The organism is Mesorhizobium sp. M0772, from assembly GCF_040320135.1.
In the GTDB taxonomy this organism is placed as follows: Bacteria; Pseudomonadota; Alphaproteobacteria; order Rhizobiales; family Rhizobiaceae; genus Mesorhizobium.
In genome coordinates, this window is record NZ_JAMYPB010000047.1 from 1 (window position 1) to 52,148 (window position 52,148).

Genomic DNA, 52,148 nt, shown 5'->3' on the forward strand with positions numbered 1-52,148 from the left:
CCTATGCGATCGTCGATGGTTCGCAGGCGCTTGTCTACGACACGCATATTTCGCTGCCTCACGCGCGCTTCATCAGGCAGACGCTCGAAGACATGGGCGCAACATCGATCCGGGTCGTGCTCAGCCACTGGCATGACGATCATATTGCCGGCAATGAGGTGTTTCAGGATTGCGAGATTATCGCCAACACGCTCACCGCCTCGGCGCTCGCGAACAACCGGGCTGAGATCGAAAGCGGTGTTCCACCGATCAAGCCTCTCGTGCTGCCGAACAGGACCTTCGCAGGCAGTCTTGACCTCGCCGTTGGATCGATCGCCGTCGAACTGCGTCAGGTCGAAATCCACAGCCATGACGGCACGGTGCTGTTCATGCCCGAAACCGGCCTGCTCCTGGCGGGCGACACGCTCGAGGATCCGATCACCTATGTCAGCGAGGCGGATCGGCTGGCGCAACATCTGGTCGATCTCGAACGCATGAGCGGGTGGCCGATAGACCGCATCTTGCCCAATCACGGCTCGCTCGAAGCGATTGAGCGAGGCGGCTACGACAAAGGCCTCATCGCCGCCACGCAAGCCTACGTTCAAAAACTGCTTCGCTGCCGGCGTGAGCCTGATCTTGCGAAGCAGGATCTGAAAACCTTCGGCGCCGACATATTCGCCACGGGCGCGGTCGAGTACTTCGCGCTGTACGAGCCCGTCCACCGGCAAAACATCGAGGCCGTTCTCGCAACCGGCACCGGTCGCTAAGCAAGGAAAGGCCGCGCCAAAAGCTCGAGGCCAAGCAAGATCAGGAAAACAAGAAACCAGCGCCGGAAGGTCGCCGGGCTGATCCGCTGCCGGAGCAACTGTCCGAGCCACATGCCGAGCAAGGCCGGCGCAACCGCCAGCGACGACATGGCGACATGCCCGACCTGGAACGCGCCGTGCGAGGCAAGGCCGGCAGCGAGCGCGATCGTCGACACGGTGAAGGACAGGCCGAGCGCCTGGATCAGATCGTCACGGCTCAAGCCCAGCGCCTGAATGTAAGGTACAGCGGGCACGACGAACACGCCGGTGCCGCCGGTGACGATGCCGGTAAGGAAACCGACGATGGGCGACGACCAGCGCTCGGCTGACGCGGGAACCGTCAACTGCCGCGCCAGCAGCGTATAGACGGCATAGACGATCAGCGCCGCCCCGAGGCCGGCCGTCGTCCATTTGACATTGTCGCTGGCCAGCAGCCATGAGCCGGCCAGCGTGCCGGCGACGATGCCGACCATCATCAGCCACAGCCGCCTGAGGATCCATCCGAAGCTCGGGCCGGCAAACAGCTGCCAGATATTGGTGACGAAGGACGGCACGATCAGCAGCGAAGCCGCGGCGACCGGCGGCATGATTGTGCCCAGCAGCCCCATCGCCAACGTCGGCAGTCCCATACCGGTAACGCCCTTGACGATGCCGGCCAGCAGGAAGGTCACCGCAATGGTTGCCGTTAGGGCCAGGGAAAAATCAGCCGAAAGATCAGACATCGCCCTTCATGGGAAGACGGCGCCCGCCGCAAAAGAGCCAGAACTCTTCGGTTGGGGTGACAGAGGCTGCGGCGAAAAAAAGCGGCGCCTCGCGGCGCCGCTTTCGTCTCGGGAGGAGACGCTTTCAACCTTGGGCGTTGTGACGCCGCCGTCTTGATCACGCGGCGTTCTTGGCCTCGATCTGCTTGGCGTTGGCCGAAGAGGCGGTAATCGCGATCTTGCGCGGCTTCAGCTCCTCGGGGATGTTGCGCTTAAGGTCGACGAAAAGCAGGCCGTTCTTCAGGGTGGCGCCGACGACCTCGACATGGTCGGCAAGCTGGAAGCGGCGCTCGAACGAACGCGAGGCAATGCCGCGGTAGAGCAGCTCGGAGCCTTCGCCATTGCCCTCTTCCTTGCGCTCACCCTTGACGGTCAGCACGTTGCGGTGGGCTTCGATCGAAATCTCTTCGTCCGAGAAGCCGGCAACCGCCATCGAGATGCGATAGGCGTCCTCGCCGGTGCGCTCGATGTTGTAGGGCGGATAGGTCTGCGCGCCATCGGGCTGGGCCAGCGAGTCGAGCATGGTGAACAGGCGGTCGAAGCCGACGGTCGAGCGATAGAGCGGGGAAAAATCAACGTGACGCATGAGGTGTTCTCCTGTTGAGCAACATGTTTGCGTGTGGCCGGTGCGAAACCCTGGAAAGGCGTTTCGGGTGGACCAGCAGCCCCGACATCGGCGGCTGCATCCGACATTTGGGGAGCGCAAAAGCTCATTTCAAGGATTTTTGAAGAGCGCCAATCGAGGCGTCGATGAACGGCAGATGAACCGCTGCTTCGGCGCCCGTTCAGCCGGCCGGCGCTAGAGTGCCCCCAGGATAAAGAACCAGGCGGCGCCGGATGAAAGCGCCGCGACGAGGCCGACCGGGTGTAACGTCCCTTCCTCCCGGATCGACAGAGGCCGGAAGCACGCCGCCGCAGGCTGCTTCCGGCCTTGCTTGTCGTTCGTCCGCCCCCTTGGCGTCCTCCCTTTGCTTTTCATCCATTGGCGTCTATCACCATGCCGACGCCCTGCCGGGTGAGACACCACGAAGACGCAAGCGCCTAATGACGGATCTCTTCCATCCCACGCCAGGCAATCCGCCGCCGCAAAATGTCGCCGGCGGCTTTTTCACCACGCGCGACGGCAAGAAGATCCGCTACGGCCTGTTTGCCGCGGTCACTCGGCCGCTGAAAGGCACCGTCGTGCTGCTGCCCGGCCGCAACGAGTGCATCGAGAAGTATTTCGAAACCATCCGCAACCTGACCGACCGCGGCCTCGGCGTCGCCACGCTCGACTGGCGCGGCCAGGGCGATTCCGACCGGCTGATCGCCGACCCGCAACGCGGCTATGTCCGCTCCTTCTACGATTACACCGGCGACCTCGAACAGTTCTTCGAGGACATCGTGCTGCCCGACTGCCGCGGCCCGTATTACATCCTCGCCCATTCGATGGGCGCCGTGATCGCGCTGCTCGCGGCGCCGTCGATGGTCAACCGGGTGCGTCGAATGGTGCTGATTGCGCCTTTCCTGACGGTGCCCGACTCGCCCGTGTCGGCAAAAACGGCGCGCCGCGTCTGCTCGGTATTGTGCTTTCTCGGCCTCGGCCGGCTCTACGCCGCCTGGGGTCCGCGTCCCAGGGAAACCCTGCCCTTCGCCCTCAACAAGGTGACATCGGACCCCGGGCGCTATCAGCGCAACACGAAAATCTACGAGCACTATCCGCAACTGGCGCTCGGCGGGCCGACGATCCGCTGGCTGCAGGCGGCAATCAAGGCAGGCGAAGCCATCAGCGAGCCCGACTTCATGGCCAGGATCCAGGTGCCGCTGCTGATGATCGCCGCCGGCGCCGATCAGGTCGTCTCGACCAAGGCCGTGGAAGCCTACGCCAGGCGTCTGCGCCTCGGCTCGCTGCTGATGATCGATGGCTCGAAACACGAGATCCTGCAGGAGGCCGATGTCTATCGCGAGCAGTTGCTCGCCGCCTTCGACGCCTTCATACCCGGCAACGACGACCCCACAGCCTGATGCCGCCGGCGCTGCATGTTACGGCGCCTTGAGCTTGCGCCTGCTGACAGCCTTCTGTCAGGAGCAGCGCCGGCAGCACACAAAGAGCTAAAGATTCTGACAGCCGGTGCCGCCCCGGAATGCTCATCTCTCCGTGTCGAACCGAACGCCAAGGAGATGACGTCATGACCGAGAAAACCTGCGCTGCCTGCGATTGCCAGCTGGACGCCAATCCGATCCGCGTCAAGGTCGGCGGCAAGACCGTCGAGGTCTGCTGTGAGGAATGCGCGATTGCGCTGAACGAAGCCGGCGCATCAGTGGCCGGCAACGGGGAAGCCTGAGCGATGCGCCCCGATCATGCAGCGCAATGCCTCGCACATCAGCCGACAACTCAAACCGCGACGTTCCGGCGGTCCTTGCGGACACAAGGCATCGCGGCGGCCAACTGGATCGGCCGTCAACTGGAAAGGCGCCGAAGCCGCCTTGCCTTGCTCGAAATGACCGACGAACAGCTCAAGGACATCGGCCTGTCGCGCAGCCAAGCTCACTGCGAATACATGCGCCGTTTGTGGGACTGAGCCATGCCGTTACAAAGGGCCCGACAGGTGAAGTCTCCTGACAGGTTTGGACAGGCCAATCGCCTAATGTGCCGGAGCAGCTTTCGGTGCAAGGGTAGAATGCCACGGCCATGTCTCAGCTCACCATGTCGCAGTTCACGGTACAGACGCTTCTGGACACCGGCACCCTCATGGTGAGGGATGTCCTCTGCAGCGGCGAATGCCGGCACAAGAGCGAAGAAGAGTGCACCGCTGCCACGCATCTTGTGTTTCCCTATCGCGGCGTCTTCGTGCGCCATGTCGGCCGCAACGATGCGGTCGCCGAAGCCAACGAGTTGTTGTTCTTCAACAACGCCGAAGGCTACCGGATCAGCCATCCCGTCGAGGGTGGCGATTCCTGCCTCGATCTCGTTGTCGAGGAGGCGCAACTGCAGGAGCTGACGCCGAAGGAGCAGTTGCGCTTGGGCAGCGCCGTGGCGTTTCGTCGTCAGCGCCGCCGCATCGACCCGCGGGCTCAGGCGCTGGTGGCGGTGCTGCGCCACAGCCTGAGCCGCAACATTGCCGAAACGCTGGAGGCCGAAACCCTGGCGCTGACGCTGGTGCGGCGCTCCCTCGGCGAGCGCACCTCGCATGCCGCCGGCGCAAGCGCTGGCCGGCAGAAGCTGGTCGATCGCGCCAAGCTCGTCCTGTCCTCGGATCTTTCGCGGCGCTGGACGCTGGCCGAGATCGCCGCTGAAGTCGGGGTATCACCGGTTTATCTCACGCAGGTTTTCCAGCAGGTCGAGGCGATGCCGCTCTATCGCTACCATCTGCGCCTGCGGCTGGCGCGCGCGCTCGACCTGCTTGGCCGCTACGACAATCTGACCACGCTCGGCCTGGACCTCGGCTTCTCCAGCCACAGCCATTTCAGCTCAGCGTTCAGGCAGGTCTACGGGCGAACGCCGGCGGAATTCCAGCGCTCGATCAAGCCGCGCTGATCGGGTCGACTATCAGCCCCGCAGGGCTGCCATTGCAGCCGCATGAAGCTCCGGCGTTGCGGCGGCCAGGATGTCGCCGCCCTTTTCCGCCGGACCGCCCTCGAATGTGGTGACGACGCCGCCGGCCTTTTCGATGATCGGGATCAGCGCCACGATGTCGTAGGGTTTCAATCCGGGATCGGCGACGATGTCGACGCTGCCCGAGGCAATCATGGCAAAGGCGTAGCAATCGGCGCCGTAGCGGGCGAGCTGGATCTGTTTCTCGAACGCGTCGTAGCGGGTGCGCGCCTCGCCCTTGAAAAGCGCCGGCGTGGTGGTGAACAAGGTCGCCTCGTCAAGCTTCGTCCTCTTGCGGGTCGACAGCTTCCGCGGCCCACCGGGGCCTTCGTAGTGGGAGCCGGAAGCGTTGGCGTAGAACAGCTCGCCGGTGAACGGCTGCGCCATCATGCCGGCGACGGCGTCACCGTCGACCGTCAATCCGACCAGCGTTCCCCACACCGGCAAGCCTGAGATGAAGGCGCGAGTACCATCGATCGGATCGATCACCCAGACATGCCTTGAGGAGATGTTTTCGCTGCCATGTTCTTCGCCAAGGATACCGTGACCGGGATACTCAGCCGAGATCAGCGCCCGGATGGCGCGCTCGGCCTCGCGGTCGGCCTCGGTGACCGGGTCGAAACTGCCTTTTTCCTTGTTGGCCACCGCGCCCTGTGCGCGGAAACGCGGCAAGGTTTCAGCCGCCGCCGCTTGCGCGATCCGGCGCATGAAATCGATGCTGATGTCCACGTGATTCTCCCGCATTGCAGAGTGCCAACCCGGTCTGCCGGCACTTTCCCGCCCGAACAAGCCGGTTTATCGATTTATCAGAGACATCAACGTTGCCGAAATGTCACACATCGGCCCCATCGAAACGCATTTTCACATCAGAGTGAATTAAAAAAGCGTGGATCGATTGACATTTGTGCATCGCACAATAAATTTGTTCTCGGACAGGTTTTCCTGTCCATGCCCTCCTTGGGCGTTTCCTCCCTAGACTTCGACCGTGTCGTGCAAACGATGCGGTCTTTTTTTACGTGCGGGATGGCCAGCGCGGGATCTCATGAACAGCCGCCGCTCCGGCGTCATTCGGCGGCCAGCGGCAGGTCTATGAAGTGGTGGTCGGGCATCGCCATCAGGTCGGCCGAAAAGCGCGCCATATCGTCGGCCAGCGCATCGAAGCCGGCCGATTTCTGGAACGTCCGCTCATTCATGTAGAGGCCGCGATTGACCTCGATCTGCAGCGCATGCAGATGGCGCGCCGGCCGGCCGTAATGCTCGGTGATGAAGCCGCCTGCATAGGGTTTGTTGTGCGCGACGGTGTAGCCCATGCCGATGAGCAGGCCGATCGCCGTTTCGGTCAGGGCCGCCGTGGCCGAGATGCCGAAACGGTCGCCGACGATGAAATCCGGCCGCAGGCCGCTGTCGCCCACCCTGATGCTCGCCGGCATCGAATGGCAGTCGATCAGCACGGCATAGCCGAACCTGGCATGGGTTCTGGTCAATAGCCGCTTCAGCGTCTCGTGATAGGGTTTGTAGACCGCCTCTATGCGCTGGACGGCCTCCGCCAGCGGCAGACGGCCGGAATAGATGTCGAGCCCCTCACCCACCAGTTTGGGCACGGTGCCGAGCCCGCCGGCAACGCGCGCCGAGCGGATGTTGCAGAAGGACGGCACCGGCTCGGCGAACATGCGCGGGTCGAGTTCCCAGGGTTCGCGATTGACGTCGAGGTAGGCGCGCGGAAAATTCGCCGCCAGCATCGGCGCGCCCAGCACCACCGCGCTGCCGAACAGCTCGTCGACATAGCAATCCTCGGAGCGGCGGATGGCGTTCCGGTCGAGCCGCGCCATGGCCAGGAAGCGGTCTGGATAATAGCGGCCGCTATGCGGTGAGTTGAAGACGAAGGGAACGCGCTGCTCGGCGCCCGATCGGATTTCGAAGGGTGGAACGACCGAAAAATCTTCGGCTGCCGTCGTCAATTTGAACGAACCCGGAAACAGCAATGCATCATGATGGGAAACTGCCACCTCATCGGCCGCATGTCCAGCATTTCGGCATGTCAGGAACCCCGTCAAATCAGGATTAATGCCGCCAACGTTCACTTGATGTTTACCGTCAGCTCCTCATATACAGGATGGTTAACGGGCTTGCCGGACGGCAGGCTTGGCTGGGGTGATTCGGACGGGACAAGATGGCACGCATTCTGCTGGCGGAAGACGACGACGACATGCGCCGGTTCCTGGTCAAGGCACTGGAGCGGGCCGGCTACCACGTCAGCGATTTCGACAATGGCGCCAGCGCCTACGAGCGGCTGCGCGAAGAACCTTTCTCCCTGCTGCTGACCGATATCGTCATGCCGGAGATGGACGGCATCGAACTCGCCCGCCGCGCCACCGAGATCGATCCCGACCTGAAGGTGATGTTCATCACCGGTTTCGCGGCCGTCGCGCTCAACCCCGATTCCAAGGCGCCGAAAGACGCCAAGGTGCTGTCCAAGCCCTTCCACCTGCGCGATCTCGTCAACGAGGTCGAAAAAATGCTCCAGGCCGCCTGAAGCACGCACGGTGTGATCTCGCCGCTTCGTCGGCGGCGCGACAAACGAGCCTTTCTTTCCCTTTTCCGGCTATTGACGCGCTGGACCAAAAATGGTGTATGCGCGGCTTCGGATGGGCGTGTAGCTCAGCGGGAGAGCACTGCATTGACATTGCAGGGGTCACAGGTTCAATCCCTGTCACGCCCACCATCCTTTCAATAACTTAGCCAAGCCCGTTTTTGGCGCACCCCTTCGACGACTTAGCCGGTAAGGCGGCCACCGCTTGTGGCAGCCGCCTCGTGTTTGTGGACATTTTAATGCATGTCGCTCAAAAGTGGCCCCGGTTTTGAGACAACGACATGCCTAAAAACAAAGACCTAAGCGCGTCGCCTGAGTCCGTTCAAACGCGACGCGCTTTAGACGTGGTGCGGGCTTAGCGTCCTTGAAGGCGCAGGCTCGATGCCGTCCTCCATAAGAATATCCTTCTTGCGAGCGAACGCGACGAAGACGCCTCGTGCTGTCTCGGGTTCCACATCACCAATCAGAGCGGCTTTGCAAGCGCGAATAGCAGCTCTCTGCTCCGGGCTGTTGCCACACCATTCGGCTGCGAATTGATAGGCATCTGCGACCGTGTTGAGTTGGCGGGGAAAGCCCAAGCCCACCCACACCCGGACTGGCTTTTCAAAAGGTTTCGATAGCATCATGACCTCCTTTCCTAATGCATGTCACCCAGAAGTATGCCGCGGTTCTGGAACAACGACATGCATCAAAACCAAAGACTTAAAGCGTGTCGCATGAATCCGTTTTCGCGACGCGCTTTAGGCAGTCACTCCTCCGCCTTCGCCACCTCTGCCCATCATCCACGGCATTGTCGTGGATACTTCCTCAAGGATTCTGGCTGCTTTCGCAAAACCGCTGAACGCGTCTCTGGCTGCGGAAAGCGGATAATCGCTATCGAAAGCTCGCTGGCAGGCCCGCAATGCGGTTTGGTGAATGGGGCCGCGCCTGTCCTTCGGCCATTCATAGAGGAACTCCAGAGCGTCCTCGAGACACGTGATTTCCTGAACAAGGTTGTCGCCGCTTTTCACGAAAACGGCGTTGTCAAACATCCGATCGTTCATATGATCCTCCAAATTGAACGAACCATTGAGTTTCATGGTTTGCGCGGTCCAGGCCAACTGCAGGCGCGCGACAGAGGCGCGCCAGTACGTCCTGCAGTGATCATCTTCGTTTCTCCGCAATCACAGCCTCCCGGCCGGAACCGGGAGGCGGACCCGCAGTTCAAAGTGTGACAGATCGACAGGATTACGCGGCTTTACGCGCGCGGTCCATGTCTTGCGTGATCTGAGTGGCGGCCGTCGGGGTGTCGCCGACGCCGATGCTGATGCGGCGCGGTTTCAGCTCTTCGGGAATCTCACGGACGATGTCGATCGAGAGGAGGCCATTCTCCAGTTTGGCTGCCTTGATCTTCATGTGGTCGGCAAGCTTGAACGTCTGCCTGAAACTGCGATAGGCGATGCCCTGGTGCAGCAGCTGGCGTCCGCTCTGATCATCAGCCTTCTGGCCTACCACGACCAGTTCGGGTCCATGCTGGGTCAGCTCAACCTCATCCTGGCTGAAGCCTGCGATGGCCATCGAGATACGGTAATCGTTCTCGTCGACCTTCTCGATGTTATAGGGCGGCCAGTCTGGACGCGTGCCGCTGTCGAGCATGTCGAAAAGCCGGTCGAAACCGACGGTGGTCCGATAGAGGGTATCAAAGGTTCTCATAGCCACATCCTCCTTGAAGCAACATGGGTACAAGGACGCCGCCCTGTGCGGCGCCGCCATTTTTTGCCGAGCCTTATGGCCTTGGCGGAAATCGAATTAGGAGGCGCCCCAAATGAGTTCAAGAGCATCTCGAATTTTTTTTAGTAGATCCTTCGCATCGACGGAAAGCGAAATCTGAGTTTCTACGGGACCTTCCCTTCGAACAGTCGAACAGCCCCTTGAAGTACAGATCCGGCGGGAAGTGTTCGCGCGATCTGCGCGACCGCATCGTCTACTGCCCCGCCGTCCCGTTTCGTATTCAAATGCCGGCCAGTAAGGAACCGGGTAGCGGCCTTGCGATCCGTAAATCCACCCTGTCGGGGGCGAAACGTCCCGGCAGGTGCCGGGACGTTTCTGGCTCGCGGATCACTGTGGCCGCGGATCGGGCCTGTCGGGCTTGTCATGAGGGGTGTTGTTGCCTTCACGGCACGGTGTGCCGATGCCGCAGCATTTGCCGTTGTAGGTGACACCGGGCATGGTCTTCTCGCATTCCCTCGGCGGTGCCGTCTGACACCCTGCCAGCACCGAAACCGCGATGGCGGCGAGAAATGCGTTTCTTGAAGTGATAAACATTGACGTTCTCCTTGATGGACCGTGTTTGCTACACACCGCTTGGTCGCGGGCGGCAGCGAAATGGTTCAAGGAAAATTGGAATCAGGCCGCGCCGAGGCGGACATCACCCTTCTCAATATGGTTGAGAAACCACGCATATGTCTGTTCCAATCCATCGCGAAGCGCGTAGCGCGGGCGCCATCCCGTCGCAAACAGCCGCGAAACATCCATCAACTTGCGCGGCGTGCCATCTGGCTTGGTCGTATCGAAGGCGATATCAGCCTCGACGCCGGCGACCGATGCGACGGTCTGGGCAAGCTCGGCAATGGTGACATCCTCGCCCGAACCGACATTGACGTGGCTGTCGCCGGCATAATTCTTCAACAGCCAGACCAAGGCATCGGCGGCGTCGTCGACATGCAGGAATTCACGCCGTGGCGTGCCCGAGCCCCAGACCTCGAGGCTGTTGCCGCCGCTCAGCGCCAGCGCATGCGCCTTTCGCATCAGGGCCGGCACGACATGGCTGGACTGGAGATCGAAATTGTCGCCAGGACCGTAAAGGTTGGCCGGCATCGCCGAGATGTAGTCGACGCCATGCTGGCGCCGATAGGCCTGGCACAGTTTGAGCCCGGCGATCTTGGCGATCGCATACCATTCATTGGTGGGTTCGAGCGGACCGGTCAGCAGCGCGTCTTCCCTGATCGGCTGCGGCGCGAGCTTTGGATAGATGCAGGACGAGCCGAGAAACAAAAGCTTGCCGACCTCGCTGCGAAAGGCGCCGTCAATGACATTGCCCTGCATAACCAGGTTTTGCTGCAGGAAATCGACAGGGAACCGGTCATTGGCCAGGATACCGCCGACTTTGGCGGCCGCCATCACCACCGCATCCGGCCTGTGCTCGGCCATCCAGCGCCGCACCCCTGCCTGGTCGAGCAGGTCGAGCCTGTCGCGCGATACGGTGAGTATCTCGCAGTCCTCGCTCGCCAGCCGGCGCACGACGGCCGAACCGACCATGCCGCGATGCCCGGCGACGAAGACACGCTCGCCTTTCAGATCAAATGTCGCGTCCATGAACCTGCCTCACGCAGAACGGCTGTTCTGCCGCGTGCCGCCGGCGGTGCGCGCCAGATCGGCCTGCACCATTTCCGCCACCAGATCCCTGAAGCCGGTCGTGTGCGACCACCCCAGCCTGGCTTTGGCCTTGGCGGGGTCGCCGAGCAGCAGGTCGACCTCGGTCGGCCGGAAATAGCGCGCATCGATGCGCACCAGGACAGTGCCCGAACCGGCATCGACACCGACTTCATCGACACCCTCGCCTTGCCAGCAGATGGTGCGTCCGGTCTCGGCAAAAGCCAGTTCGACGAATTCGCGCACCGAATGCGCCTCACCGCTCGCCAGCACGAAATCGTCGGCTTCACTGTGCTGCAGAATGCGCCACATGCCCTCCACATAGTCGCGCGCATGGCCCCAGTCACGCTTGGCGTCGAGATTGCCGAGATAGAGCGTGGCCTGAAGGCCGTGATGGATCGAGGCGACGGCCCGCGTGATCTTGCGGGTGACGAAGGTCTCGCCGCGTGTCGGGCTTTCGTGGTTGAAGAGGATGCCGTTGGCGGCGAACATGCCGTAAGCCTCGCGGTAGTTGACCGTGATCCAGTAGGCGTAAAGCTTGGCCGCTGCATAGGGCGAGCGCGGATGGAAGGGCGTCGCCTCGCTTTGCGGGACCTCGCGCGCCTTGCCGTAGAGCTCCGAGGTCGAGGCCTGATAGAAACGCACCGACTTCTCCAGGCGCAGAATGCGGATCGCCTCGAGCAGCCTGAGTGTTCCCAGCGCATCGGCATTGCCGGTGTATTCCGGCGTCTCGAAACTCACCTGGACATGACTCTGGGCGCCGAGATTGTAGATCTCGCCGGGCTGTGTCTCCTGCACCAGGCGAATGAGGTTGGTCGCGTCGGTCAGGTCGCCATAATGCAGGAAGAAACGCGCACCGCGCTCGTGCGGATCGACATAGATGTCGTCAACGCGCTCGGTGTTGAACGAGGACGAGCGTCGTTTGACGCCATGGACAATATAGCCCTTCTGCAGAAGCAATTCTGCGAGATAGGCCCCGTCCTGCCCGGTTACACCGGTGATGAGCGCCACTTTTTCCGTCATTGCCGCTCCGTCCGCATCCAATCCCGGCAACCGAATACAGATTTGGCGCGAGAACGCAAATCCCCCGTACGGGAGATACTTTTCAACCAGGCGAAGCGTTGTTCTCAGACACCTGCGACCGCGCAGAAATGCTTCATCCTGGCCAGCGCAAGCTCGGGATCGGCGAGCAACCCTGCCTGGTCGGCAAGGCGGAAGATGTCGGCATAGTGCAGGATGCCGCGCGCCGACTGCATGCCGCCGACCATCGCAAAATGATCCTGGTGGCCGTTGAGCCAGGCCATGAAGACGATGCCGGCCTTGTAATACTCGGTCGGCGCCTCGAAGATCTTGCGCGACAACGGCACTGTCGGCGCCATCAGCGCGTCATAGCCGGCGCGGTCGCCATCAGCCAGTTTCGCCAGCGCCGCGCTGGCGACCGGCGCGATGGCGTCGAATATGCCGAGCAAGGCGTGCGAGTGCCGCTTCCCGTCGCCGGCAATCAGTTCGGGATAGTTGAAATCGTCGCCGGTGAACATGACGACGCCTTCCGGCAGCCGGTTGCGCAAGGCAACTTCCTTGCCGGCATCGAGCAGGGAAATCTTTATCCCCTCGACCTTGCCGGCATGGCGCTCGATGATGGCGACGACGGTGTCGAGCGCGGCCTCGAAATTGCCGCTGCCCCAATAACCTTTCAGTGCAGGATCGAACATGTCGCCCAGCCAGTGCAGGATGACCTTGCCGGATGCCTGGCTGAGGATGCGATCGTAGACCCTGATATAGTCGTCCGGACCCTTTGCGACCGCTGCCAGCGCCCGGCTGGCCATCATGATCGCCTTGCCGCCCTCGCCTTCAATGAAAGCGAACTGCTCCTCATAGGCGGCGATCACATCTTCGAGTGATCTCGAATTGGCCGGCGCCAGATGATCGGTGCCGGCGCCCGAGGAGAGGTCTGCGCCTTCGACGCTGCGCGCCTCGGCGATCGAGCGGCGGATCAATTCCTGCGCATTCGCCCAGTCGAAACCCATGCCGCGCTGGGAGGTGTCCATCGCCTCGGCGATGCGGAAGCCAAGCCGCCACAAATGATGCCGAAACGCCATCGTCTTGTCCCAATCGACCGCAGGCTTCGACCAGGGGTCGGTCATCGCGAAAGGATCGGCGACGACGTGGGCCGCGGCATAGGCGATGCGCGGGAAAACCGCACCGATTACGGGCTCGACCGGACTGCCCGCGAGCTTGTAGCTGACGCGGCCGCCATTCTGCGTAGGCAGGGTGATATCCATGGCAACCTCCGTTTTCGGCATCCTATAAATGGAACGTTCCAATAAATCAAGAACCTTTATGATTGCGGCGATTGAACCGGTCCAAATGCCGAAGAAGGCTAAGAGTCCTTGCTAGGAACCACATTCATCACCTTTTCGACCTCCGCAAGAATCCCGATTGACTCTCGGTTGGCAGAGTGATTAGAACGTTCCAATAGATTTGCCCATCTAAGCGGAGGAAACCACCGACATGGCCAGCCGGGCCAAGGCAACGATCCTGGACATCGCCCGCGAGGCTGGTGTGTCCAAATCGACGGTGTCGCTTGTGCTGCAAGGCTCAGGGCTGATCCGGCCTGAAACCGCGGTCAAGGTTCGCAAGGCGATCGAGGATGTCGGCTATGTCTACAACCGCGGCGCCGCCAATCTGCGCAAAGCCCATTCCAACGTCATCGGCATGGTCATCAACGATCTCACCAACCCCTTTTTCGCCGAGCTGGCGGTCGGCATGGAGCGCGTCTTCCAGTCGGCCGGCATCGTGCCCTTCATCGCCAACACGGCGGAGAACCCGGTGCGCCAGGAAGAAGTGCTGAAGTCGCTGATGGAACAGGGCGTCGCAGGCCTGATCGTGTCACCGGCACGCGGCACCACGCCGGGCGCCTTCCGTCGCCTCGAGATGGCGGGCGTGCCGGTCGTCTTCGCCATGCGCCGCCTGCCGGACAGCCGCATCCCGGTGATCGCTCCTGACAACCATCGCGGCGCGTATCTCGCCGCCGCCCATCTGATCGGCAAGGGCCATCGCCGGCTGGCCTTCTTCGGCGGCACCTCCGACCTGGTCGTCTATCAGGAGCGCCTGGGCGGTTTTCGTGAAGCTTGCGAAACATTGGGCATTGCCAGGCGCGACGTGCTTGTCGTCGAAGGCGAGACCAGCCGCAGGGGCGGCATCGCGTGCCTGGAAACCGCCCTTGCCATGGCCGAGCCGCCGACGGCGGCACTGTGCTTCAACGATGCCGTCGCCTTCGGCGTCATGCTGGCGCTGCGCAAGCGCGGGCTGGAGCCCGGCGCGGACTTTGCCGTCGTCGGCTTCGACGACGTGGTCGAGGCCGAGCATTATATGCCGGCGCTGACCAGCGTCTCGGTGGACACACCCGGCCTCGGCGAACGCGCCGCCCACGTCATGCTGAAGATGATCCAGTCGCGCATCACGCATGCCGAGGACCATATCGGCGCCGTCAATCTGGTCGTCAGGGACAGCTGCGGTCCCGATCGCGGCACCCAGGACACATCAGCAGGAATGGGAGACGCGGCATGAGCGTCAAATGGGGACTGATCGGCGCCAGCACGATCGCCAAACAGTTCATGATCAACGCCATTCGCGCGCAAGAGGGTGGCGAAATATCAGCGGTGATGAGCTCCAGCCCGGAGCGCGCCAAGACCTATGCCGATGAACACAACATCCCGCTTGCCGTCTCGACGCTCGATGACCTGCTCGGCGCCGACATCGACGCCGTCTACATCTCGACCACCCATGAACTGCATCTCGAACAGGCGCTGGCCGCGATCGACGCGGGAAAGCATGTTCTGTGCGAAAAGCCGCTGGCGCTGAACAGCGCCGACGCGCGCACAATGGTCGCCGCCGCCAAGGAAGCCGGTGTCGTGCTTGGCACCAATCATCATCTGCGCAATGCCGGCGCCACCGCGCCATGCGCGACGCCATATCAGCCGGCCGCATCGGCAAGCCGATTGCCGCGCGTGTGTTCCATGCCGTCTATCTGCCGGAGAACCTGCAGGGATGGCGCATCACCAGACCGGAAGCCGGCGGCGGCGTGATGCTCGACATCACCGTGCACGATGCCGACACGCTGCGCTTCGTGCTCGGCGACGACCCGATCGAGATTTCGGCCTTCACCCAGTCGGCCGGCATGGCCGGCAGCGGGCTGGAAGACGGTGCCATGTGCATCTGGCGCTTCAGGTCCGGTTTGATTGCCCAGTCGCATGAAGGCTTCACCACGAAGTTCGCCGATACCGGCTTCGAGGTGCATGGTTCCGAAGGCTCGCTGATCGCTAAAAATGTGATGACGCAGAAGCCGGTCGGTTCGGTGCTGCTACGCACCGCCAAGGGCGAGGAGGAACTGAGCTTCGACCGCGAAGACCTCTACGTCAGGTCGCTGCGCCAGTTCCATGCCGCTATTAGCGGCGCGGGCCAGCCCTCCGCAACCGGCGAGGACGGCGTCTGGTCACTAGCCTGCGCCGAAGCAGCGTTGCTGTCCGGGAAATCCGGCAAGGCGGTTGCCATCGAGCCGAAACTCGGGAGCGCCAAGTGAGCAAGCTCGTCTCCGCTCAGCAGGCCGCCAGCCTCATCAAGGACGGCATGACCGTCTCCGTCTCATCATCGAGCGGCCTCGGCTGCCCGGATGCCGTGCTGGCTGCCATCGGCGAGCGCTTCGACGCTGAAGGCCATCCGAAAGACATCACCACGCTGCATCCGATCGCCGCCGGCGACATGTATGGCATCAAGGGCATCGACCATCTGGCTAAGCCTGGCCTGTTGAAGCGCACGCTCTGCGGCTCCTATCCCTCGGGCCCCTCCTCGTCCGAGCCGCCGCAGATATGGAAGATGATCGGCGACAATTCGGTCGCCGCCTACAATGTGCCGTCGGGCATCCTGTTCGACATGCACCGCGAGGCCGCCGCCAAGCGGCCGGGTGTGCTGACCAAGGTCGGCCTTGACACTTTTGCCGACCCGCGCCACCAGGGCTGCGCCATGAACGCGGCGGCAAGCGAGCCGATCGTCTCGGTGCAGCAGTTCGACGGCGAGGAATGGCTCTATTTCCGCTCGATCGCGCCTGACATTTCGATCATCCGCGCCACCACCGCCGACGAGCGCGGCAACCTCACTTACGAGCATGAAGGCGCCTATTTGGGCGGCCTCGAACAGGCGCTCGCCGCCCGCAACAATGGCGGCATCGTCATTGCGCAGGTCAAGCGCGTCGTCGAGAACGGCACGCTGAAGCCGCATGACGTGCGCGTGCCCGGCGTCCTGGTCGACCACATCGTGGTGGCGCCGGACCAGTTGCAGACGACGTTGACGCCTTACGACCCGGCGATTTCGGGCGAGATCTTCCGGCCGTTGTCCAGCTTCCGCAACGCTGAGATGAACGTCCAGAAAGTAATCGCGCGCCGCGTCGCCATGGAATTGCGCGACGGCATGGCGGTCAACATTGGCTTCGGCATCTCGGCAAACGTGCCGCGTATCCTTCTCGAGGAAGGCCAGCACGGCAAAGTCACCTGGGTGATCGAGCAGGGCGCCGTCGGCGGCGTGCCGCTGCTCGACTTCAAGTTCGGCTGCGCTTCCAATGCCGAGGCGATCATGCCCTCGCCGCACCAGTTCATCTATTTCCAGGCCGGCGGCTTCGATGCCTCGCTGCTCTCCTTCTTGCAGATCGACCGCCATGGCTCCGTCAACGTGTCGAAACTCTCGGCCCGGCCACATGTCACCGCCGGGGCCGGCGGCTTTGTCGACATCACGGCACGGGCGAAAAAGATCGTCTTCTCCGGCTTCTTCAATGCCGGCGCCAAGCTTTCGCTCGCCGATGGCGGCATCCGCATCGACGCGGAAGGCAAGGTCAAGAAGGTGGTCAACGAGGTCGAACACATCTCCTTCTCCGGCAAGCGCGCCGTCGCGCAAGGGCAGGACATCACCTACGTCACCGAGCGCTGCGTGATGAAGCTGACGCCGGACGGTCTGATGGTGACGGAACTGGCGCCCGGCATCGACCTCGAACGCGATGTGCTGGCGCAGTCAGAGATTCCGCTCGGCATCGCCAACGATCTCAAGGTCACGCCGGCGGCTCTCTATCAGGACCGTCCGATTGGCCTGTCGCTGAATGGTGGCGCTTCGCTCGGAGGCGCGCATGGCTGAGCGCCTCGTCACCTTCGAGCAGGACGGCGCCATCGGCATCGTCACGCTGCGCCGGCCGGAGAAGTTCAACGCGCTGGACATTCCGATGCTGCGCGCGCTCGAGACAGCGCTCGACGAAGCCGAAATGGCTGAAGGCGTGCGCGTCGTGCTGATCCGCGGCGAAGGCAAAGGCTTTTGCGCCGGCGGCGACGTCGAGGCCTGGGCACAAATGAGCGCTGCCGACTTTCAGGTGCAATGGGTGCGCTACGGCCACCGTGTCTTCGACCGACTGGCGCGGCTGCGGCAGCCGACCATCGCGGTGCTTTCCGGCCATGCGCTGGGTGGCGGGCTGGAGCTGGCGGTCGCCTGCGACTTCCGTGTCGCCGAAACGCAGGTGAAGCTCGGCTTTCCCGAGACATCGATCGGCGTCGTCCCCGGTTGGTCCGGCACGCAGCGCGCCGTGCGCCGCTTTGGGGCCCAGATCGTGCGCCGCATGGCACTCGGCGGCGAGCTCTTTGCCGCCTCCGACGCGCTTGCCCTCGGCGTCGTTGACCGCGTGGTCGAGACCGGCCAGGCGCTGGCAGAGGCCAGGACTTGGGCCGAAAAAATCGCCGGGCGCGGGCCGCTCGCAACCGAAGCCGCCAAGCTGATGATCGCAGTCGCCGAAGGCGAGGAAAGTGCGGCCGCCACCGAGGCGCTCGCCAGCGGCTTCGTTGCGCTGACCGGCGACCTCAAAGCCGGCGTGAGCGCCTTCAAGGCCAAGCAGAAGCCGGCCTTTTCGAGATCCTAGAGAAAGCATGATGAACGCACCGCTCAACATTTCCATGCCGGCCGAGGCGTCCAAGGCGCCGAAGGCTTACAAGCTCCTGATCGACGGCAAGCATGTCGATGCCCGTGACGGCCGCACGATTGCGCGCAACAGCCCCGGCCATGGCTTCACCGTTTCGCTCTATGCGCAGGCCGGCGAGGCCGAGGTGGAGGCGGCCATGCAGGCCGCGCACAAGGCATTCGAGACCGGCCCGTGGCCGCGCACGAAGGCGGCCGAGCGCGCCGCCATCCTGCTCAAGACGGCCGACCTGATCGAGGCCCAGCGCGAAGACATCGCCCGACTCGATGCGCTGGAATCCGGCAAGCCGATCGCCCAGGCGCGCGGCGAGATCGGCGGCGCCATCGACATCTGGCGCTATGCCGCCTCGCTCGCCCGCACGCTGCACGGCGAAAGCTACGCCAATCTCGGCGACGCCATGCTGGGCGTCGTCCTGCGCGAGCCGATCGGCGTCGTCTCGATCATCACACCATGGAATTTCCCCTTCCTCATCGTCAGCCAGAAACTGCCCTTCGCGCTCGCCGCCGGCTGCACGGCGGTGGTCAAGCCGAGCGAAATGACCTCGGCCTCGACCTTCGTGCTCGGCGACATCCTGATGCAGGCCGGCCTGCCCGCGGGCGTCGTCAACATCCTGGCCGGCCTCGGCGCCGATGTCGGGGGGCCGATGGTCAGCCATCCGCTGGTCGAGATGGTGTCGTTCACCGGCTCTACCCGCGTCGGCAAGATGACCATGGCTTCCGCCGCGCAGTCGCTGAAGAAAGTCTCGATGGAGCTCGGCGGCAAGAACGGCCAGATCGTCTTCCCCGATGCCGATCTCGAGGCGGCCGCTGACGCAGCAGTGTTCGGCGGCTTCTTCAACGCCGGCGAATGCTGCAATGCCGGCAGTCGGTTGATCGTGCATGAAGCCATCGCCGACGATTTCCTCGCCACTGTCAAGGCCCTGACCGCCAAGGTAACGGTCGGCGACCCACTCGACGACCGAACCAAGGTTGGCGCGATGATTTCCGCCGACCATCTGACCAAGGTCGCAGATTGCGTTGCGGCAGCAGCAAAAGACGGCAGCAATGTCTATAGCGGTGGCGGCCAATTGGCGTCCAATGCCGGCCAGTACCTCGATCCGACCATCATTCGCGGCGTTACCGAAGACATGGCTATTGCGCGCGAGGAAGTGTTTGGCCCGGTGCTCTCCGTGCTGACTTTTGGATCGATTGAAAAGGCGTTGCACATCGCCAACAACACGCCCTATGGTCTGTCTGCAGGGGTGTGGAGCGCCAGCATCGACACTTGTATGTCGGTGGCGCGTGGTGTGCGTTCGGGGACCGTTTGGGTGAACACATTCATGGAAGGCTTTCCCGAGTTGCCATTCGGGGGCTACAAGCAGTCCGGCATCGGACGCGAACTCGGCAAACGCGCTGTCGAGGATTATACCGAGGAAAAGACAATCCAGTTTCATCGCGGCCAGCGCACCGGTTGGTGGGTCGGCTGAGTTTGGAAGAACCCGGTGGGCTTCCACCGGTCATGTAATGCAACAAGGGAGGTAGAACATGTTGCGCAAACTGCTTATCGGAACGGCTCTGGCGACGGCCTTTGCTTTCTCGGCCCATGCCGAGGACGTCAAGGAAGTGCAGATGCTGCATTGGTGGACGTCGGGCGGCGAAGCGGCTGCTCTCAACGTCCTCAAGGGCGACCTTGCCAAGGAAGGCTAGGCGTGGACGGACGTGCCGGTGGCCGGTGGGGGCGGCGAGGCCGCCATGACTGCGCTGAAGGCGATGGTCGCGGCCGGCAATTACCCGACCGCGTCGCAGATGCTCGGCTACACCGTGCTCGACTATGCGGCGGCCGGCGTCATGGGCGACCTGACCGAGACGGCGAAGAAGGAGGGCTGGGATAAGTCGGTTCCGGCAGCCCTGCAGAAGTTCTCCGTCTATGACGGCAAGTGGGTCGCTGCTCCAGTCAACGTCCACTCCGTCAACTGGCTGTGGATCAACAAGGCGGTGATGGACAAGATCGGCGGCACCGAGCCAAAGACCTTCGACGACTTCGTCGCCCTGCTCGACAAAGCCAAGGCGGCTGGCGTCATTCCGCTCGCCCTTGGCGGCCAGAACTGGCAGGAAGCCACCATGTTCGACTCGGTTGTGCTGTCGACCGGCGGACCTGAGTTCTACAAGAAGGCCTTCAACGACCTCGACGACGAGTCCCTCAAGTCGGACACGATGAAGAAGTCGTTCGATAACCTCGCCAAGCTCGTCACCTATGTCGACCCGAACTTCTCGGGCCGCGACTGGAACCTTGCCACCGCCATGGTCATCAAGGGCGATGCCCTGGTGCAGGTGATGGGTGACTGGGCCAAGGGCGAGTTCAACGCCGCCAAGAAAACGCCGGGCACCGACTTCCTGTGCTATCGCTTCCCGGGCACGGAAGGCTCGGTGGTCTACAACTCCGACATGTTCGGCATGTTCAACGTTCCGGACGACCGCAAGGCCGCCCAGGTCGCGTTGGCCACCGCCACCCTGTCGAAGAGCTTCCAGTCGGCCTTCAACGTCGTCAAGGGTTCGGTTCCCGCCCGTACCGACGTTCCGGACACCGACTTCGACGCGTGCGGCAAGAAGGGCATCGCCGACCTGAAGGCTGCCAACGAAGGCGGCACACTGTTCGGCTCGCTTGCCCAGGGCTATGGCGCGCCTCCGGCGGTCGCCAATGCCTACAAGGACGTCGTTTCGAAGTTCGTCCATGGTCAGATCAAGACCTCGGACGAAGCCGTGACCGAACTGGTCAAGGCAATCGACGACGCCAAGTAAGCCCTGGCCAGCAAGACACCTTCCCCGCTTCGGCGGGGAAGGTTCGCCTCAGGATTGGCCGGCTGGCGCAATTCCAGGAAAAGTGTGAGCGGTTTTCCGGCCGGAATTGCGTGAAAGAAAGAGTTAGAGAGGTTCGCCGTTTCCGTGAAACGGTGAAACCCTCTTGAACACCATGCCGACCAGAGACCCGTATGCACGGGGCCGCCTTGCCGCCTGACGGCAGGCACGGACGACCCGAACGGGAGGAGCCCTATGAGCAGTGTAGCGACAACCCAGATCAAGCTGACGCCGGAGCGGTCTCGCCCCTCCGTGCGCGCGCGACTGCAGGACGCGCTGCCGAAGATCGTGCTGGCGCCGAGCTTCGCCATCACCATCGTCTTCGTCTATGGCTTCATCCTGTGGACGGTCTATCTGTCCTTCACCAATTCCAAGACTTTTCCGTCCTATGTCATCACCGGACCGCGCGCCTACCTACGGCTATGGGGCTGGACGTTCGACTCCGACCCGCCATCGAGCTGGTACACGTCGATCGTCAATATGGGCATTTTCGGCTTTCTCTACATCGCCATGTGCCTGGCGCTCGGCCTGTTCCTGGCCATCCTGCTCGACCAGAAGATCCGCGGCGAAGGCGTGTTGCGGCCGATCTATCTCTACCCGATGGCGCTGTCCTTCATCGTTACCGGCGTCGCCTGGAAATGGTTTCTCGATCCCGGCCTCGGCCTTGAGCAGACCCTGCATCAATGGGGCTGGACGAGCTTCCATTTTGACTGGATCAAGAACAAGGATTTCGTCATCTACACGGTGGTCATTGCCGGCGTCTGGCAAGCCTCCGGCTTCATCATGGCGATGTTCCTGGCCGGCCTGCGCGGCATCGACGGTGAGATCATGAAAGCGGCGCAGATCGATGGCGCCACTACTTTCCAGCTCTACCGCCGCATCGTCATTCCGCTGCTGCGGCCGATCTTCCTGTCGGCCTTCATCGTGCTCGCCCACCTCGCCATCAAGTCGTACGATCTGGTGGTGGCGCTGACCAGCGGCGGCCCCGGTGGCTCGGCCTGGCTGCCGTCCAACTTCATGTATGAGTACACGTTCAAGCGCAACGAAATGGCTGTCGGCTCGGCGAGTGCCGTGATCATGCTGATGACCATCGTCGCCATCATCGTGCCCTATCTCTATTCGGAACTGCGGGAGAAGCCGCAATGAGCGCCGTTGCCACCCCTCCCCGCCAGGCCTCTAGCGGCATGAGCACCAAGACCCTCAACCGCATCGTCATCTACGGACTGCTGGCGCTGTTTGCGTTGTTCTACCTGATGCCGCTGTTCGTCATGCTGGTGACCTCGTTCAAGACCATGGAGGAGATCCAGAACGGCAACATGCTGGCGCTGCCCCAGGCGCCGACCTTCGACCCATGGATAAAGGCGTGGAGCGAAGTTTGCTCGGGCCTGACCTGCGTCGGCATGAAGGGCTATTTCTGGAACTCGATCAAGATGGTGGTTCCGGCAGTCATCATCTCGACCCTGCTCGGCGCGCTCAACGGCTATGTGCTGACCAAATGGCGCTTTCGCGGGGCGACGCTGGTGTTCGGGCTGATGCTGTTTGCCTGTTTCATCCCGTTCCAGTCGGTACTGCTGCCGATGGCAACGATCCTCGGCAGCTTGGGCCGGTTCGGCGTCAAGCTGCAGAACGCGACCGGTTTCACCTTCGGCTTTGGCAATCCGACCGTGAACCTGGTGTTCGTTCACGTCGTCTACGGCATCGGTTTCACCACCCTCTTCTTCCGCAATTACTACGAAGCGTTTCCGAACGAGCTGGTGAAGGCGGCGCAGATCGACGGGGCAAGCTTCTTCCAGATCTTCCGGCGCATCATGCTGCCCAACTCGCTGCCGATCATCGTGGTGACGGTGATCTACCAGTTCACCAACATCTGGAACGACTTCCTGTTCGCCTCCGCCTATGCCGGCTCCGGCGACGTGATGCCGATGACGGTGGCGCTCAACAACGTCGTCAACACCTCGACAGGCGTCGTCGAATACAACGTCAACATGGCTGCGGCGATGATCGCAGCCCTGCCCACCCTTCTCGTCTATGTGGTCGCCGGCCGCTACTTCGTGCGTGGCCTGATGGCGGGCGCGGTCAAAGGATAATCTGATGGCTTTTCTGGAAATTGATGGGCTGAAGAAGCGCTTCGGGAATGTCGAGATCCTGAAGGGCATCGATGTCGAGCTCGAAAAGGGCGGCTTCCTGGTGCTGGTCGGCCCGTCCGGCTGCGGCAAGTCCACCTTGCTCAACACGATTGCCGGCCTAGAGCAGATCACCGAGGGCGAAATCCGCGTCGACGGCCGCGCCATCAACGATCTGCACCCATCCAAGCGCGACATCGCCATGGTGTTCCAGAGCTATGCGCTCTATCCGAACATGACGGTGGCCGGAAACATCTCCTTCGGCATGGAGATGCGCGGCGTGCCGGCCGACGAGCGCCAAAAGGCGATCGACAAGGTGGCCAAGGTCCTGCAGATCGGCCACCTCCTGCAGCGCAAGCCGAGCCAGCTTTCCGGCGGCCAGCGCCAGCGCGTCGCCATGGGCCGCGCGCTGGTGCGCGACCCCAAGCTGTTCCTGTTCGACGAGCCTTTGTCCAACCTCGACGCCAAATTGCGCGTCGACATGCGCATCGAGATCAAGCGCCTGCATGCCACCACCGGCACAACCATCGTCTACGTCACCCACGACCAGATCGAGGCGATGACGCTGGCGACCAAGATCGCCGTCATGCGCGACGGCGAGGTGCAGCAGTTCGGCACCCCGGCCGAGATCTACAACAACCCGACCAATTTGTTCGTCGCCGACTTCATGGGTTCGCCGGCGATGAACCTGATCCCGGCGACCATTGCCACGTCGGGCAATGCGCTGTCCGTCGTGTTGGAGCGCGAGGCGCGCGAGCCGATCACGCTGCCGATGGCCAATGCGCCGGCGGGCCTGTCGGCGTTCCAGGGCAAGCCGATCATCTTCGGCGTGCGCCCGGAAGCGCTGACCGATCCGGAAGGTGCGGAACGCAACGCCTCCAACATTGCCACTGCCGACCTGCACATCGAAGTGGTCGAGCCGGCAGGGTCCGATACTTTCGCGGTGACCAATCTCGGCGGCAAGGGCGTGGTGGCGCGGTTGCGGGCCGACGCCAACATCCAGCCGGGCACCAGCACGCCGCTCGCCTTCAACCTGACCAAGGCCGTGTTCTTCGATCCGGCGACCGAACACCGCATCCGCTGATCGAGATGGTCAGCCCCGATATCGTCATCATCGGCTCCGGCATCGGCGGCGCTACGATCGCTTCCGGCCTGGCCGGCAGCGGCGCCTCGGTCCTGATGCTGGAGCGCGGCGAGCCCTTGCCGGCAACGCCGCATGCCCGCGACACGCGCTCGATCTTCGTCGATGGCCACTACCGTCCGAAGGAGATGTGGCGCGAGCCCGGCGGCGGCGCCTTCAACCCCGGCAATTACTACTATGTCGGCGGCAATTCGAAATTCTACGGCGCGGTGCTGATCCGCTACCGCAAAGAGGATTTCGCCGCCATGGAGCACTTCGGTGGCGTCTCGCCGGCATGGCCGTTTTCCTACGATGAATTCGAGCCCTGGTATTCGAAAGCCGAGCAGCTGTTTCGCGTCCGCGGCTCGCTCGGCGAGGACCCGACCGAACCGTTCCACTCGATCCCCTATGCTTTCAAGCCGGTGCCCGACGAAGCGCCGATTGCGCGCGCCCGCGCCGAGCTGAAGGGACTGGGCCTGCACCCCGCCTCGCTGCCGCTCGGCGTCGACATCGACACCTGGCTGAAAGAGGGCAAGACCGGCTGGGACGCATTCCCCAACACCGCCCAGGGCAAGGTTGATGCGCAGACCGGACCGCTGACGGCTGCACTCAAGGACAGCAATATCCGGCTCGAAACCGGCTGCCATGTCGAATATCTCGAAGCGTCGTCCGACGGCAAAAGCATCGCTGCCGTTCACTACCGTCAGAATGGCGAGCTGAAGAAAGTCGGGCCGAAGCTGGTCATCCTGTCCGCCGGCGCGGTCAATTCCGCCGTCATCCTGCTGCGCTCGCCTTCACCAGATGGCAAAGGCCTCGCCAACCGCTCCGACCAGGTCGGCCGCAATTTCATGAACCATAATTCGAGCGCCATGCTGGCGATCGATCCGCGCCGCAGGAACGACAGCGTCTACCAGAAGACGCTGATGCTGAATGACTACTATCTCTCCGACGGCAAAGGCGGCAAGCCGCTCGGCAACGTCCAGCTGCTCGGCAAGATCGACGGCAACATGTTGAAGGCCAACGTCAAACGCGTGCCGAAATTCGCGCTCGATTACATGGCCGGTCACGCCGTCGACTGGTATCTGATGTGCGAGGATCTGCCCGATCCGGAAAGCCGCATCATGGTCGACGGCAAGGACATCGTCATGCAATGGCGGCGCTCCAACATGCAGTCGCTGGACGCGCTGACCAGGGTGATGCGTGAGAACTTCCGCGCCTGCGGTTATCCCATCGTGCTGTCGCGTCCCTTCGACAAGCGCACGCCCTCGCACCAGTGCGGCACGGTGAAAATGGGCGACGATCCGGCGACGTCGCCGCTCGACCCTTTCTGCCGCGCCTTCGACCACCCGAACCTGTTCGTTGTCGACGCCAGTTTTTTGCCGAACTCGGCCGCCGTGAATCCGGCGCTGTCGATTGCGGCACAGGCGCTGCGCGTGGCCGAGCATATTCGCCGAACGGACCTCGCAGCATGACCCGCCCCGCAGCCATCGTCACCGGCGGCGCGCGCGGCATTGGACTGGCCTGCGCCGAGGCGCTGGCCGATGCAGGCTTCGACATTCTCGTCGCTGACCTGGCCAACGACCCCGCCAAACGGCTTGTTGAAAACATCATCGCGCGCCGCTCAAAGTTCGCTTACCACCGATGCGACATTGCCAGCCTTCCCGATCACGCATCGCTTATCGACGCCGCCACGCATGCGTTCGGCCGAATCGACTGCCTCGTCAACAATGCCGGCATCGGCGCCATGGTGCGCGGCGATCTGCTGGAGCTGAAGCCCGAGAATTTCGACCGTGCGCTGGACGTCAATCTGCGCGGCACAGTCTTCCTTAGCCAGGCCGTCGCCAAGGCGATGCTGGGGGCTCCCAGCAATCATCCGCGCTCGATCATCACCATCACCTCGGTCAGCGCCGATATGGCCTCGCCGGAACGCGCCGACTACTGCATCTCGAAAGCCGGCCTTTCGATGTGGGTGAAGAACCTGGCGCTGCGGCTTGCGCCGGAAAGCATCGGCGTGTTCGAGCTGCGGCCGGGCATCATTCGCACGGACATGACCGCGAGCGTATCAGCCAAATACGACGCGCTTATCGACAGCGGCCTGGTGCCGGCAAAACGCTGGGGCGAAGCATCGGACATCGGCGCCGTGGTGGCGACGCTTGCCGCCGGCAAGCTCGGCTTTTCCACAGGCTCGATTATCAATGTCGACGGCGCGCTCTCCGTGCCTCGACTGTAGGTGGATAGGGTTATGACCGACTACATCATCGTAGGTGCCGGCCCGGCCGGCTGCGTTCTGGCCAACCGGCTGAGCGAGGATCCAGCGAATTCCGTGCTGCTGCTCGAGGCCGGCGGCAAGGACTGGCACCCCTACATCCACATGCCGGCGGGCTTTGCCAAGATGACCAAGGGCATCGCTTCCTGGGGCTGGTCGACCGTGCCGCAGAGGCACATGCAGGACCGCGTCTTCTGGTATACGCAGGCGAAGGTGGTCGGCGGCGGCTCGTCCATCAATGCCCAGATATACACGCGCGGCAACGCTCGCGACTACGACGCATGGGACAAGGAAGAGGGCCTCGCGGGCTGGGGCTATCGCGACGTGCTGCCCTATTTCAAGCGCGCCGAGAACAACCAGCGCTTCGCCAACGATTTTCACGGCGACCAGGGGCCGCTCGGCGTGTCGAACCCGATTTCGCCGCTGCCGATTTGCGAGGCCTATTTCCGCGCCGGCCAAGAGATGGGCATCCCCTTCAACCCGGATTTCAACGGCGCTAGCCAGGAAGGCGTCGGCTACTACCAGCTGACCCAGAAGGACGCCCGGCGCTCATCCGCTTCGGTCGCCTATTTGAAGCCCATCCGCGGCCGCAAGAACCTGACAGTCCGAACCGATGTGCTGGTCACCCGCATCGTCGTCGAGAAAGGCCGCGCCATCGGCGTCGAGATCGTCGACAGGCCCGGCGGCGAGAAGACCATCATGCGCGCCGAGCGCGAAGTGATCGTCTCGTCGGGCGCCATCGGTTCGCCGAAGCTGTTGATGCAGTCGGGCATCGGCCCGGCTGATCACCTGAAATCGGTCGGCGTGACGCCGGTGCATGATCTGCCCGGTGTCGGCTCCAACATGCAGGACCATCTCGATTTGTTCGTCATCGCCGAATGCACCGGCGACCACACCTATGACAACTACGCCAAGCTGCACCGCACCGCGTGGGCCGGCTTGCAGTATCTGCTGCTGAAGAAAGGGCCGGTCGCCTCCAGCCTGTTCGAGACCGGCGGCTTCTGGTACGCCGATCCGACCGCCGCCTCGCCCGACATCCAGTTCCATCTGGGACTGGGCTCCGGCATCGAGGCCGGCGTCGAGAGGTTGAAGAACCCCGGCGTGACCTTGAACTCGGCCTTCCTGCGCCCGCGCTCGCGCGGCACGGTGCGGCTGAGCAGCGCCGACCCGGCCGACCACCCGCTGATCGATCCCAACTATTGGTCGGACCCTTATGACCGCGCCATGTCGATCAAGGGCCTCAGGCTTGCGCGCGAGATCATGCGGCAGAAGGCGCTTGCACCTTACGTGTTGCGCGAGGTGCTGCCCGGACCATCGCTCGCCAGCGATGACGAGCTGATCGACTATGCCTGCCGCACCGCCAAGACCGACCATCACCCCGTGGGTACCTGCCGCATGGGCCATGACGATATGGCGGTGGTCACACCGGACCTGCGCCTGCGCGGCATCGAGGGCCTGCGCGTCTGCGATGCCTCGGTGATGCCGCGCGTGCCTTCCTCCAACACCAATGCGCCGACCATCATGGTCGGCGAAAAAGGCGCCGACATCATCCTCGGCCGCGAGCCGCTTCCGCCGGCGGTGTTCTCCGGCAATCGGGCCGCATAGCCACTTAGGAGAACGAACCAATGATCAGACACTGCGTCTTCGTACGCTTCCTCAGCGATGTGCCCGCCACCGAGCGCACGGCAATCCACGCCGATCTCGAAGCACTGCGCTCCGTTGTCGACGGCATGGACACGGTCCATTTCAGCACCAATGTCAGCCCGGAGCCGTTCGCGCGCGGCTTCAGCCATGCCTTCACCATCGACTTCCGCGATGCCGCCGCCCGCGACGCCTATCTCGTGCATGAAGCGCATCAGCGCGCCGGCGCCCGATTGGTCGCAGCGCTCGAAGGCGGCACCGACGGGCTGATGGTGTTCGATCTCGACATTACGAAAAAGTGACCGCGCTTCTTTCGAAAGCCGGCTGACGCCTGTTCTCTTTTGCGCCCCAAGGAACATATCGTTCCCCGGGGGCGTTTAGGAGGAACGTCGTGGCTCTCACCGCGCAGGAGAAGAAAAACGTCCTTGCCTCCTTCCTCGGCTGGACGCTCGACGCTTTTGATTTCTTCCTTCTGACGTTCCTGCTCACCGATATCGCAACCGAATTCAACACTGACGTCCCGGCAGTCTCCAAAGCGGTGTTCCTGACGCTGGCGACACGCTTCATCGGCGCCTTCTTCTTCGGCAGGCTGGCCGACAAATATGGCCGCAAGCCCATTCTGATGCTCAACATCGTCAGCTATTCGGTGATCAGCGCGCTGGCTGGCTTCTCGCCCAATCTCGGCGTTTTCCTGGCGCTGCGCGCTCTGTTCGGCATCGCCATGGGCGGCGAATGGGGGCTGGGCAGTTCGCTCGCCATGGAGTCCATTCCGCCCAGTGCCCGCGGCATGGTCTCGGGCATCCTGCAATGCGGCTATCCCACCGGCTACCTTCTGGCGGCCGTGGTGTACGGCGTGCTCTACCAGCAGACGATCGGCGGTTACACGATCGGCTGGCGCGCCATGTTCCTGCTCTCCTTCCTGCCGGCACTGATCGTGCTCTTCATCCGCTCGCATGTGCCGGAATCGCCGGCCTTCGTCGAGGCGCAGAAATCCGTCGACCTGGCCTTCTTGAAACGCTGCAGCAGCACTGGGGCGTCGCCGTCTATGCGGTCGTGCTGATGATGTTCTTCAATTTCTTCAGCCACGGCACGCAGGACCTCTACCCGACCTTCCTCAAGAAGCAGCATGGCTTCGACCCGCACACGGTGAGCTGGATCACCATCGTCGCTAATATCGGCGCCATCGTCGGCGGGTTGGCGTTCGGCGCACTGTCGGAGAAGATCGGCCGCGTCAACGCGATAACGCTCGCCTGCCTGATTGCCTTGCCCTCGATTCCGCTCTGGGCCTTCAGCTCGACACCGTTCATGCTGGCCATCGGCGCGTTCGTCATGCAGGTCGCGGTGCAGGGCGCCTGGGGCGTCATCCCGGTGCATCTTAACGAGCTGTCGCCCGGCGCCGTGCGGGCAACCTTGCCCGGCTTCATCTACCAGGCCGGCAATCTCGCGGCGTCCTATGGCGGTCCCTACCAGGCCGGCATCGCCGAGGCGTCTGGAGGCAGCTATGGCTACGCGCTGGCGCTGTTTGCCGGCGTGGTCGCCGTCTGCATCATCGTCGTCATCCGCTTCAGTCCGGAACGGCGCGGACAGGTGATGACGGTGCTCGGCTGAAGTATCAGAATCTCAGCCCAGTCTGAGGGCCACGACACCGGCGACGATGCTGAGCGCGGCGGCGCCGCGCCAGCCTGTCATCTTCTCGCCGAGCGCGAAAACCGAGATCATCATGGCAAACAGGATCGACGTCTCGCGCAACGACGCCACCGAGGCGATCGGCGCCTTGGTCATCGCCCACATGACGATCCAGTAGGCCGCGCCGCTGAGCACGCCGGTGAACAGGCCTGCTTTCCAGTCGCGCGCCAGCACGGGCAGCGCCTTGGGCCCGCGAAAGATGAGGCACAGCACCAGCGCCCACGTGGCATCGCAGATGAACAGCCATGCGGCATAGCTCTGCGCCGTCGCCGCAAGCCGCGCGCCGCTGCCATCCGACAGCGTATAGCTGGCAATGAAGATAGAGGTGCCGAGCGCAAAGCCGACCGCCCGCACATTGATCCGCTCCAGATGCGCGCCGCCGCGAAACGACATCACCAACGTGCCGGCCGACAGCAGCAGGATGCCGAGGATGGCGAAAGGCGCCGGCATCTCCTGCACCACGACAACGCCGCCGAGGGCGGTCAAAAGCGGCGCCGTGCCGCGCGCCAGCGGATAGGTTTGGGCGAAATCGCCGGCCTTGTAGGCGCCGATCAGGAAAGTCCGGTAGCCCATGTGGAAAATCACCGAGGCGATGATGAAAGGCCACACTTCGGCCTTCGGAAACTCGACGAAGGGCAGCACGAAAAGCGCGGCAAACCCCATGCCCAGTGTCATCAGCGTGATCGACAGGAAGCGATCGAGATGGACCTTGACCAGCGCGTTCCAGATCGCGTGCATGGCGGCGGCGGCAAGCACCGCGAAGAAGACGAAAAGCGTCATCGAGGGCTCACCGATCTCCCGAGCTCAAAGGCGTTTCGAGATCGATATCGATCCGGACCGGAAAATGGTCTGAAGCGATCTCGCCTATATCGGCACTGACCGAGCGCACACGGTCGGCGAACATACCGCCGACGAAGCAATGGTCGAGCCGGCGTTTTGCCACTTTCCCGTCGATCGTTTTCACATGGGTGTGGTAATCGGCAGCCGGCTCGCTAGCGACGGCAGCGGCATCAACAAAGCCGTCGAGATAGGCCGCCCCGCGATGATAGGGCGTGCTGCCGACGATGCGGCTGTATTCGGCGCTGCCCGGCTCCATGTTGAAATCGCCCATCCAGATCGCCGCCGTCGGGTTCTCCGGCTCGGCCTCGCCACTGGTCCAGTTGCGCGAAGGCTCATCGTCCGCGCCGCTCCACGGGCCGCCCTCGGACGGCGCGCGGCGATGCTCGGCCAAGAGATAGTCGATCTGCTCCAGCCGCTCCTCCGCCGCGATATGGGCGAGATGCAGCGACAGGACCCTTACCGGTCCGGCCGGCGTGCGGATCATGCATTCGAGCGCGGCGTTGCGCGTGTTGAGCGGCCGCAGCGTGCGGCGCATGGGCAGCGCGTGCAGCCGCGACCAGGCGATCGGCAGCTTCGACAGCAGCATGGTGCCGAACTGGCGGCGGCGGTTGACGACCCCGCCGTCGCGCTGCTCACTGGCGTCCATGTCGAAGGCCGGGCCATAGACCCAGTAATAGCTAGGCAGCAGCTTGGACAGGACCTCCGGCTGGTCGTCCTCATTGGTGCGCTGCCAATGCCGCTCGACCTCCTGCAGCGCGATGATATCGGCGCCGTCGACCAGCTTGGTGCAGCGCGAAAGATCGTAACGGCCATCGCCGCCGAACCCGTACTGGATGTTGTAGCTGACCAGCTTCATTGCTTATCCGGCTCAATTTCGCTTTGGCAGTAGCGGTTCGGCAGACGGGTTGCAATGTACCGGCACGACGGCGGAACTGGGCCAGCGTCTATGATGTGGTCAGCGGCTGGAACCGGCCCGCCGGCGATGCCGCCAGTTCGGCCCAGTCGATCTCTTCCTCCAGCCGGTGGTAGGCTTCGTCGCCGATCGTGCCGTTGCTGCGCAACTCCTCGAGCGTGTCGCGCTGGCGGTTGATGGCATAGAGGCGCAGCCGGTCGTATTCGGTCGCGGCCTGAGCGTCCTCCGGGTTTTCCGCAATCAGGCGCTGCGCTTCATACTGTTCGCGCACGACGGCGGCGGCCGCAGATGTCTTGCGGCTCAGCACGTCCAGTGCTGCCTGCATGATGGCGACGCGCGCCTGCGCCACCTCATTGTCGACGGTTCTATCGGGGTCGAAGTTGATCCAGCGCAGCAGCGGCTTCAGCGTCATGCCTTGCAGCACCAGCGTGCCCAGCACCACCGCGAAGGCGGCAAGCACGATCGGGTCGCGGCCGGGAAAATCGGCCGGCAGCGCAATGGCCACCACCAGCGTCACCAACCCACGCATGCCGCACCAGCCGACAATGACGGCGCCGCCGAATGTCGGCAATTCCCGCCTTGCCTCTTGGCTGCCGAAGCGGGCAAGCCACCGGATGATCGCGACGTAACTCGCCACCCAGACAAGGCGCGCGACGATAACGACGACCAGCACCGTTGCGGCGAAAAGGAATGCTTCGCCTTGCCCGTCGCCGGCCAGCCTGCCAACGATCGTGCGTGCCTGCAGGCCCATCAGCACGAAAGCCAGCACGTTGAGCACGAACACCGCCGACTCCCAGACCGAATAGGTGCTGACGCGGCGTCTCGCCGACGACTGGCGCGGCGCCCTGCGCGCAATGGTCATGGCATAGACGACGATGGTGATGATGGCGGAAAGGCCGAGCCTGTCGGCGATGATCCACACGGCGAAGGTTCCGGCAAACTGCACCACCGTGCTGCTCGCCGCATCCTCGATGCGGCCGAGCGCCAGCAGCGAGACGCGGCCAAACAGATAGCCCGCGATCACACTGCCGATCGTTGCCAGCAGGATCACCGGAACGGCGTTGCTGAGCATGATCGTGCCAAGCGCGGCCGAAACCGCCAGCCGGTAGATCAGCAGCGCCGTGGCATCGTTGAGCAGGCTCTCGCCCTGCAGGATGGCGGTGATGCGGTGCGGTACCTTGAACTGGCTGAGCACGGCGGATGCGGCCACCGCATCCGGTGGCGCGACGATGGCGCCAAGCGCGATTGCCGCCGCGATCGGCAGGCCGGCCATCTTCCAGCCGACCAAGGCAACCACCACGGTGGTGAAGACCACGGCGCCCAGCGCGAGCAACGCGAGCGACAGCCGGTAGCGCTTGAGGTCGCGCAGCGACGTGTCATAGGCGGCGTCGAGAAGCACCGGCGCGATGAACAGGGCAAGCGCCAGCTCCGGATCGATCTCGATCGTCGGCGCACCGGGTACGAAGGCAATCGCGACGCCGGCCAGAGCCAGCAGGGACGGATAGGGAATTTCCAGCCGCCGCGACAGCGCCGTCAGCGCGACGGCAGCCAGAAGCAGGATGAGGGTAAGTTCGAATAGCGCCATGGCCCATCGTAGCGGCGAAGCGGCATCATGGGCAGTGGCTGGATGGCAAGATGCTGTTGATTATCCAGCACTCGGGGTCCGGCAATGATACGGCCGTTCATCGCGCCAGCTCGAATCGACCGCCTCGGTCGCGCCAAAATGCTGCTTGCTAGTGCAGCACCAGCATATCGCTTGATGAGAACGATATGTCGGCCTTCTCGCCGACCGCGGGCGGTGGCGTTGCCGGGCTGTTGAAGGTGTCGAGCGACACTGTGTTGCCGCCGATGCCGACGCGAACGCGAATGACTGAGCCGAGGAAGTGCACTTCGGAGATTTCGCCCGACAGGCTTGAATCGCGCCCGGGTTGGCGTCCGAGCGAAATCGCCTCCGGTCGCAGCGCCAGCGACAGCGTGTCACCGGACTTCGAGCCGTTGAGCTTGCCCATTAGCGAGACTTCCTGCGTGTTGACGCGCACCTTGCCGGACGCGGCATCGGTGACAGTGCCTTCGAGCACGTTCAGCGTGCCGACGAAATTGGCGACGAACTTGGTCGCCGGCCGGTTGTAGATCTCGAACGGGGTGCCGACCTGCTCGGCCTTGCCGCCATACATCACCGCGATGCGGTCCGAGATCGACAGCGCCTCTTCCTGGTCATGTGTGACGAAGATGGTAGTGATGCCGAGCTTCTTCTGGATCGAGCGGATTTCCTCGCGCAGCGAGACGCGCACCTTGGCGTCGAGCGCCGACAGCGGCTCGTCGAGCAAAAGCAGCTTCGGCTTCGGCGCGATGGCGCGGGCCAGCGCGATGCGCTGTTGCTGGCCGCCGGAGAGCTGGTAGGGATAGCGGTCGGCCATCTGCGGCAGCTTGATGATGTCGAGCATCTCGGCCACGCGTCTGTCGATGTCCGCCTTGGGCATGCCGGCGACCTTCAGGCCAAAGCCGATGTTTTGCGCCACCGTCAGGTTGGGGAACAGCGCATAGGCTTGGAACACCATGCCGACATTGCGCTGGTTGGGCTTTAGCCTCGTGATGTCCTTGCCTGCGACGACGATCTTGCCCGCCGACGGCTCTTCGAAACCGGCGACCATGCGCAGCACGGTGGTCTTGCCGCAACCCGATGGCCCAAGGAAGGAAACGAACTCGCCCGGCTCGACATCAAGATTGAAATCTTCGACCACGGTGGTGGCGCCGAAGGATTTTCGCACATGCTGGATGGAGAGGAATGGTTCGGCCATGGCTTTTTCTTTCGATCAGTACTTTGTCGATCAGTTCGGGCGGTTCGCCGATCTCGGCGCGAAACGGGACAGGATCTGGATCAGCGACATACAGCCCCAGGTGATGGCGAAGGCGATGATGGCAAGCGCCGCCGGCTCATAGGCGCGGTTGGCGCCAACGTTTTGCAGATAGGGGCCGAAGGCGGGCCGGTTGAGCAAGCTGGCCATGGTGAATTCGCCAATGACGATGGCGAAGGTAAGGAAGGCGCCCGACAGCACGGCGATCAGCACATTGGGCAGGATCACACGACCAATGATCGTGCCCCAACCGGCGCCTAGGATCTGCGCCGCTTCGGTCAGCGTCCTGACGTCGATGGTGCGCAGTCCGGTATCGACCGCGCGATACATGTAGGGCAGCGCCAGCATTGCATAGCCGATGACCAGCAAGGCATTTGTGCCCATGTCGGTCGCCAGGAACGGCAGCGGCGAATTCGAACCGTACATCCTGATATAGCCGAAGACGATGACGATGGCGGGAATGACCAGCGGCAGCAGCGTGATGAACTCTACGATCGGCCGCAGTTGCGGCAGGCGCAGTCGAATCCAGTAGGCGGCGGGCACCACGATCAACACGCCCAGAATGATGGTGAAGATGGCGGCAAGCACTGAGTAGCCAAAGGTCGCCTGAAAACGAGGGTCGCCAAGCACGATCTGATAGGCGTCGAAGGAATAAGCGCCGCGTCGCATGCGCAAGGAAAATTCCACCGTCGCGATCAGCGGAATGAAGAAATAGGCCGCGCCCAGCCCGAAGACGACCCAGGCCCAGAATTTTCCGGACTTCATTTCAGCCACCTCTCCGAGCGCGTCCGGAACCAGATATAGAAGACATTGGCCAGCCCAGTGATGACGATCATGCCGAAGGCGATCGCATAGCCGAGATGGGCATTGTGCAGCACGTCACCGCGTATCTGCGCATAGAGCAGGATCGGCACGATGTTGAGTGAAGAGCCGGTCAGCGCATAGGCGGTGGCGATGGCGCCGAAGGCATTGGCGAAGAGCAGGATGACTGTGCCGAGGAAACTCGGCCAGATCACCGGGATGACAACCATGCGCCAGTATTGCGTCTGGGTGGCGCCAAGCGTCGCCGCAGCCTCGCCCCACTCCTTCTTCAAGCCGTCGATCGCCGGCGTGATGATGACCACCATTAGGGGAATCTGGAAATAGACATAGGTCAGCGTCAGGCCCCAGAACGATAGGATGTTGAAGCCGTGCGCATAAATGTTGAGGCCGAACACGGTGTTGAGCAGCACCGTGGCCAGACCGAGGCGTCCGAGCGTGGCGATGAAGGCGAAGGCCAGCGGTACGCCGGCGAAATTGGAAGCCACGCCGGAGAATGTCAGCGTCGCCGAACGTATCCACTCCGGCAGGCCGCCGCGCACGATTGCGATGGCGATGCCGAGACCTGCGAAGGCGCCGATCAGCGACGAGGAAAGGCTGACCTTGAGCGAGATCCAGTAGGCGGCGACAATCGATGGCTGCGCCAGTGCTGCTATGTTTTCGAACGTGAATTCGCCGGCATCGTTCTGGAATGCACCCAGCATCAGATAGAGCGTGGGTAGGATCAGGAACATGATGGCGAAGATGAAGAATGGCGCAACGCCGAGCCATTGCGTCGGCAGTCGCATTGCACGCGCCTCGCTCGGGGGCGCGGTCTTCCCGGCAACTGCGTGATCGGAAAGCGAGATATCTGTCATGCGCCGGCTACCGTCTCCGAGGAACACCGGGCGGCCGCGAGGCCGCCCGGTTGGTTTCAAGCCTTACTTGACGTTGGCGCCGACGACGGCATCCCAGTTCTTGGTGACGGCTTCCTTTGCCTTGCCCTGCTCGTCCAGCGTCGGGAACACCGCGGCAGCGTAAGCCTCGGCCGGCGGCAGCTTGGCCATCACGTCCGCCGGGAGCTTGCCGTTCTTGGCAAGATCGTTGAAGCGGATCGGGTGGCAATAGCCCTTCAGCCAGCCGATCTGGCCTTCGTCGGAGTAGAGATACTCCAGCCAGAGCTTGGCAGCGTTCGGATGCGGTGCGAAAGCACTGATCGCCTGCACATAGACGCCGGCAACGACACCGGTCTTGGGCACGACGACGTCGACGGGCGGATTGCCCTTCAGCGTGTCGCGACCGGCAAGTGCATTGTAATCCCAGGTCACCAGGATCGGCGTCTGGCCTTGTGCCAGGGTCGCCGGTTTGCCGATGACCGGCACGAAATTGCCGGCGGCGTTAAGCTTCTTGAAGAAGTCGAGACCAGCAGTGCCAGCAGCTTCGCCGGCAGCCGCACCACCGGAAATGCCGGCCGCGTAGACGGCCTGGATGGCTTGGTTCGAGGCGCGCGGGTCGCCGGCAAGCGCCACGGTGTTGGCGAATTCCGGCTTCAGCAGGTCAGCCCAGTCAGCCGGCGCTTCCTTGACGAGGTCCTTGTTCACCAGGAAGGATAGCACGCCATAGTAGTCGCCGGTCCAGTAACCATCGGCATCCTTCGCGCTGTCGGGGATCGAGTCCCAGGTCGACACTTTGTAGGGCTGGATCAGGCCGTCAGCCTTGGCGGTCGGGCCGAAGGACAGGCCAACGTCGATGACGTCAGGCGCCTGCGGGCCCTTGTTGTCCTTGTTGGCCTTGATCGCCTCGACCTCGTCGCCGGAGCCGGCATCGGGGTTGAGTTCGTTGATGGTGATCTCAGGATACTTTGCCTTGAAGCCGTCGATGACGGCGCCGTAGCCGCACCAGTCATGGGGCAGCGCGATGGTCGTGAGCTGGCCTTCCTTCTTCGCTGCGGCAACCAGTTCATCCATGGACTGGGCCGACGAGATAGCAGAGGTCGCCATGAGGGCGACGGCCGAAAGGGAAAGCACTTTCCCTGTGAACTTGAACATGTGTTCTCTCCGTTGAACTGGCGTCCTGGACGCCTGCGATGCGGTATCGATTTCGTGTGACAGCCAGATGAAAGCTTTTTGAAACAGGCGCCCGGCGGTACGAAAAGTTAACTCTTTTTAACCGGCTGTAGCAATTAGCCTGCACTTAATTTCCCGGCTAATGGTTTATAGCCTTGTCTCTTGCCCCTTTGCCCTTTCCTTTCCCCTCGTTTCCAGATCAATTCCGGCACAGGAAACCGCCTCAGACCGTACCGGCGATAGAGTTTTCGAGCAGCGTCAGCGCTGCTTTCTTGGTCAGCTTGACCGGGTTGCCGCCGGCTGTCGGATCGACCACCGCCATGTCGGCGATCAGCCCCTTGCGCTTCTTGTCCATGTCGAGCCCCTTGATCAGGCCGGGCAGTGCATGCGGCACCTTCAATTCCTTGCGCAGCTTGACGATCGCTTTGGCAAAACCGTTGAACCCGCCCTTGATTCCGCAATAGGCGGCAAGCCGGGCGATGCGTTCTTCGATCGAGTCCCGGTTAAAGGCCAGCACGTAGGGCATGAACACCGCATTCGTCATGCCGTGATGGGTGTCGTAGAGCGCGCCGATCGGATGCGACAGCGAGTGGATGGCGCCAAGACCCTTCTGGAAGGCGGCAGCACCCATCGCGGCCGCACTCATCATGTGGGCGCGCGCGACAAGGTCCTTGCCGTTGGCGTAGGCCTTGGGCAGGTTCTCGAACACCAGGCGCACACCTTCGACGGCAATGCCGTCGGCCATCGGGTGATAGCCCGGCGCGCAATAGGCTTCGAGGCAATGTGCCAGCGCATCCATGCCGGTGCCGGCGGTGATGAAGCCGGGCATGCCGACCGACAGTTCCGGATCGGCAATAACGATTGCCGGCAAAAGCTTCGGATGGAAGATGACCTTCTTGGTGTGCGTCGCCTCATTGGTGATGACGCCGGCACGCCCGACTTCCGAGCCTGTGCCGGCAGTGGTCGGCACGGCGATGATCGGCGCGATGGCATCCGAATTGGCCCGCGTCCACCAGTCGCCGACATCCTCAAAGTCCCAGATCGGCCGCGTCTGGCCAGCCTGGAACGCGATCAGCTTGCCGAGATCGAGCGCTGAACCGCCGCCGAAGGCGATGACGCCGTCATGCTTGCCCTTCTTGAACACGGCGATGCCGGCGGTGAGGTTGGAATCGACCGGGTTCGGCTTCACCTCGGAGAACACGCCATAGGATACCTTGGCGTCGTCGAGGATTTTCAGCGTCGAAGCGACGACCGGCAGTTTCGCCAACCCCGGATCGGTGACGAATAGCGGCCGCTTAATGCCGGTGGCCGCGAGCACCTCAGGCAGTTCCTTGATACGCCCGGCGCCGAAGCGGACGGTGGTCGGGTAGTTCCATTTGGAGATCAGCTTGGACATGTCTTGTCTTTCAAAAAATCAGATGGCTTCGCGCAGATGGAAGGATTTCGGCCGGGTCAGATTGTCGTAGCCGAGCGCCGAAAGGGCAACGCCTTTGCCGGTGTCCTTGACGCCGGTCCAGACCAGCGCCGGATCGAGGTAGTCGCAGCGGTTCATGAACACGGTGCCGGTCTCGACGCGGTCGCCGATCGCCACCGCATGCTCGATATCGCCGGTCCAGATCGAAGCGGTCAGCCCGTAGGGGCTGTCGTTCATCAGCGCGATCGCCTCCTCGTCGTCGCGCACCTTCATGATGCCGACGATCGGGCCAAAACTTTCCTCGCGCATGACGCTCATTTGGTGGTCGACGCCGGTCAGCACTTCCGGCGCCAGATAGGGCGAGCCGGCCTTGTCGTTAGCCACCTTCATATTGATGTGTGCGATTGCACCCTTGCGCAGCGCCTCGGCCTTCTGCCCGCGGATCAGGTCGGCAAAGCGCGCCTGCGCCATCGGCCCCATTGTCGTCGCCTGTTCCAGCGGATTGCCGACGGCATAATTCTTCGTCTCGGCGATGAAACCTTCGACGAACTGGTCGTAGACCTTCTCATGCACATAGACGCGCTCGATGCCGCAGCAGCACTGGCCGGAATTGTAGAAGGCGCCGTCGACCAGATTGGCCACCGCATGGTCGAGCTTGGCGTCGGGCAGCACATAGGCCGGATCCTTGCCGCCGAGTTCGAGCCCGAGCGTCATGAAGGTGCCGGCCGCCGCCTTCTCGATGGCGCGGCCGCCGCCGACCGAACCGGTGAAATTGACATGGTCGATCTTGCCCGAGCCGAGCAGCTTCTCGGTCTGGGCATGGTTCAGCACGACATTCTGGAACACGCCCTTGGGCAGCCCAACCTTGTCGAACGCCTGCTGGAACCGTTCGCCGACCAGCAGCGTCTGCGCCGCATGCTTGAGGATAACGGTATTGCCGGCCATCAGTGCCGGCACGATGGTGTTGACGGCGGTCAGATAGGGATAGTTCCACGGCGCGATCACCATGACGACGCCTAGCGGATCCTTCTTCACATAGCGTCGGAAGCCGTCCTTCGGGTTGGATGCCGGCACGGATTTCAGCGCGGCTTCAGCGATCTCGACCATGTAATTGGTGCGTTCCCTGACGCCGCCGAACTCGCCGCCATAGCGCACCGGTCGCCCCATCTGCCAAGCGATCTCCGGCACGATCTCGTCGGTCATCGCGACCAGCGCTTCGAGCATCGCCAGCATAAATTTGCCGCGCTCGACGATCGGCGTCAGCGCCCACTTCTCCTGCGCCGCTTTGGCGCGCTCGACCGCGGCATTGATCGCCTGGTCGGTCGCGATCGGTCGCTCGGCATAGATCGAACCATCGATGGGCGATTTGAGTCTTACGGTTTCCAAAGGATACTCCAAGTTAGCAGGCTAGGGTGCGCAGATGGCCATTGCGGCCATAGCGAAGGATGGGCTCGTCACGCGTCACCAGAACCATGTCCAACGCTCTCGCACTTGCCATCAGTATCCGATCCATGGGATCACTATGGGGCGGACCGGGCAGGTTGGATGACGCAATCAGAATGGCTGGTGAGATAGCGCTGAGCTTTGCCGACATTCGCTCGATGAATCTCTCCACGAAGTCGAGTGGCGCCAATGGCAGATTGAGCCGGCCCTTGGCTACGCCAATTCCGATCTCCCATGCCGACATCGGCGAAAGATACAGACGGCCGTCATAGGCCGCTTCCGAAATCTCCCGGCTTGCGTGCGGATCGATCAGACTATCGTTGGCGACAAAGATCATCGCACATGTATCCAGAAGCAGGTTTGGCTCTTCGCTCATTTACGCACCGCAAGTTTGCCGTCACGCGCGTCAGCCTCACCGCCCAGATAGCCCCGGTCCCATGGCTCGTCATCGAAAGGTTTGGTGACATCAAATCCGGCTTCGATTGTTATCAGGCCCTTCATGAAACCAAAGCCGGGATGGCGATCCGCGCGCGCCTCCTTTGGCGCGGCAGGCACGCTACCACTGGGCGGCGCCGAAATGGGCACCTTGCGAACGCGGCGAAATACCAGTTTCCCACTCCCTATATTGACGGATTCGGTCTCGAACCCAGCCTCAAGCCACTCCCTTGTCATGGGATTGTTGCTCGGATTGTTGCTCCACCATGCAGGGTATTGCTTCGATGCGGGCAGCGGCAGATTGAGCACTCTCTCGATTTCGGCGAATGACATCGGGACGCGATCGACATTTTGGGCAATGAGAAAATCCTTGAGCGGCGCATATTTGGACATCGCAAACTCCTCAATGTAGCACTGCAGTTTACAGGTACCATATGGTACTAACTTCACCACATTGTCAACATTAAAGCTGTATAAAGTTTTAGTACCGCTCGAACCCTCTGTGCAGTTCCCAATCCGTAATGCGGCGGTCGTATTCGAACTGCTCCCACTTTGCGGTGTGGACATAATGTTCGAGCACATCGTCGCCGAGCGCCTGCTTCAGCATCTTCGACTTGGCCAGCGTCTCGGTGGCGTCGCGCAGCGTTTTCGGGATCTCCGGAAGGCGCGAGGCCTGGTAGGCATCGCCGACGAACGGCTTCTGCAGTTCGAGCTTCTCGTCGATGCCGGCAAGGCCGGCGGCGATCAGCGCCGCGAACGCGAGATAGGGGTTCAGGTCGGCGCCGCCGATGCGGCATTCCATGCGGATGCCCTTGGTGCCCTCACCGCACAGGCGGAAGCCGGCGGTGCGGTTGTCCTCGCTCCACATGATCTTGGTCGGTGCGAAGGTGCCGGCCTGGAAGCGCTTGTAGGAGTTGATGTAGGGCGCCAAGAACCAGGTAAACTCCCTGGCATATTTCAGTTGCCCAGCCGCCCATTGCTGGCCAAGCGTGGACAAAGTCCAGTCCGCCTTCTTGTCGAAGAACAATGGCATGTTGCCATCGGCGCTCCACAGCGAATTGTGGATGTGGCTGGAATTACCGGCGAGCCCGTAATTGTATTTCGACATGAAGGAAATCGACTTGCCTTCGGACTCGGCAATCTCCTTGGCGCCGTTCTTCAGGATGACGTGGCGGTCCGCCATGTCGAGCGCCTCGGCATAGCGCACATTGATCTCTTCCTGCCCCGGGCCCCATTCGCCCTTGGAGTTTTCGATCGGAATGCCCGCCGCTTCCATCTCGTTGCGAAGCCGGCGCATGACGCCTTCTTCCTTGGTGGTGATGCCGATCTGGTAGTCGCCGATATAGGGCGACGCGGTGTCGAGCCCCTGCCAGTGCTTCTTGCGGGCGGAATCGTAGGTTTCGTTGAACAGGTAGAATTCGAGCTCGGAGGCGAAGTAGCCGATATAGCCGCGTTCGGTGAGCCGCTTGACCTGCTTTTTCAGCATCGCGCGCGGCGAATGCGGAAGGTCGTCATGGGTGTGGTGGTCGAGCACGTCGCAGATCACCAGCGCGGTCTTTTCCAGCCACGGAATCCGCCGCAGCGTGGCAAGGTCCGGCTTCATGACGAAGTCGCCATAGCCCTTCGACCAGCTTGCCGCCTTGTAGCCCGGCACCGGCTCCATATCGATGTCGGCGGCGAGCAGATAGTTGCAGCCATGCGTCTCGTCATGAGCAGAATCCACAAAGTACTGCGCCAGGAAACGCTTTCCAGCCAGCCGCCCCTGCATGTCGACGATGCAGGCCAGCACCGTGTCGATCTCGCCATTGGAGACCGCTTTCTTCAACTGATCGAACGAGAAATTTCCGGCCATTCCTTTGGCACTCCAGTGCTTGGTCGTTGAGGACGAAACCATAGCCGGCTGCACGCCGGCCATGGCCATGATGGTGACGTCAGTGGCCGGTTTCGCCGACCGCCTGTTCGGCGGCCTTGATCGCTGCCTGACGCGCCGCGATGATGTCGCCCAGCGGCGGGCCCTGGAAGCGATTGCGCTCGAAGGCGAACCAGATAATCGCCGTCAGGATGAAGAAGCCGACGGTGATGTACAGCGCCCAGTCGTTCGGCGGCTGGATGCCGATGATGAAGATCAGGATCATCGACACGATCGAGAGAACGCCGAACAGCATGAAGATGCCACGGCCCAAGTTCCACGGTCCCATCTTGTCCCACTTCGGCGTTCCCCAGGCCACCATGCCGAGCACAATCGGCACGGTGAAGGACAGGAACAGGAAGATGACGGTGCAGGACACGACGATGGTGTAGGCCGAGGTACCGGCGACCGAAACCAGCGTCGAACCCCAGACGAACAGCACCGACAGGACCGACGCCGTCCAGATCGCCGCCACCGGCGTGCGATAGGTCGGGCTGACCTTGGCCAGTGCCGACGAGCCCGGCAGGCCGCCGTCACGCGAGAAGGCAAAGATCATGCGCGAAGCCGAGGTGACGGTTGCGAGGCCGCACAACAGCTGGGCGATGAACACGACGAGGTAGACGAACTCCTTGAGGCCGGGACTGACGCGCTGGTCGAAGGCCCAGAAGAACACGTTCCAACCCTGCTTGGCGGCGTCGTCCATGTTGGGGATCATCAGTACGAAGGCGGCCAGGAACAAATAGCCGAAGACCGCCGACCAGATAACCGACATCACCATCGCACGCGGCACCGATGAGGCCGCCTTGATGGTTTCCTCGGAAGTGTGTGCCGAAGCATCGTAGCCGGTGATGGTGTAGATCGGCAGCAGAAGGCCGAGAGCGAACACCCAGGCGTTCGAGACGGACGGCCAGACGCTGGCGCCGGCCTCACCCGAGTAGTTGTGGAAGGTGAAGAGCCGGCTGAAATCCCAGGTCTCGGCGGAGAACAGGCAGACGACAGCAATCAGGATCGAGCCGAAGAAGATAAGGTAGCCCGAAAAGTCGGTCAACTTCGCCGTCAGCTTGATGCCGAGATGGTTGATCAGCGCTTGGGCGCCGGTGATGATGACCAGGAAGATCATCTGATTGGTCAGCGTACCCTCGATGCCGAGCGTCGGCCCGAAGGCGCCGATGAAGAACGTCCAGGTGCCGACATTGATGGCGCCGAGCACGGTAATCAGGCCGAGCAGGTTGAGCCAGGCCGTCACCCAGCCGGTGCCGCGATTGCCGAGGATCGAACCCCAGTGATAGAGGCCGCCGGCCGTCGGATAGGCCGAGCTGATCTGCGACATAGCGACCGCGAAGGTAAGCGAGACGAAGCAGCCGACCAGCCAGCCGATGCCGATGCCGATGCCGCCGGCGCCCGACGTTGCCTGCGCCAGCGAATTGATGCCGCCCGACAGGATGCAGATGATGGAGAAGGAAACCGCGAAGTTGGAGAAGCGGCTTAGCCGCCGCTCAAGTTCCTGGGCGTAGCCCATGGAGTGGAGATGCTTTACGTCTTCCGCCTTGTCTGTGTCTGAATAACCCGGTGCTGCCATTGTAGTCCCCTTTTGCGTTCTTAGCTGGCCGGCCCTGCCCCGGTCGGCTTGCGCCGGCCGGAGCATCTAGTCTTTGCTGTTAGCCTGCCGTCTGGCCGACGGCTGCTTCCGCGGCCGCGATCTCCGAAGCGCGGCGAGCAATGTCGGCGCCGATCGGCGGGCCCTTGAAGCGGCGCGATTCGATACCGAACCACAGAACCACGAGCAGAACGATCAGGCCGATGGCATAGTTGATCAGGATGTCGAAGGGCGGCTGGATCCCGGCATACATCAGCACCAGAACGCCAAGCACCGTGATGACGGCGAACGGCTTGGACCAGATGCCGAGGCGGAACGGGCCGAATTCGGTCCAGCTCTTGCCCTCGGCAAGCAGGCCGGCGGCCACGGGCATGGCGTAGGACACGTAGAGGAACAATGCACAGCCGGCCGCCAGTGCGGCAAAAGCCGGCGAGTACAATGTCGCTGCGACCGCGAGCACCGCTCCGAGCCAGATCGCCGCCACCGGCGTACGCCATGTCGGGCTGACAGTCTTCCACACCGACGAACCGGGCAGGCCGCCGTCACGCGCGAAGGCAAAGATCATGCGCGAGGTCGACGTCAGTCCGGCGAGCGCGCAGATGAAATTCGCCAGCACGATTGCGATGGCAATCATGCTCTTCAGCAGGAATGGTGCCGGCAGATTGTTGAAGAGATTGAACCAGGCATTGGCGCCATCCTTGGCCGTCGCTGCCAGATCGGGGCTGGCCAGTACGAACGAAACGGCCATGACGAAGCCGAACACCAGCGACCACAGAACCGAATGGATCATGCCGCGCGGCACCGCCACGCGGGCATTGTGGGTCTCTTCGGACGTGTGGGCCGAAGCGTCGAAGCCGGTGATGGTGTAGAGTGGGTAGAGCAGGCCGATCAGGAAGGCGACGAGTGCCGTCCGTGCGGTCGGAACGTAGCCTGCGCCTGGATCACCGGTGTTGTTGACGAAGGTGGTGAGCCGCGAGAAATCCCAGCTTGCGCCCCAGATCAGGAACATCGCGGTCAACACGACGGCGACGACCAGAATGAGGTAGCCCGAGAAATCCGTCAGCATGGTGGTGAGCCTGATACCGAAATGATTGATCAGCGCCTGCGCGACCGTGATGATCACAACGCCGATCACCTGCTCCTGATAGCCCCACGCGGAGACGTCGTTACCGAACACGCCGGACCAGACAAGGTCCTTGAACAGCGCGTAGACGCCGACATTGACCGAGGCGACGACGAAGACCAGGCCGAGCAAGTTGATCCAGGCCGTGGCCCAGCCCCAGCCGCGCCCGCCGAGAATTGACGACCAGTGGTAGAGACCGCCGGCCGTCGGATAGGCCGAGCCGATCTGGCCAAGGGACGCGGCAACGACAAGTGCAAAGACGCCGCCGATGACCCAGCCGACAGTCGCCTCGAAGCCGCTGCCGGTCGCCATGGCCAGCGGGAAGGACGTGATGCCGCCCGCCAGAATACAAATGATCGAAAAGGAAATTGCGAAGTTCGAGAAGCCGCTCATGCGGCGAGCCAACTCCTGGGCATAGCCCATGCTATGGAGGGTTTTTACATCCTCCGATCTTTCAGCGTCTGATTTGTCCGGTCCTGCCATTTTCGTCCCCTGTTTTTCTAGCTGGCCGATTGAACTGACTTTCCCATTGCGTGTCGCCGGGAACCCTTGGCCTCCTCGGGTTCCAGGTCAGAAAAAATGCCCGTGAGCAGATCCGCCCATTTCCGCTGCCCGGTCTCGCCGGAGATCTCGTCGTTGCGGATTTCGATCATTGCGCAGGCAAGGCCGCGCGAGCGTGCATGGCGCTCCAAAGTGAAATAGACGCGGTCGGCCGGCGAATAGGGCTCGTTGATGCCGACAGTGACGCCGGAGAGCCGCTGCAGCGCCGCTATCAGCGGCGACGCCAGCCGGCGGTCGTCATCATGGATGATGCCGATATGCCAGGGCCGGTTCTTGCCCTTGTAGACCGGGGTGAAGGAATGCACCGACACCAGCCGGGTCTCCTGCCCACGCGCCTGCCGGTCGTCGATGATCGATGCGATCGTGTCGTGGAACGGCCGCCACGACAAAGCGATGCGCTCGGCGCGCTCACTGTCCGACAGGCCGGCATTGCCCGGAATGGCCGTCGTCTCGCTGACCGGCGGCACCAGGTCCGGTGCGTCGAGCGGACGGTTGCAGTCGATTATCAGGCGCGAGATGCGGGTTTCGATGAGCGTCGCATCGAGGGCGGTCGCGATGCGGCGCGCCACCGGCAGCGCGCCGGGGTCCCAGGCGATGTGGCGGGAGAGGTCCTCGGCCGGCAGGCCAAGCGTGCCGAATTCGGACGGCAGGAAGTTGGAAGCGTGGTCGCAGGTCAGCACGAAAGGGCTGGACCCGCCGGGGTTCGTCACCCCTACGGTATCAGACGATGCAAGGCTGGCGGGCCGTGCTCTCTCCATAGTCTGCCGTCCCCTGGGGAGCGCTGTATCTTATGTTACGTATTTTGCCTCATTGCGTCCCTGTGGATGATTTCATACAGTTTGTCCGGCTTTGTCAAATGCGATTTCGGGGAAGCGGTCTGGACGGGCTCAGGGGTGGGGAAAACGATGATTTCCAGCATTGCCGAACTGATTTCGGACCGCATCGGCACGATGCCGGCCGGCGAGCGCCGCGCCGCGCAGACACTGATTGCGAACTATCCGCTGATCGGGCTGAAGACGGTCGCCGAGTTCTCGACCGCCGCCGGCGTATCGTCGCCGACCATCCTGCGCTTTGTCTCCAGGCTGGGGTTCCAGAACTATCCCGAATTCCAGTCGGCGCTGCAGGACGAACTGGCGGCGCAATTGCAGTCGCCGGCATCGCGCACGCTCAACCCGGCCTCCCCAAGCGGTGCAGTATCGCCAATGCTGGAGGCGACGCTGGACAATATGCGCGAGACCTTCAGGCATCTCTCCGACAGACAGCTTGCCGACATCGCCGCAAGGCTTGCCGACCGGCGCGGCAAGACATTCCTGATCGGCGGCCGCTTCACCGATCCGTTGGCACGCTACATGGCCGCCCATCTCGCCATCATCCAGCCCGATGTCTATCACCTTGCCGGCCAGGAGAGCATCTGGCGCGACCGGCTGATCGACATGGGCAAGCGCGACGTGCTGGTGATCTTCGACATCAGGCGCTATCAGGACAGTCTGGTCCGCTTTGCCCAGACCGCGCATCAGCGCGGCGTTCAGATCGTGCTGTTCACCGACCAGTGGCTATCGCCGATCGCCCGCTTCGCCCGCCATGTCATTGCCGGACGCACCGCCGTGCCTTCGGCGTGGGACTCTTCCGCCGCTCTGTTCGTTGTCGCCGAGACGCTGATCGGCGCCGTCACCAGGCAGCTCGAGGCCGACAGCGCCAGGCGCATCCGCGACCTCGAAAGCCTGCGCTGACACGCTCAATCCCCGCCGCAAGTGCGCAAAATTACGCAGATTTAATGTGCATGGAAGCGGCAGAATTGCCATAAAGCCATGATATTGCGGCGGCTTCGCACATACCGGGTGCGTCGCTGCGCGTTTTTTTGCTTGGCGAAACCGGTAGACGTTTTGCCAACCGGAGTGTCGATGGCCGCCTGGAAACAGATCGTTTTTGCGCTTGTGATCCTGGTCGCGGCTGTCCTCGCCTGGGCGCGATTCTTCCCGGGCGCGCCGGAGGTTCTAGCACGCTGGGGCATCGACTGGACCTATGCTTCGGCGCCCGCCACAACCGGTGCGGTCGACACGACAAAACAGGCAGGCGGCCGCAACGCTGCCGGCCGCCCGGCAAATGTCGTCGCCTTGCCGGCGACCACCGCCACCATCAACGATCGCCTGCAGGCGATCGGCACCGGCCGCGCCAACGCCTCGGTGACGGTCAACCCATACAGCTCTGGGCGCCTCGTTGAATTTCTCGTCCAATCCGGCACCCGCGTCGACAAGGGGCAGATCATCGCTGTTCTCGATTCCGAGACCGAGGTGATCTCGCAGGATCGTGCCAAGCTTGCCTTGCAGGATGCCCAGGACAAGCTCGAGCGGGTGAAATCATTGAGGGCCTCCAACGCCGCGACCCCGGTCGCCGTCGCCGATGCCCAAGTGGTGCTGGCCGGCGCCAAACTGGCGCTGCAGGATGCCGAACTCGCCTTGCAGCGTCGTTCGATCGTCGCCCCTATCGCCGGCACGGTCGGCATCCTGCCGATATCGGCCGGCAATTACGTCACCAGCCAGTCGGCGATCGCCACGCTTGACGACCGCTCCTCCATCCTGGTCGATTTCCTGGTGCCCGAGCGCTTCGCCGCCGCCGTCAAGGTCGGCGCGCAACTGTCGGCGACGCCGATCGCCAATCCGAGCAAGGCCTATACCGGCACTGTGTCGGCCATCGACAACCACATCGACGAAAAGAGCCGCACCCTGCTGGTCAAGGCTGCAATCGCCAATCCGGCGGATTCGCTGCGCGCCGGCATGTCGTTCGGCATCACCATGCGCTTCCCCGGCGACACCTATCCGGCCGTCAGCCCGCTGGCAATCCTGTGGGGTTCCGACGGCGCCTATGTCTGGCAGGTCGAGGACGGCAAGGCCAGGCGCGTTCCCGTGCGCATCATCCAGCGCAACACTGAGACGGTGCTGATCGACGCTGAGATCGAGGATGGCGACATGGTCGTCACCGAAGGCACCCAGAGCGTCAGCGAAGGCGGCGCGGTCCGCATCGCCGGCCAGGATCAGCGCGCCGCGGAAGCTGCCGAAGGCTCATGACTGCACCCGTCAGCACCGCCAGCGAAACCGGCTTCACCGCACTCTTCATCCGCAGGCCGGTTATGGCCTTCGTGCTGAACACGCTGATCGCAGTGGCCGGCCTTGCCGCTTTCTATGGCGTCGAAATCCGCGAACTGCCCGATGTCGACCGCGCCGTGGTCACCGTGTCGACGGCCTTCGAGGGTGCCGCCGCCGAAACCGTCGACCGTGAACTGACCGACACCATCGAGGGCGCGGTCGCCCGCGTCTCCGGCGTCAAGTCGATCTCGTCGACCTCTTCCTTCGGCCAGAGCCGCGTCACCATCGAGTTCAACGACGGCGTCGATTTGAACGTCGCCGCCTCCGACGTGCGCGACGCGGTCGGCCGTGTCGCCAACATGATACCGGAGACCGCCGACCCGCCGCGCATCGTCAAGGCCGATGCCAATTCCGATGCCGTGATGCGACTGGCCGTCACCTCCGACACCATGTCGGTGCAGGACATGACGGTGATCGTCCAGGACCAGATCGAGGACGAACTGGCTGCCGTGCCTGGCGTCGCCGACGTTCAGGTCTATGGCGACCGCGACAAGATCTTCCGCATCGATGTCGACCAGAACAAGCTCGCCAGCCTCGGCTTCACTGTCGCCGATCTGAGGGCAGCGCTTGCCTCGGTCGCTTTCGATTCACCAGCCGGTTCGATCACCACCACCAACCAGGATCTCATCGTCCGCACCACGGCCGATGTGACGACGCCGGAAGAATTCGAAAACATCATCATCGGCGGCACGACGCGCATCCGCGACGTCGCCACCGTCACGCTCGGTCCCGACATCGGCCAGACCTCGTTGCGCTCCGACGGCAAGACCGGCATTGGCCTTGGCATCATCCGTCAGGCGGAATCGAACACGCTGGATATTTCCACCGGAGTGAAAGCAGCCGTCGCCAAGCTGCAGGAAAACCTGCCCAAGGGCATGTCGATCAAGATCACCAGCGACGACGCAGTCTTCGTCAACGGCGCCGTGCACGAGGTCGAGATCGCGCTCGGCCTGTCGATCTCCATGGTGCTGATCGTCATCTACATCTTCCTGCTCGACTGGCGCGCGACGCTGATCCCTGGTCTGTCAATGCCGGTCGCCATGATCGGCACCATCGCCGCCATCTATCTCGCAGGCTTCTCCATCAACATTCTGACGCTTCTGGCGCTGGTGCTGGCGACCGGCCTTGTCGTCGACGACGCCATCGTCGTTTTGGAAAACATCGTGCGACGGCGCAACGAAGGCATGGGGCCTCGTGCCGCCGCCGTGCTCGGCGCCCAGGAAGTGTTCTTCGCAGTCATCGCCACGACGCTGACGCTCGTTGCCGTTTTCGTGCCGATCTCCTTCCTGCCGGGACAGACCGGCGGCCTGTTTCGCGAATTCGGCTTCGTCCTCGCCATGTCGGTGCTGCTCTCCTGCGTGGTGGCGCTGACGCTGTGCCCGATGCTGGCCTCGCGCATGTTGACCGGCGCATCGCTCCACCATGAAGGCGGTCACGGCATTGGCGCGCGCGTCGGTGGCGCGCTGAACGCGGCCTACAAGCGCGCCTTGCATGCCTGCCTCGGCGCGCCGTGGATCGTGCTGCTGGTTGCGGTGCTGTTTGCGGGCGTCGCCTTCAGCCTGTTCGGCACCATCCGCCAGGAACTGACGCCGAGCGAGGACCGCGCCGTCGTGCTGTTGCGCATCAACGCGCCGCAAGGCGTCAGCCTCGATTACACCACGCAGCAGATGCAGAAGATCGAGCGGCTGATCCAGCCGCTGCGCGATTCCGGCGAGATCGTCTCGACCTTCGAAAACGCCGGCCAGAACGGCGCCTACAATTCCGGCTTCATGGTGATGACGCTGGCGCCGTGGGACGAGCGCACGCGCAGCCAGCAGGAGATCATGGCGCAGATAAGCCAGCTGACCCGGCAGGTGCCATCCGTGCGCATCTTCCCGGTGCAGGCCAATAGCCTCGGCATTCGCGGCGCCGGCAACGGCCTGCAATTCGCGCTGGTCGGCAACGACCGCAAGGCGCTCGGCGACGCGGCGGTGAAGATCATCGCCCGGATGCAGGCCGATCCGCGCTTCCAGACGCCGCGGCTTTCCATCGACCCGACGCAGCCGCAGCTGGCGGTGGCCATCGACCGCGAGCGCGCCTCCGATCTCGGCATCGACATATCGGGTCTCGCCAACACCTTGCAGGCGATGCTCGACGGCAACGATGTCGTCGATGTCTACATCGCCGACCGCAGCTATGGCGTGAAGCTGGTCTCGACCACCAACCCGATCAATGATCCGACCGATCTGGAAAACATCTTCCTGAAGACCGCCGACGGCCGCTTCGTGCCAATGTCGACCATCGCCACGCTGACCGAGCGCGCCGTGCCGCCGTCGCTGACCCGCGAACAGCAGCAGCCTTCGGTGGCGATCACCTCGAACCTGAACGGCAATTTCGCACTGGGTGACGCGCTCGGCGTTGCCGAGCAGATCGCCGCCCCGCTGCTGCCGCCGGGCAGCCGCGTCCTGCCGCTGGCCGAAGCCGCGACGCTCGGCGAGACCAACAGCGCCATGATCACCATTTTCGGCTTCGCGCTGGTCATCATCCTCCTGGTGCTCGCCGCCCAGTTCGAAAGCTTCGTCAGCGCCGTCATCATCATGGCGACGGTCCCCCTCGGCCTTGCCTGCGCAATCTTTGCGCTGCTTTTGTCAGGCACCAGCCTCAATGCCTACAGCCAGATTGGCCTCGTGCTTCTGGTCGGCGTCATGGCCAAGAACGGCATCCTCATCGTCGAATTCGCCAACCAGCTGCGCGACCGCGGCCTCGGCGTGCGCGAGGCGATCGAGCAGGCCTCGATCATCCGCCTGCGGCCGGTGATGATGACGATGATCTGCACCATCCTCGGCGGGGTCCCGCTGGTGCTGGCCGCCGGCGCCGGTGCCGAAGCGCGCATCGCGCTCGGCTGGGTCATCGTCGGCGGGCTGGGTCTCGCCACAGTCTCGACGCTGTTCCTGACCCCGGTCGCCTACCTCCTGCTCGGCCGCTTCGTCACGCCGAAGGCGCATGAGGAAGCGAGGCTGAAGCGGGAGCTTGAGGAAGCGGCGTACGCCAATGTCGAGCCGGCGGAGTAGCTCCGCTTACCCTCCCCCTTGTGGGGAGGGTCGGACCGCAGGTCCCGGGTGGGGGTGCAGCGCCAACTAACGTCGGTCCAGCGCTCCCGCGAATAACAGAGGTAGGAGCCAAGACCCCCACCCCGACGAAAGACCAAAATTGCTCTTTCGTGCGGGCCGACCCCCACCGGCCGGGGGGGGGGGAGAGGAGGGTGGGATAGCAAG

Annotated in this window: 46 protein-coding genes, 1 tRNA gene and 3 pseudogenes; 24 read left to right on the top strand and 26 right to left on the bottom strand. The window is 63.0% G+C overall.

The window, feature by feature from the left end; all coding sequences use genetic code 11:
• A partial coding sequence (locus NKI06_RS24580) for an MBL fold metallo-hydrolase (RefSeq protein ID WP_352987484.1) occupies positions 1 to 746 on the top strand: 746 nt, incomplete at its 5' end.
• Here NKI06_RS24580 and NKI06_RS24585 read toward each other — a convergent pair.
• The gene (locus tag NKI06_RS24585) at positions 743 to 1,507 is read right to left on the bottom strand and encodes a sulfite exporter TauE/SafE family protein (protein WP_023686418.1); all 765 of its coding nucleotides are present in this window, start codon (positions 1,505 to 1,507) and stop codon (positions 743 to 745) included. The genes NKI06_RS24580 and NKI06_RS24585 overlap by 4 nt on opposite strands.
• A gap of 157 nt (positions 1,508 to 1,664) precedes the next feature.
• Positions 1,665 to 2,132 (bottom strand): Hsp20 family protein, encoded by a 468-nt coding sequence (locus NKI06_RS24590; RefSeq protein ID WP_023671202.1) that lies wholly within the window; start codon positions 2,130 to 2,132, stop codon positions 1,665 to 1,667.
• A gap of 458 nt (positions 2,133 to 2,590) precedes the next feature.
• Here NKI06_RS24590 and NKI06_RS24595 point away from each other — a divergent pair, with 458 nt between their 5' ends.
• The 4 genes from NKI06_RS24595 (at position 2,591) to NKI06_RS24610 (ending at position 5,063) form a co-directional block, all read left to right on the top strand.
• Positions 2,591 to 3,550: an alpha/beta fold hydrolase gene (locus NKI06_RS24595; protein WP_023704020.1), complete on the top strand. Its 960-nt coding sequence runs from the start codon at positions 2,591 to 2,593 to the stop codon at positions 3,548 to 3,550.
• Between the two features lie 164 nt (positions 3,551 to 3,714).
• Positions 3,715 to 3,870, top strand: coding sequence for a hypothetical protein (locus NKI06_RS24600; RefSeq protein WP_023704021.1), 156 nt, complete (start codon positions 3,715 to 3,717; stop codon positions 3,868 to 3,870).
• A gap of 3 nt (positions 3,871 to 3,873) precedes the next feature.
• Positions 3,874 to 4,107, top strand: a complete 234-nt coding sequence (locus NKI06_RS24605; RefSeq protein WP_023751336.1) for a DUF1127 domain-containing protein — start codon at positions 3,874 to 3,876, stop codon at positions 4,105 to 4,107.
• A gap of 125 nt (positions 4,108 to 4,232) precedes the next feature.
• Positions 4,233 to 5,063 carry a helix-turn-helix domain-containing protein gene (locus tag NKI06_RS24610; RefSeq protein WP_352987498.1) on the top strand — a complete coding sequence of 277 codons (831 nt, stop codon included), beginning with the start codon at positions 4,233 to 4,235 and terminating at the stop codon, positions 5,061 to 5,063.
• 12 nt (positions 5,064 to 5,075) lie between these two features.
• Here the strand turns inward: NKI06_RS24610 and hisN are convergent, their stop codons facing one another.
• Positions 5,076 to 5,849, bottom strand: a complete 774-nt coding sequence (hisN, locus tag NKI06_RS24615; RefSeq protein ID WP_352987485.1) for a histidinol-phosphatase — start codon at positions 5,847 to 5,849, stop codon at positions 5,076 to 5,078.
• Between the two features lie 335 nt (positions 5,850 to 6,184).
• On the bottom strand, positions 6,185 to 7,126 hold the full coding sequence (locus NKI06_RS24620; protein ID WP_023704024.1) for an N-formylglutamate amidohydrolase: 942 nt from the start codon (positions 7,124 to 7,126) through the stop codon (positions 6,185 to 6,187).
• Positions 7,127 to 7,290: 164 nt separating this feature from the next.
• On the opposite strand from NKI06_RS24620, the gene cpdR reads away from it, so the two are divergent.
• The gene (cpdR, locus tag NKI06_RS24625) at positions 7,291 to 7,653 is read left to right on the top strand and encodes a cell cycle two-component system response regulator CpdR (RefSeq protein WP_023671195.1); all 363 of its coding nucleotides are present in this window, start codon (positions 7,291 to 7,293) and stop codon (positions 7,651 to 7,653) included.
• 114 nt (positions 7,654 to 7,767) lie between these two features.
• Positions 7,768 to 7,842, top strand: a tRNA-Val gene (locus NKI06_RS24630).
• Between the two features lie 206 nt (positions 7,843 to 8,048).
• On the opposite strand, the gene NKI06_RS24635 is transcribed toward NKI06_RS24630, so the two are convergent.
• The 7 genes from NKI06_RS24635 to NKI06_RS24665 all read right to left on the bottom strand — a co-directional run bounded on the left by NKI06_RS24635 (position 8,049) and on the right by NKI06_RS24665 (position 13,403).
• Positions 8,049 to 8,336, bottom strand: a complete 288-nt coding sequence (locus NKI06_RS24635; RefSeq protein ID WP_245260022.1) for a DUF982 domain-containing protein — start codon at positions 8,334 to 8,336, stop codon at positions 8,049 to 8,051.
• Between the two features lie 114 nt (positions 8,337 to 8,450).
• Positions 8,451 to 8,873 (bottom strand): DUF982 domain-containing protein, encoded by a 423-nt coding sequence (locus tag NKI06_RS24640; RefSeq protein ID WP_352659104.1) that lies wholly within the window; start codon positions 8,871 to 8,873, stop codon positions 8,451 to 8,453.
• Between the two features lie 64 nt (positions 8,874 to 8,937).
• On the bottom strand, positions 8,938 to 9,402 hold the full coding sequence (locus NKI06_RS24645; protein ID WP_352987499.1) for an Hsp20 family protein: 465 nt from the start codon (positions 9,400 to 9,402) through the stop codon (positions 8,938 to 8,940).
• 405 nt (positions 9,403 to 9,807) lie between these two features.
• Positions 9,808 to 10,014 (bottom strand): hypothetical protein, encoded by a 207-nt coding sequence (locus NKI06_RS24650; protein ID WP_352518393.1) that lies wholly within the window; start codon positions 10,012 to 10,014, stop codon positions 9,808 to 9,810.
• A gap of 81 nt (positions 10,015 to 10,095) precedes the next feature.
• Positions 10,096 to 11,064, bottom strand: a complete 969-nt coding sequence (gene fcl, locus NKI06_RS24655; protein WP_023671191.1) for a GDP-L-fucose synthase — start codon at positions 11,062 to 11,064, stop codon at positions 10,096 to 10,098.
• Between the two features lie 9 nt (positions 11,065 to 11,073).
• On the bottom strand, positions 11,074 to 12,144 hold the full coding sequence (gmd, locus tag NKI06_RS24660; RefSeq protein ID WP_352987487.1) for a GDP-mannose 4,6-dehydratase: 1,071 nt from the start codon (positions 12,142 to 12,144) through the stop codon (positions 11,074 to 11,076).
• Positions 12,145 to 12,248: 104 nt separating this feature from the next.
• Positions 12,249 to 13,403 carry a dihydrodipicolinate synthase family protein gene (locus tag NKI06_RS24665; protein WP_352987488.1) on the bottom strand — a complete coding sequence of 385 codons (1,155 nt, stop codon included), beginning with the start codon at positions 13,401 to 13,403 and terminating at the stop codon, positions 12,249 to 12,251.
• Positions 13,404 to 13,632: 229 nt separating this feature from the next.
• Here NKI06_RS24665 and NKI06_RS24670 point away from each other — a divergent pair, with 229 nt between their 5' ends.
• The 14 genes and pseudogenes from NKI06_RS24670 to NKI06_RS24735 all read left to right on the top strand — a co-directional run bounded on the left by NKI06_RS24670 (position 13,633) and on the right by NKI06_RS24735 (position 29,719).
• Positions 13,633 to 14,691 (top strand): LacI family DNA-binding transcriptional regulator, encoded by a 1,059-nt coding sequence (locus NKI06_RS24670; protein ID WP_023725194.1) that lies wholly within the window; start codon positions 13,633 to 13,635, stop codon positions 14,689 to 14,691.
• Positions 14,688 to 15,703, top strand: a pseudogene (locus NKI06_RS24675) (Gfo/Idh/MocA family protein). The gene NKI06_RS24670 and the pseudogene NKI06_RS24675 overlap by 4 nt, the downstream one beginning before the upstream one ends.
• On the top strand, positions 15,700 to 17,301 hold the full coding sequence (locus NKI06_RS24680; protein ID WP_352839711.1) for an acyl CoA:acetate/3-ketoacid CoA transferase: 1,602 nt from the start codon (positions 15,700 to 15,702) through the stop codon (positions 17,299 to 17,301). The pseudogene NKI06_RS24675 and the gene NKI06_RS24680 overlap by 4 nt, the downstream one beginning before the upstream one ends.
• Positions 17,294 to 18,070, top strand: coding sequence for an enoyl-CoA hydratase/isomerase family protein (locus NKI06_RS24685; RefSeq protein WP_023671185.1), 777 nt, complete (start codon positions 17,294 to 17,296; stop codon positions 18,068 to 18,070). The genes NKI06_RS24680 and NKI06_RS24685 overlap by 8 nt, the downstream gene beginning before the upstream one ends.
• A gap of 10 nt (positions 18,071 to 18,080) precedes the next feature.
• Entirely contained in the window at positions 18,081 to 19,592 is a 1,512-nt protein-coding gene (locus tag NKI06_RS24690; RefSeq protein WP_352839722.1) for an aldehyde dehydrogenase family protein, read from the top strand.
• Between the two features lie 58 nt (positions 19,593 to 19,650).
• A pseudogene (locus tag NKI06_RS24695) lies at positions 19,651 to 20,904 on the top strand (ABC transporter substrate-binding protein).
• A gap of 252 nt (positions 20,905 to 21,156) precedes the next feature.
• Positions 21,157 to 22,107 carry a carbohydrate ABC transporter permease gene (locus NKI06_RS24700; protein WP_023832915.1) on the top strand — a complete coding sequence of 317 codons (951 nt, stop codon included), beginning with the start codon at positions 21,157 to 21,159 and terminating at the stop codon, positions 22,105 to 22,107.
• On the top strand, positions 22,104 to 23,048 hold the full coding sequence (locus NKI06_RS24705) for a carbohydrate ABC transporter permease (protein ID WP_352987489.1): 945 nt from the start codon (positions 22,104 to 22,106) through the stop codon (positions 23,046 to 23,048). Before NKI06_RS24700 ends, NKI06_RS24705 begins: the two co-directional genes overlap by 4 nt.
• A gap of 4 nt (positions 23,049 to 23,052) precedes the next feature.
• Positions 23,053 to 24,168, top strand: coding sequence for an ABC transporter ATP-binding protein (locus tag NKI06_RS24710; protein ID WP_023671180.1), 1,116 nt, complete (start codon positions 23,053 to 23,055; stop codon positions 24,166 to 24,168).
• 5 nt (positions 24,169 to 24,173) lie between these two features.
• Complete coding sequence (locus tag NKI06_RS24715; protein ID WP_352987490.1) at positions 24,174 to 25,676, top strand: GMC oxidoreductase; 1,503 nt, start codon at positions 24,174 to 24,176, stop codon at positions 25,674 to 25,676.
• Positions 25,673 to 26,434 (top strand): 3-ketoacyl-ACP reductase, encoded by a 762-nt coding sequence (locus NKI06_RS24720; protein ID WP_023825461.1) that lies wholly within the window; start codon positions 25,673 to 25,675, stop codon positions 26,432 to 26,434. Before NKI06_RS24715 ends, NKI06_RS24720 begins: the two co-directional genes overlap by 4 nt.
• A gap of 12 nt (positions 26,435 to 26,446) precedes the next feature.
• Positions 26,447 to 28,075: a GMC family oxidoreductase gene (locus NKI06_RS24725; RefSeq protein WP_352987491.1), complete on the top strand. Its 1,629-nt coding sequence runs from the start codon at positions 26,447 to 26,449 to the stop codon at positions 28,073 to 28,075.
• A 20-nt stretch (positions 28,076 to 28,095) separates the two neighbouring features.
• Positions 28,096 to 28,413 (top strand): Dabb family protein, encoded by a 318-nt coding sequence (locus NKI06_RS24730; RefSeq protein WP_023825463.1) that lies wholly within the window; start codon positions 28,096 to 28,098, stop codon positions 28,411 to 28,413.
• A gap of 89 nt (positions 28,414 to 28,502) precedes the next feature.
• Positions 28,503 to 29,719: pseudogene (locus NKI06_RS24735) on the top strand (MFS transporter).
• Between the two features lie 12 nt (positions 29,720 to 29,731).
• Here the strand turns inward: NKI06_RS24735 and NKI06_RS24740 are convergent.
• The 15 genes from NKI06_RS24740 to NKI06_RS24810 form a co-directional block, all read right to left on the bottom strand.
• A complete protein-coding gene (locus NKI06_RS24740; RefSeq protein ID WP_352987492.1) occupies positions 29,732 to 30,577 on the bottom strand; it encodes an EamA family transporter in 846 nt (281 codons plus the stop codon).
• Positions 30,578 to 30,584: 7 nt separating this feature from the next.
• Entirely contained in the window at positions 30,585 to 31,493 is a 909-nt protein-coding gene (locus NKI06_RS24745) for an endonuclease/exonuclease/phosphatase family protein (RefSeq protein WP_352987493.1), read from the bottom strand.
• An 88-nt stretch (positions 31,494 to 31,581) separates the two neighbouring features.
• On the bottom strand, positions 31,582 to 33,135 hold the full coding sequence (locus NKI06_RS24750) for a cation:proton antiporter (protein WP_023704038.1): 1,554 nt from the start codon (positions 33,133 to 33,135) through the stop codon (positions 31,582 to 31,584).
• Between the two features lie 148 nt (positions 33,136 to 33,283).
• A complete protein-coding gene (locus NKI06_RS24755; RefSeq protein ID WP_023701013.1) occupies positions 33,284 to 34,348 on the bottom strand; it encodes an ABC transporter ATP-binding protein in 1,065 nt (354 codons plus the stop codon).
• 30 nt (positions 34,349 to 34,378) lie between these two features.
• The gene (locus tag NKI06_RS24760; protein WP_023671171.1) at positions 34,379 to 35,170 is read right to left on the bottom strand and encodes an ABC transporter permease; all 792 of its coding nucleotides are present in this window, start codon (positions 35,168 to 35,170) and stop codon (positions 34,379 to 34,381) included.
• Positions 35,167 to 36,081, bottom strand: coding sequence for an ABC transporter permease (locus NKI06_RS24765; RefSeq protein WP_023671170.1), 915 nt, complete (start codon positions 36,079 to 36,081; stop codon positions 35,167 to 35,169). Before NKI06_RS24765 ends, NKI06_RS24760 begins: the two co-directional genes overlap by 4 nt.
• Before the next feature lie 63 nt (positions 36,082 to 36,144).
• On the bottom strand, positions 36,145 to 37,251 hold the full coding sequence (locus NKI06_RS24770; protein ID WP_023671169.1) for an ABC transporter substrate-binding protein: 1,107 nt from the start codon (positions 37,249 to 37,251) through the stop codon (positions 36,145 to 36,147).
• A gap of 241 nt (positions 37,252 to 37,492) precedes the next feature.
• On the bottom strand, positions 37,493 to 38,665 hold the full coding sequence (locus NKI06_RS24775; protein ID WP_023755042.1) for an iron-containing alcohol dehydrogenase: 1,173 nt from the start codon (positions 38,663 to 38,665) through the stop codon (positions 37,493 to 37,495).
• A gap of 18 nt (positions 38,666 to 38,683) precedes the next feature.
• A complete protein-coding gene (locus NKI06_RS24780; RefSeq protein WP_352987495.1) occupies positions 38,684 to 40,069 on the bottom strand; it encodes an aldehyde dehydrogenase family protein in 1,386 nt (461 codons plus the stop codon).
• A gap of 13 nt (positions 40,070 to 40,082) precedes the next feature.
• Complete coding sequence (locus NKI06_RS24785) at positions 40,083 to 40,502, bottom strand: type II toxin-antitoxin system VapC family toxin (protein WP_031244335.1); 420 nt, start codon at positions 40,500 to 40,502, stop codon at positions 40,083 to 40,085.
• Positions 40,499 to 40,954 (bottom strand): DUF7662 domain-containing protein, encoded by a 456-nt coding sequence (locus tag NKI06_RS24790; protein ID WP_352987496.1) that lies wholly within the window; start codon positions 40,952 to 40,954, stop codon positions 40,499 to 40,501. Before NKI06_RS24790 ends, NKI06_RS24785 begins: the two co-directional genes overlap by 4 nt.
• Positions 40,955 to 41,042: 88 nt before the next feature.
• The gene (locus NKI06_RS24795) at positions 41,043 to 42,413 is read right to left on the bottom strand and encodes a glutamine synthetase family protein (RefSeq protein WP_352987497.1); all 1,371 of its coding nucleotides are present in this window, start codon (positions 42,411 to 42,413) and stop codon (positions 41,043 to 41,045) included.
• Between the two features lie 79 nt (positions 42,414 to 42,492).
• Positions 42,493 to 44,049, bottom strand: a complete 1,557-nt coding sequence (locus tag NKI06_RS24800; RefSeq protein WP_023747111.1) for an amino acid permease — start codon at positions 44,047 to 44,049, stop codon at positions 42,493 to 42,495.
• A 79-nt stretch (positions 44,050 to 44,128) separates the two neighbouring features.
• Positions 44,129 to 45,673, bottom strand: a complete 1,545-nt coding sequence (locus NKI06_RS24805; protein ID WP_023740938.1) for an amino acid permease — start codon at positions 45,671 to 45,673, stop codon at positions 44,129 to 44,131.
• Between the two features lie 17 nt (positions 45,674 to 45,690).
• Entirely contained in the window at positions 45,691 to 46,509 is an 819-nt protein-coding gene (locus tag NKI06_RS24810; RefSeq protein ID WP_023747110.1) for an N-formylglutamate amidohydrolase, read from the bottom strand.
• 147 nt (positions 46,510 to 46,656) lie between these two features.
• On the opposite strand from NKI06_RS24810, the gene NKI06_RS24815 reads away from it, so the two are divergent.
• The 3 genes from NKI06_RS24815 to NKI06_RS24825 all read left to right on the top strand — a co-directional run bounded on the left by NKI06_RS24815 (position 46,657) and on the right by NKI06_RS24825 (position 51,944).
• On the top strand, positions 46,657 to 47,481 hold the full coding sequence (locus NKI06_RS24815) for a MurR/RpiR family transcriptional regulator (protein WP_023671160.1): 825 nt from the start codon (positions 46,657 to 46,659) through the stop codon (positions 47,479 to 47,481).
• 171 nt (positions 47,482 to 47,652) lie between these two features.
• Positions 47,653 to 48,816 (top strand): efflux RND transporter periplasmic adaptor subunit, encoded by a 1,164-nt coding sequence (locus tag NKI06_RS24820; protein WP_023691844.1) that lies wholly within the window; start codon positions 47,653 to 47,655, stop codon positions 48,814 to 48,816.
• Entirely contained in the window at positions 48,813 to 51,944 is a 3,132-nt protein-coding gene (locus NKI06_RS24825; protein ID WP_023671158.1) for an efflux RND transporter permease subunit, read from the top strand. The genes NKI06_RS24820 and NKI06_RS24825 overlap by 4 nt, the downstream gene beginning before the upstream one ends.
• Positions 51,945 to 52,148: the final 204 nt, after the last annotated feature.

Excerpts from the sequence above, each read along its gene's own strand:
- NKI06_RS24750 (WP_023704038.1), bottom strand. The coding sequence starts at position 33,135 with ATGGCGCTATTCGAACTTACCCTCATCCTGCTTCTGGCTGCCGTCGCG.
- NKI06_RS24740 (WP_352987492.1), bottom strand. The coding sequence starts at position 30,577 with ATGACGCTTTTCGTCTTCTTCGCGGTGCTTGCCGCCGCCGCCATGCAC.
- NKI06_RS24820 (WP_023691844.1), top strand. The coding sequence starts at position 47,653 with ATGGCCGCCTGGAAACAGATCGTTTTTGCGCTTGTGATCCTGGTCGCG.
- NKI06_RS24635 (WP_245260022.1), bottom strand. The coding sequence starts at position 8,336 with ATGATGCTATCGAAACCTTTTGAAAAGCCAGTCCGGGTGTGGGTGGGC.
- NKI06_RS24685 (WP_023671185.1), top strand. The coding sequence starts at position 17,294 with ATGGCTGAGCGCCTCGTCACCTTCGAGCAGGACGGCGCCATCGGCATC.
- NKI06_RS24765 (WP_023671170.1), bottom strand. The coding sequence starts at position 36,081 with ATGACAGATATCTCGCTTTCCGATCACGCAGTTGCCGGGAAGACCGCG.
- NKI06_RS24825 (WP_023671158.1), top strand. The coding sequence starts at position 48,813 with ATGACTGCACCCGTCAGCACCGCCAGCGAAACCGGCTTCACCGCACTC.
- NKI06_RS24755 (WP_023701013.1), bottom strand. The coding sequence starts at position 34,348 with ATGGCCGAACCATTCCTCTCCATCCAGCATGTGCGAAAATCCTTCGGC.
- NKI06_RS24810 (WP_023747110.1), bottom strand. The coding sequence starts at position 46,509 with ATGGAGAGAGCACGGCCCGCCAGCCTTGCATCGTCTGATACCGTAGGG.
- NKI06_RS24745 (WP_352987493.1), bottom strand. The coding sequence starts at position 31,493 with ATGAAGCTGGTCAGCTACAACATCCAGTACGGGTTCGGCGGCGATGGC.
- NKI06_RS24610 (WP_352987498.1), top strand. The coding sequence starts at position 4,233 with ATGTCGCAGTTCACGGTACAGACGCTTCTGGACACCGGCACCCTCATG.
- NKI06_RS24775 (WP_023755042.1), bottom strand. The coding sequence starts at position 38,665 with ATGTCCAAGCTGATCTCCAAATGGAACTACCCGACCACCGTCCGCTTC.
- NKI06_RS24790 (WP_352987496.1), bottom strand. The coding sequence starts at position 40,954 with ATGTCCAAATATGCGCCGCTCAAGGATTTTCTCATTGCCCAAAATGTC.
- NKI06_RS24815 (WP_023671160.1), top strand. The coding sequence starts at position 46,657 with ATGATTTCCAGCATTGCCGAACTGATTTCGGACCGCATCGGCACGATG.
- NKI06_RS24730 (WP_023825463.1), top strand. The coding sequence starts at position 28,096 with ATGATCAGACACTGCGTCTTCGTACGCTTCCTCAGCGATGTGCCCGCC.
- NKI06_RS24595 (WP_023704020.1), top strand. The coding sequence starts at position 2,591 with ATGACGGATCTCTTCCATCCCACGCCAGGCAATCCGCCGCCGCAAAAT.
- NKI06_RS24760 (WP_023671171.1), bottom strand. The coding sequence starts at position 35,170 with ATGAAGTCCGGAAAATTCTGGGCCTGGGTCGTCTTCGGGCTGGGCGCG.
- gmd (WP_352987487.1), bottom strand. The coding sequence starts at position 12,144 with ATGACGGAAAAAGTGGCGCTCATCACCGGTGTAACCGGGCAGGACGGG.
- NKI06_RS24590 (WP_023671202.1), bottom strand. The coding sequence starts at position 2,132 with ATGCGTCACGTTGATTTTTCCCCGCTCTATCGCTCGACCGTCGGCTTC.
- NKI06_RS24600 (WP_023704021.1), top strand. The coding sequence starts at position 3,715 with ATGACCGAGAAAACCTGCGCTGCCTGCGATTGCCAGCTGGACGCCAAT.
- cpdR (WP_023671195.1), top strand. The coding sequence starts at position 7,291 with ATGGCACGCATTCTGCTGGCGGAAGACGACGACGACATGCGCCGGTTC.
- NKI06_RS24645 (WP_352987499.1), bottom strand. The coding sequence starts at position 9,402 with ATGAGAACCTTTGATACCCTCTATCGGACCACCGTCGGTTTCGACCGG.
- NKI06_RS24715 (WP_352987490.1), top strand. The coding sequence starts at position 24,174 with ATGGTCAGCCCCGATATCGTCATCATCGGCTCCGGCATCGGCGGCGCT.
- NKI06_RS24785 (WP_031244335.1), bottom strand. The coding sequence starts at position 40,502 with ATGAGCGAAGAGCCAAACCTGCTTCTGGATACATGTGCGATGATCTTT.
- NKI06_RS24720 (WP_023825461.1), top strand. The coding sequence starts at position 25,673 with ATGACCCGCCCCGCAGCCATCGTCACCGGCGGCGCGCGCGGCATTGGA.
- fcl (WP_023671191.1), bottom strand. The coding sequence starts at position 11,064 with ATGGACGCGACATTTGATCTGAAAGGCGAGCGTGTCTTCGTCGCCGGG.
- NKI06_RS24705 (WP_352987489.1), top strand. The coding sequence starts at position 22,104 with ATGAGCGCCGTTGCCACCCCTCCCCGCCAGGCCTCTAGCGGCATGAGC.
- NKI06_RS24800 (WP_023747111.1), bottom strand. The coding sequence starts at position 44,049 with ATGGCAGCACCGGGTTATTCAGACACAGACAAGGCGGAAGACGTAAAG.
- NKI06_RS24670 (WP_023725194.1), top strand. The coding sequence starts at position 13,633 with ATGGCCAGCCGGGCCAAGGCAACGATCCTGGACATCGCCCGCGAGGCT.
- NKI06_RS24725 (WP_352987491.1), top strand. The coding sequence starts at position 26,447 with ATGACCGACTACATCATCGTAGGTGCCGGCCCGGCCGGCTGCGTTCTG.
- NKI06_RS24690 (WP_352839722.1), top strand. The coding sequence starts at position 18,081 with ATGAACGCACCGCTCAACATTTCCATGCCGGCCGAGGCGTCCAAGGCG.
- NKI06_RS24805 (WP_023740938.1), bottom strand. The coding sequence starts at position 45,673 with ATGGCAGGACCGGACAAATCAGACGCTGAAAGATCGGAGGATGTAAAA.
- NKI06_RS24700 (WP_023832915.1), top strand. The coding sequence starts at position 21,157 with ATGAGCAGTGTAGCGACAACCCAGATCAAGCTGACGCCGGAGCGGTCT.
- NKI06_RS24795 (WP_352987497.1), bottom strand. The coding sequence starts at position 42,413 with ATGGCCGGAAATTTCTCGTTCGATCAGTTGAAGAAAGCGGTCTCCAAT.
- NKI06_RS24605 (WP_023751336.1), top strand. The coding sequence starts at position 3,874 with ATGCGCCCCGATCATGCAGCGCAATGCCTCGCACATCAGCCGACAACT.
- NKI06_RS24710 (WP_023671180.1), top strand. The coding sequence starts at position 23,053 with ATGGCTTTTCTGGAAATTGATGGGCTGAAGAAGCGCTTCGGGAATGTC.
- NKI06_RS24650 (WP_352518393.1), bottom strand. The coding sequence starts at position 10,014 with ATGTTTATCACTTCAAGAAACGCATTTCTCGCCGCCATCGCGGTTTCG.
- NKI06_RS24770 (WP_023671169.1), bottom strand. The coding sequence starts at position 37,251 with ATGTTCAAGTTCACAGGGAAAGTGCTTTCCCTTTCGGCCGTCGCCCTC.
- NKI06_RS24665 (WP_352987488.1), bottom strand. The coding sequence starts at position 13,403 with ATGGATATCACCCTGCCTACGCAGAATGGCGGCCGCGTCAGCTACAAG.
- NKI06_RS24585 (WP_023686418.1), bottom strand. The coding sequence starts at position 1,507 with ATGTCTGATCTTTCGGCTGATTTTTCCCTGGCCCTAACGGCAACCATT.